Raw genomic sequence first — 54,380 nt, 5'->3', positions numbered from 1 at the left:
TCAGATGCCGTGCTTCTTCAGGATGGCCTCGATGTCGCTGAAGTCCTCGCCCGCGGCGGGCCCGGCCTTGGCCGCGGGCCGGGCGGCGGGCGTACGGCCCGCACCGAGTGAGGGCGCGGACGCGGTGGGTGCCACCGCCTCGCGCTGGGCGGCGGCCGCGGCCCTGCGTTCCTTGCGGGTGCCGCCGCGGCGCCGCTCGACGGCCCGCGTCGTCATGAACAGCAGCCAGGCGACCCCGAGCAGCCCGAAACCGAGCCACACGCTGGGCTTGAAGACGATGCCGGACACCCACTGCACGACGCCCGTCATGACAAGGCCCACGGGGACCAGCGCGTAGGCGGCGACGCGCGCGGCCGTGAGGAAGCGCCTGCGGTACGCCGTGACGGCGGCGATGCCCAGTCCGGCCGCGGAAACGGCGGAGCAGACGGTCTCGGCAAGCATCCGGTTCCTCCAGGCCTGGGGGGTATGGCTTCTTCCATCCTGCACCGGAACCCGCCGCGCGGGCCATGCCCGGCCACGACCTCAGGGAGATCTCCGGGGCGGCCTCCTCCCCAGGTCCCGGTAGCTGGGAGACTGGACCCCATGAGCGACACCACCCCCGGCAGCGCCGCCTCCCCCGTCGTCCTCGACGTGTGGTGCGAGCTGCAGTGCCCCGACTGCCACAGCGCCCTCGACGACATCCGCGCCCTGCGCGCCCGCTACGGCGACCGTCTCGACATCCGGCTGCGGCACTTCCCGCTGGAGAAGCACAAGCACGCCTTCGCCGCCGCCCAGGCCGCCGAGGAGGCCTTCGAGCAGGGTCAGGGCTGGCCGTACGTGGAGGCCGTGCTCGGCCGCACCGAGCGGCTCGCCGAGCGGGGCGAGTCCGTCCTGGTGGAGACGGCGGCCGAACTCGCCCTGGACACCGAGGAGTTCGAGACCGCCCTCATCGACGGGCGGCACATGCTGATCGTCGACGCCGACCAGGCCGAGGGCAAGGCGATCGGCGTGAGCGGCACACCGACGTACGTCATCGGCGACGAGCGCCTCGACGGCGGCAGGAGCCAGGAGGGGCTGCGCGCCCGCATCGAGGAGATCGCGGACCGGCTGCTGGCCGCCTAGCTCACAGCAGGTGCTTGTAGAGGTGGTACTGGGTGACCCGGTGGCCCATCGACTCGTACAGGCGAAGCGCCGGGGTGTTGCCCGTGACGACGTGCAGCCCCAGCGTGTCCATCCCGTCGGCGAGCGCGGCGCCTTCGGCGAGCAGCATGAGTGAGCGGCCGTGGCCCCGGCCGCGGTGCTCCTCGGCGACCTGGACGTCGAAGACGTACGAGCCCTCCCCGGGCGCCGCGAGCCGGGCCACCCACACGCTGCCGACCACGCTCCCCCGGTCCTCCAGGACCAGGAGGCGGGTCCCGGCGGTGGCGACGCCGTCCGGCAGCAGGGCGTGGTGCTCCGTCGCCGACTTGGCCCGGGCCGCCTCCTCGGGCACGCCCTGCTCGATCCAGCTGCGCGCGTAGCTCTCCACCGCCGCGGCGCGCCACCGCTCGAACTCGTCCTCGCTCATGGGCCGGCCGCTCACCCCGGCGGGCAGCTCCGGTGCGGTGGCGGGGAGCCGCTTGACCATGTTCCGGCTGCGCTCCTGGTAGCCGAGGGCTGCGGCCATCCGCAGCGCCGCCTCCGCGTCGGCGGGGAGCGAGAGGCGGACCTGGCCGCAGCCCCAGCCGCGCAGCACCTCCTCGGCGGCGAGCGCGGCCACGGTGCCGCGCCCGCGGCCCCGGTCGGCCTCGTCGATCCCGAGCTCCTCGATGCGGCCCACGGCGGGGCCGAACGAGGCGTCGGTGGCGATCCGGATCCGTCCGACGCGTCGGCTGTTCACACACACGTCGTACGTTCGCGACTTGGCGCCGTCGGCGCCCTGCTGGAGCGGCTCGGTCGGCCGAATGGTGGTGGTCATCAAGGCCGTTGTACCGGTCGCGGGGCCACCCGTCACCAGCATTACGGGTCGAGATCCGATCCGGCCCGCTCGTCGAAGATCCGCATGGCCTTCGTGGTGACCGGGCCGGGCGCCGTGCTCAACTGCCGCCCGTCGACCCGGTGCACGGCCTGGACGTCGCGCAGCGTGGAGGTCAGGAAGATCTCCTCGGCGCTCTCCAGGACGTCCAGGGGAAGGACCGTCTCGTGGGCGCCGGTCCACTCGATCGCCAGTGCGCGGGTGATCCCGCCCAGGCAGCCGGAGGCGAGCGGCGGGGTGTGCAGCCGGCCGTCGACGACCACGAAGACGTTGGAGCCGGTGCCCTCGCAGAGCTGCCCCGCGGTGTTCGCGAAGAGGGCCTCCGAGGCACCCGCCGCGTGCGCCCGGGCCAGGGCGACGACGTTCTCCGCGTACGACGTGGTCTTCAGGCCGGCCACGGCGCTGTGCTCGTTGCGGGTCCACGGGACGGTGATCACCGCGGTGGTGTCGGGCCTGCGGGCGCTCTCGCCGAGCGCGACGACCAGGGTGGGCCCGGCGTCCCCCCGGTCGGAGCCGAGCGGCGAGAGGCCGCCGGTGTAGGTGATCCGCAGCCGGCCGAGCGCCACGGGGTTCGCGGCCAGGACGGCCGCGCAGGCGCGCCGCACCTCGTCGAGGTCGGGGTCGGGCAGCCCGAGCCCGCGGGCCGAGCGGGTCAGCCGGTCGAGGTGGCGGGTGAGCGCGAAGGTGCTTCCGGCGGTCGCCTTCACCGTCTCGAAGACTCCGTCGCCCACGGTGAGCCCGTGGTCGAGGACGGACACCTGCGCGGCATCGGCGTCCCGCAGTGCGCCATTGACCCAGATCTGCATTTACGCGGTCCTTCCACTGTGCCCGCTGTGGGCATGTTCGCCCGACGCTACCGCCAGGAGACGCGAGGCCTTCAGCTCGGTCTCCGCCCACTCCCGCTCGGGGTCGGAGCCCCAGGTGATCCCCGCTCCGGTGCCGAAGCGCAGCACACCGCGCGCCCGGTCCACCCAGAAGGTCCGTATGCCGACAGCGAGCTCGGCGGTGCCCCGGTCGGCGTCGACCCAGCCGATGCCGCCGCAGTAGGGGCCGCGCGGCGCGGTCTCCAGGGCCTCGATGATCCGCAGGGCGCTGGACTTCGGCGCCCCGGTGACGGAGCCCGGCGGGAAGGTGGCCGCGAGCAGGTCCCGCCACCCGGCGCCCTCACGCAGTTCGCCGCGCACCGTCGAGACGAGGTGGACGAGGCCGGGGTGCGCCTCGACCGCGCACAGCTCGGGCACGCTCACCGAGCCGGTGGCGCAGACCCGCCCCATGTCGTTGCGGACGAGGTCGACGATCATCACGTTCTCGGCGTGGTCCTTCTCCAGGAGATCGGCCGCGGTCCGCCCGGTCCCCTTGATGGGCCCGGACTCCACGGTGCGCCCCGTGCGGCGCAGGAAGAGCTCGGGCGAGGCGGTGGCGATCCCCACCCCGTGCGCGGGCAGCCGAATCGTTCCTGCGTAGGGCGCCGGGTTGCCGCGGGCGAGCAGCGCGGTCAGCGCGTCCACGTCGGCCGCGGCGGGGTCGGGCAGCGGCGCGGTCAGCACCCGGCAGAGGTTCGCCTGGTAGACCTCGCCGGCCGCGATGTACTCCCGGATGCGGCGCACCCCGGCCGTGTACGCGGCGCGGTCGAGGGAGGACGTCCAGTCGTGGGCGGCCGGGCCGCGCCAGGCGCCGGGCACGGGCTCGGGGACCGGCGCGGTGCGGACGTCCGCGAAGCGGGCGCAGACGAGGCGGCCCTCGAAGTCGGCGGAGACGGCCCAGAAGCCGGTGGAGTCGAGGGCCTCGGGGTCGCTGGTGACATCACGCAGGTCCGAGGCGACGAGCCGGCCGAAGCGGGCCAGAGGAGCGAGGTCGTGCACGGTTGCGAGTCTAGAGCCGGTGCAGGTGGGGTGCCCCTGAGTGACCTGGAGGCGAACACCCGGCCGCACCCCGGCAGGGGTCCGGACCAGGCGCAACGCAGCACGCTGCACAAACGCGTTTTTGTACTGGCCCCGGAATCCGCTAGAGTTCAACACGTCGCCGGGACGCGCAAGCGAAACGGAAACGACAAGCGGACGTGGCTCAGTTGGTAGAGCATCACCTTGCCAAGGTGAGGGTCGCGAGTTCGAATCTCGTCGTCCGCTCGATGTGGGGGATCTTCCCGACCCCTCATATGCACTCCTGGTGGAGTGGCCGAGAGGCGAGGCAACGGCCTGCAAAGCCGTCTACACGGGTTCAAATCCCGTCTCCACCTCCAAGCGCGATTAGCTCAGCGGGAGAGCGCTTCCCTGACACGGAAGAGGTCACTGGTTCAATCCCAGTATCGCGCACGCAGTAACACGAAGTAACCGGTCCCGTAGGGTGTGGGACCGTCCCGCGCGATTAGCTCAGCGGGAGAGCGCTTCCCTGACACGGAAGAGGTCACTGGTTCAATCCCAGTATCGCGCACGCAGTAACACGAAGTAACCGGTCCGGTAAGGTGTGGGACCGTCCCGCGCGATTAGCTCAGCGGGAGAGCGCTTCCCTGACACGGAAGAGGTCACTGGTTCAATCCCAGTATCGCGCACCACCCGAAACCCCCGGCCTTCTCGAAGGCCGGGGGTTCCGTCGTTCCGTACGGGCAGACCGCGCGCGCCCGGAGCTCTGGCTCCGGCAGGGGTGCACCTGCCTCGCCGGGGCCGAACGGCCGCGTCCGGACGGCCAGTTGCGACCCGGGGCCAAAAAGGCGTTGCCCGATCGGCTCCCCAGCCGATCGGGCAACGCCTTTTACTGCCGTCCGCCGCACCCCCGTCCCCACGGGGCTGTAATGGCCGGATGTCCCCGACCCGGTCCGCTCTACCGGGTCCGGGGCGCCGCTCAGCGCCCCAGCATCACGCCCACGGACGACGCCTGTGTGACCACCGCGTCCCAGCCGCCGAAGACGACTACGAGCAGGGCCGCCAGAGGGAGGACCATGGCCGTCGCCACCAAGGGGTGGCGCGGGCCGGAAGGGCGGGCACCGAACGCGGCGCCGTAGGCCCTGCGTCCCCGCGTGCGGATGATCGTCCGCGCGGCCGTGTCCGCCATGGTCCTCTCCTGTTCGCTCATGGAACCGGTCGACAGCGGCGGGTGTCTGACCTCGGGGGACGAGTGCACCACCCGCCGCTTGTCTTCAACAGTAGGGATCCGCGCGGCGGCGGACGTCATGCCCTCGTACCTATCTGCTGGCCTCCCAGGGGATGAGCCGTCACCCCCTCGCCTACTCCCCTGGGTGGAGACCGGCCCCCTACGCCTTGGGGTCTTCCCGGAGGGGTCGACTCTGGGCACGGGCCTCCGTCTCCCCCGCGTCCTCCCTGGGGACGGGCTGCTCCACCAGGGCGAGCACCCGGGTGGCCATGAAGCGGGCCGTGCGCACGACGGTGCCGCTGCGCGTGACTTCGCTCACTTCCACCACCCCGCGACGGACCGCCGTTTCCACCCTGCGCCCCGCCCTGCTGGCCACCACTTCGTACGTCCGCGTCGTGTCCCCCGCGTCCACCACTATCTCCACGCGGTCACCCTTCATAGATCCAAACCCCCTTCTGCGACGGACCGTTGAGATCTCGCACGGGTCAGCGGCCCTGGATCCACGGGCTGCTGACCACTCTTCAAGTTTCCCACCCGGCACTGACAATCGGCCGGGCCGCGAGGGCGCGGCCTATGAGCACACCGGGCGACGGGTACGTAAGCTGTGCCACGTCAACAGGACTGGCAGCGGGGATGAAAATGGCGATGATGCGGCTCCGGCGCGAGGACCCGCGTGTCGTCGGCTCGTTCAGGCTCCACCGGCGGCTCGGCGCGGGCGGCATGGGGGTCGTGTACCTCGGCTCCGACCGGCGTGGGCAGCGGGTGGCGCTGAAGGTGATCCGGCCCGACCTCGCCGAGGACCAGGAGTTCCGGTCCCGGTTCGCGCGCGAGGTCTCGGCCGCGCGGCGCATCCGGGGTGGTTGCACGGCCCGGCTGGTCGCCGCCGACCTGGAGGCCGAGCGGCCCTGGTTCGCGACCCAGTACGTGCCCGGCCCCTCGCTGCACGACAAGGTCGCCGAGGAGGGTCCGCTGGCGGCCGCCGACACCGCCGCCATCGGGGCCGCGCTGTCCGAGGGGCTCGTGGCGGTGCACGAGGCGGGGGTCGTCCACCGGGACCTCAAGCCGTCCAACATCCTGCTGTCCCCGAAGGGGCCCAGGATCATCGACTTCGGGATCGCCTGGGCCACCGGCGCCTCGACGCTCACGCACGTCGGCACCGCCGTCGGCTCCCCCGGCTTCCTCGCCCCCGAGCAGGTGCGCGGCGCCGCCGTCACCCCGGCCACCGACGTCTTCTCGCTCGGCGCCACGCTGGCGTACGCCGCGATGGGCGACTCGCCCTTCGGGCACGGCAGTTCCGAGGTGATGCTCTACCGCGTGGTGCACGAGGAGGCACAGCTGCGCGGGGTCCCGGACGCGCTGGCGCCGCTCGTGCGGGCGTGCCTCGCGAAGGACCCGGAGGAGAGGCCCAGCACGCTCCAGCTGTCGATGCGGCTCAAGGAGATCGCCGCCCGGGAGGCCCAGGGCGGTCTGCACGGGCAGGGCGCGGACGTACGGCCGCCGGCCCAGCGCGAGCGCGTCGAGGTCGAGCGGCCCACGGGGCGGCTCGACGACCGCACCCAGCGGTACACGGAGGCGGGGCGGGGTACCGGTTCCTCCCCGGGGCCCCGGTCCGGGGCCCGTACGGGTCCGGGCTCGGCGCCGCGCACGGGGGGTTCGCGTCCCGGCGGGTCGCGCGGCACCCCCTCCCGTTCCGGCGGGCGTCCGGGCACGCGGCCCGGGGCGCGCACCCTGGGCGGGCTGCGGCCCGCCAACCCCCGGCTGCTGCGGCAGCGGCTCACCGTGTTCGTGCTGGTCACGCTGATCGTTCTGCTGGGGATCGCCGCGGTCAAGCAGTTCTGAGGGCCCTGCCGGGAGCCTGTTTCCGGTGGGACTCGCCACGGCTGGTCGCGCCCGCGCGGCGGAGCCGCACGAGGTCACCGCCCCGCGCTCCCCGGGCCAGGGGCGCGGGGCCGGGCTTCAGGTGGTCGGGCGGCCCGTGGCCACCGCGTAGAAGGCGACCGCCGCCGCCGCGCCCACGTTCAGCGAGTCGACGCCGTGGGCCATCGGGATGCGCACCCATTCGTCGGCGGCGACCAGTGCCTGGGTGGAGAGGCCGTCGCCCTCCGCGCCCAGCATGAGGGCCACCTTGTCGAGTCTGTGCGGGGCGGCCTCCTCGATGCTGGAGGCCTTCTCGTCAGGGGTGAGGGCCAGCAACCGGTAGCCCGCCTCGCGGACCGTCTCCAGGCCCTTGGGCCAGGACTCCAGGCGGGCGTACGGGACCGAGAAGACCGCGCCCATGGAGACCTTCACCGAGCGGCGGTACAGCGGGTCGGCGCAGTCCGGGGAGAGCAGGACCGCGTCCATGCCGAGGGCGGCCGCGCTGCGGAAGATCGCGCCGATGTTGGTGTGGTCGTTGACCGCCTCCATGACCACCACCCGGCGGGCGGTGGTGAGGAGTTCCTCGGCGGCCGGGAGCGGCTTGCGCTGCATGGAGGCGAGCGCCCCGCGGTGCACGTGGTAGCCGGTGACACGTTCGGCGAGGTCCGGGCTGACCGCGTACACGGGCGCCGGGAGCTCGTCGATGACGTCCCGCATGACGTCGACCCACTTGGCCGAAAGGAGCATCGAGCGCATCTCGTACCCGGCGTCCTTGGCCCGTCTGATGACCTTCTCGCCCTCGGCGATGAAGAGGCCCTCGGCGGGTTCGCGGCGGCGCCGCAGTTCCACGTCGGTCAGGCCGGTGTAGTCGCGCAGGCGGGGGTCGTCGGGGTCCTCGACGGTGATGAGATCGGCCACAGGGTGATACTGCCTTGTCGTGGGTGTGGTGCCAACGGCTGGGACGGAGATCCGTTACCGGTGGTTACGGGCGGGAGTTCACGGCGACGACGTCGCCGATGACGATGACGGCCGGGGGCTTCACTTCCTCGGCGCGGGCGGCCTCGCCGACGCTCCCCAGCGTCGCGTCCACGCGGCGCTGGGCCGCGGTGGTGCCTTCCTGGACGAGTGCGACCGGCGTCGCCGGGTCCTTGCCGTGCGTGACGAGGGCCTCGGCGATGGCGCCGATCTTGTCGACGCCCATCAGGATCACCAGGGTGCCGCGCAGCCGCGCCAGCGACTCCCAGTCGACCAGGGAGCGCGGGTCGTCCGGCGCCACATGGCCGCTGACCACGGTGAACTCATGGGCCACGCCCCGGTGCGTGACCGGGATGCCGACCGCGCCCGGCACCGAGATGGAGCTGGAGATGCCCGGCACCACCGTGCAGGTGACCCCGGCGTCGGCGAGCGCCTGGAGTTCCTCCATGCCGCGCCCGAACACATACGGGTCACCGCCCTTGAGCCGGACCACCGCCTTGCCCGCCTTGGCGTGCTCGATCAGCGCGTTGTTGATGGCCTCCTGCGCCATGAAGCGGCCGTACGGGATCTTCGCGGCGTCGATGACCTCGACGTGCGGGGGGAGTTCGTCCAGGAGGTCGCGGGGGCCGAGCCGGTCGGCGATGACCACGTCCGCCTCGGCGAGCAGCCTGCGGCCGCGCACGGTGATCAGGTCGGGGTCGCCGGGCCCGCCGCCGACCAGCGCGACCCCCGGGGCGCGGGTGCGCTGCTGCGGAGCCACGAGGGTGCCGTCGCGCAGGCCCTCCACGATCGCGTCGCGGATCGCCGCGGAGCGGCGCGGGTCGGGGGTGTCGGTGGTGAGGACGGCGACCGTGACGCCCTCGGAGCGGCCGGTGGCCGGGGTCCAGGCGGTGGCGGCGGTCGCGTCGTCGGAGCGGACGCACCAGACGCGGGAGCGCTCGGCCTCGGCGGAGATGCGCGCGTTGGCCTCGGTGTCGGCCGTGGCGACCAGGGCGTACCAGGCGTCCGCGAGGTCGCCGTCCTGGAAGCGGCGGCGCTCCCAGCGGATCTCGCCCGCGTCCGCCATCGCCTCGACGGAAGGAGTGGCGCTCGGGGAGACCAGGGTGACGTCCGCCCCGGCGGCGATCAGAGCCGGCAGGCGGCGCTGGGCGACCTGGCCGCCGCCGACGACGACGACGCGGCGGCCGGTGAGGCGGAGGCCTACGGGGTACGCGGGGTGTTCGACCATGGCGGCGGTGCTCCTCGGGCGGAGTGGCGTGCGGTGAGCCGCTGCGGCGGTGAAGCGGCTGGTGGGAGGGGGTACGCGGTCCCGCGGACAGCCTAAGGGGCGCGCGGGTGCTGTGGCACGAGCGGGGGCCGGGGTCGCTGACCCCGGCCCCCGCTCGTGCGTACGGGCTACTTCTCGGTGACGCCCGCCGAGTCGAACGTCGCGACCTCGTGCATCGCGCGGGCCGCGCTCTGCACCACCGGCAGGGCGAGCAGGGCGCCGGTGCCCTCGCCGAGGCGGAGGTCCAGGTCGACCAGCGGACGCAGCCCCAGCTTGTTCAGCGCCGCCACGTGACCGGGCTCGGCGCTGCGGTGGCCCGCGATGCAGGCGGAGAGCACCTCGGGGGCGATCGCGCGGGCGACCAGGGCGGCCGCTCCCGTGCTGACGCCGTCGAGGATCACCGGCGTACGCAAGGAGGCGCCGCCGAGCAGGAAGCCGACCAGGGCCGCGTGCTCCAGGCCGCCGACCGCGGCGAGGACGCCGATGGGGTCGGCCGGGTCCGGCTGGTGCAGTTCGAGGGCGCGGCGCACGACGTCGACCTTGCGGGCGTGCGTCTCGTCGTTGATGCCGGTGCCGCGGCCGGTGACCTCGGCCGGGTCGACGCCCGTGTAGAGGGAGATGAGCGCGGCCGACACCGTGGTGTTGGCGATGCCCATCTCGCCCGTCAGGAGCGCCTTGTTGCCCGCCGCCACCAGGTCGCGGGCGGTCTCGATGCCCACCTCGATGGCCGCGACGGCCTCCTCGCGGGTCATCGCGGGGCCGGTCGTCATGTCACCGGTGCCCGCGCGCACCTTGCGGGGCAACAGGCCCGGAGTGGCCGGGAGTTCGGAGGCGACGCCCACGTCGATGACGCAGACCTCGGCGCCCACCTGGTTGGCGAACGCGTTGCAGACCGCCCCGCCGCCGAGGAAGTTGGCGACCATCTGGCCGGTGACTTCCTGGGGCCAGGGGGTGACGCCCTGGGCGTGCACCCCGTGGTCACCGGCGAAGATCGCCACCGCGGCGGGCTCCGGGATCGGCGGCGGGCACTTGCGGGACAGACCGGACAGCTGCGCGGAGATGATCTCCAGCATGCCGAGCGCGCCCGCGGGCTTGGTCATCCGCTTCTGGCGCTCCCAGGCCTCGCCGAGCGCCTTGGCGTCCAGCGGGCGGATGCCCGCGACGGTCTCCTCCAGGAGGTCGTGCGGGTCCTCGCCGGGCAGCGCGCGGCGGCCGTACGTCTCCTCGTGGACGACCCAGGACAGGGGGCGGCGCTTGGACCAGCCCGCCTGCATCAGCTCCGGCTCCTCCGGGAACTCGTCGACGTAGCCGACACAGAGGTAGGCGACGACTTCGAGGTGTTCGGGCAGGCCGAGGGCGCGCACCATCTCGCGCTCGTCGAAGAAGGAGACCCAGCCGACGCCGAGGCCCTCGGCGCGGGCGGCGAGCCACAGGTTCTCGACGGCGAGCGCCGAGGAGTAGGGCGCCATCTGCGGCTGGGTGTAGCGGCCGAGGGTGTGCCGGCCGCCGCGGGTCGGGTCCGCGGTGACCACGATGTTGACCGGGGTTTCGAGGATGGCCTCGATCTTCAGTTCCTTGAACTGCTTGGCCCGGCCCTTGGGCAGCGACTTGGCGTAGGCCTCGCGCTGGCGCTGGGCGAGTTCGTGCATGGTGCGACGGGTCTCGGCGGACCGGATGACCACGAAGTCCCAGGGCTGCGAATGGCCGACGGAGGGCGCGGTGTGGGCCGCCTCCAGGACGCGCAGCAGCACCTCGTGCGGGATGGGGTCGCCGCGGAAGCCGTTGCGGATGTCGCGGCGCTCGCGCATGACGCGCAGGACGGCCTCGCGCTCGGCGTCGTCGTAGGCGGGGGCGGCGGGCGCCTGCTCGGGCGCCTCGATGACCTCGGCGAGCTCCTCGGCCGCGGCGGACGCCTCGGGCCCGGCCGCGGGTTCCGGGGCGGTGGGCCGCTGCGCGGCGATCACTTCGAGGGGCTCCTCGGCCACGGGCGCCTCGTCGTCCTGCGCGGTCCGCGGCGCCTCCTCGGTGACCGGGGCCTCGGCGGCGACGTGCTGCTCCTGCTGCGGTACGAGCACGGGCTCGGCCGCCTGGACCGGCTCGGCCACCGGCGCTGCGGAGGCGGGCTCCGCGACGTCCGCCCGCGGCGCGGCCTGCTCCTCGGGAGCGGGCTGCGGTACGGGAACGGCGACATGCGTGGTCGCCTGGCCGGGCGCCGCGACGGCCGGGCCGTCCTCGGGCGCGGCGGCCTGGGCGGGCACCGGCTCCGGGGCCGCCGGCTGGGCGGGCGCCGCCTCGGCGACGGGCTCGGCCACGACCGGCTCGGCCGCCACGGGCTCGGCGGCCACCGGTTCGACGACCGGACCGGCGGGCTCGGCCTGTGCGACCGGCTCCGCCTGGGCCACCTGAGGGGCGGGCTGGGCGGCGGGGGCCACGGGCTCTGCGGCGGCCGGAGCGACGGGCTCGGGTGCCGGGGCCAGCGGTTCGGCGGCCTGCTGCGGCACGTCCTGCGCCCGGGGCGCTTGCGGAACGGACGCCTCCGGCACGGATGCGGGCTGCGCGGGTGCGGCCTGGGCGGGTGCGGGCGCGAGGTGGGGGCCGGTCGGCACCGAGCCCTCGACCGGCACGAACTGGCCCACCGGCTGCGGCGGTCCGGCCTGCTGCTGGGCGTGCGGCGCCGCCTGCTGGGCGACGAGCTGGTCCACGAGCAGGGCGGGCCGCTCCGGCCGCGCCGCGGGCACGGCCGACTGTTCGGCGGCCTGGGGCTGAGCGGCCGGAACGGACGCCTGGACCGCGAACTCCTCCGGGACGACCGTTTCTGCAGGGGGCATGGGTGTGTTGAGGGACGCGTGGGGCGCTGTGCGCTGCTGAGGCGTCCATGCCATGCCGGGCTGGGGCGGAAGCTCGCCGAGGTGGGGAGCGGGCTGCTGCGCCGCGGGCTCCTCACGCGGCACGTCCAGGTACTCCGGCCCGGTGGTCGGCGGACCCTGGGTGCGCGTCGGCATCGGGTTCGCGGGGGTTCCGGCAGGGCCGCGGTCGGCGAGGGAACGGACGACTCCGGCGGAGGCGTCCGGCACCTGCGGGCCGAGGTGGAGCGGGCGGCGGGGCGGCGGACCGGCCGGCGCCGAGGACGCCTGCGGGGCCCGTACGCCACCGAGCTCGACGGAGCCGGTGTCGCGGCCGCCGGTCTCGTGCGCGCCCGGCTCGACCGGGCCGGGAGCCGGAGGCACCTGGGCCGCGGCGGGGGCGGGCGCCGACTGCGGGTCGATCCAGGCGCCCTGGGCGCCCGGCATCAGGAGCAGATCGTCGTCGTCCGCGCCGTTCTCGGAGGGGTCGAGGAAGGTGTAGGCGCCGGGAGCGGGGACGCCCGGCTGTTCCACCATGCCTGCGTTCTCCGGCAGTCCCTCGCCCGGGACCTGGCCGGTGTCAGTCATGCGTACCCCTCGCCCATCTGTAGTGCTCCTTCGGCCTGCGCCCGGGGCCGCACACGCTGGACGCGTGAGGCACCGTCGCTCAGAACGTGTGCGCCGCGCGGTGCGAACGGCCCGCAGGCATCAACGACACCATGCATTGTCGCGGGCCTTCGCCGCCGTGGCGGTCAGTCTCGGCCACGGACCGTGTGGGCTGCGCCACGTTGCGCGTCCCCCGGATGTGCCGTACCGCGAAGGGTGCCAAAGCGGTCCCCTTTTCCGGCCCTTGGCGAGCGGAGCGCCGAACGGCCGGGAGCGGTACAACGATCGGCCAGCCTACCCCCCGCGACGCGCCGGAAGAGTCACAGGGATCTTTCTTTCCGCCTTCCGGAGAGCAGGAAGGCGACCGAGCGTTCGCGCTCCGACCAGGCGCTCGTGTCGAGGTCGACCGATTGGATGAGCGCGCACTCGACCTCGTATCCGCCGGCGCTCAGCGCGGCGCCCACGGCCTCCGCCTCGTCCCGGGTGGCCGCGTGCGTCACGATGCGCTCCGGCCTGCGGTCGGCGCACGCCTCCACGACGGCGGCGCCGCCGCCCCCGACCCGTACGACGTCGGGCTCGGGCAGCGACTCCAGTACGTGCGGGGCCCTGCCGCGGACGACCTGGACCTGGACCCCGAAGCGGCGGGCGGCGGTTTCGGTGCGCGAACAGGCGTCCGCGCTGTGGTCGACGGCGATGACCGCGGCGCCGAACCGGGCCGCCTCGGTGGACAGGGCGCCGCTGCCGCAGCCGATGTCCCAGACCAGGTCGCCGACGCGCGGCCCGAGCCGGGCGAGCTGGGCGGCGCGCAGCTCGGTGGACTCCCCCGGGCCGAGCCCGGCGCCGTACTCGCGGGCGGGCAGCGCCCAGCCGCGCGGCGCGGACGGGTAGCCGGGCGCGGGCCCGGCGAGCCAGCCGTCGCCCTCGGTCGCTCCGCCGCCGCCGAGGACGATGACGACGTTGGGGTCGCGCCAGGCGTGGTCGGCGGCGTTCTCGGAGGTGAGGACGGTGACCTGTTCGCGGTCGCTGCCGAGTTCCTCGCAGATGACGAAGGTGCGGTGGACGCCTTCGAGGAGCAGCGCGAGTTCGGCGGGCCCGGCGCCGGGCGAGGTCAGGACGGCGACCTTGGGGTGGGCGCGGCAGACGTTGACGGCGCGGCGCAGGGTGCGGGGGTGGGCGACGACGATCTGGGCGTCGTCCCACGGCATCCCGGCCTGTGCGAAGGCGGCCGCGACGGCGGAGACGGCGGGCACGACCTCGACCTCCAGGCCGTGCTCGGGCGCCCTGAGGGTGCGTACGACGCCGAAGAAGCCGGGGTCGCCGTCGGCGAGGACGACCGCGCTGCCGCGGTGTCCGGCGATGCGGCGGGCCGCCAGGCTCACGCTGCCGAGCCGGATGCGCTCGGCGCCCGCCGGTACTTCGGGGAGGGCGAGGTGGTGGGCGGCGCCGGCCACCAGGGTGGCCGCGGAGAGGGCGGAGGTGGCCGCGGGGGTGAGGGGCGAGCCGTCCCAGCCGATCACCGTGACGCGGTCGGCCATCTTCGTCAGTCTCCAGGTTTCGTCGCAGGTCGGGGCGGTCCGGTCCAGGCGCCGGGCCCACCAGTGAGGGTAGCCCCGCACCGTCGGTGCGGCCGGTGGCCGGCGATCAGTTCCAGTCGGTGAAGGAGGCGTATCCGGCGTCCGCGAGCTGGTCGGCGACGCCTTCGAGGTCCTCCGGGAGCAGGCTCCACACGATGAGGTCGGTGCGGATGTCCGTCCAGCCGCCGACACCGTCGTCGGGCCGGGTGCGCGCTATCCAGGCGTTGCGCAGCACTCCCTCGCTGATGCAGCCGATCTTCTGCGCGACCTGCTGGGAGGCGGTGTTGTCGGCCGCGGTGCGCAGTTCCAGGCGCTCGAACCGCTGGTCCCGGAACAGCCATTGGGCGGCGGCGAGCACGGCCTCGGTGGCGTAGCCCTCGCCGCGCGCCCAGGGCGCGACGACGTAGCCGACCTCGGTGGCCAGGGTGCGCCAGTTGGTGTTCTGGAGGTGGACGATGCCGACGAGGCGCTGGGTGAGGAACTCGGTGACCGCCAGAACGATTCCTCGGCCCTCGGTGCGCTCACGGGGGGCGAGGTGGCGGACCCAGTCCTCGGCGTCGCGGGTCGTGTAGGGGTGGGGCACCGAGGTCCAGGCGACGACCTGCTCGTCGTTCATCATCTCGATCAGCGCGGGGATGTCGGCGTCCTCGAAGGGGCGCAGCACCAGGCGGTCCGTGCTGATGGAGATGTCCGGGAACACCGGAAGGGGGGTAGTCATGTGCCGCTCCATGCCGTGGACCGCCGTGAGGGGCCGCGAAGGCCCGAAGACCCCGTGGCCCGTCAACCTATAAGGACCGTAAAGGCACAGCATGCAGCATCGGGCGCCCGGCGCGCATGGCCGGGTGGCCGTCGCGACGAAGGTCCCGGACACCTGTCGGGGTGTCCGGGACCTTCGTCCTGCCGTGCCGCGAGGGCTACTTGGCGGCGCCGAACGCGGGGACGACCGAGCCCGCGTACTTGTCGGCGATGAACTTCTTGACCTCGTCGGAGTTCAGGAGCTTGGCGAGCTTCTGAACGCGCGGGTCGCTCTCGTTGCCCTGCTTGACGGCGAGGAAGTTGGCGTACGGGTTGCCGTCCGCCTTCTCCAGGGCGAGGGCGTCCTTGGCCGGCTTCAGGTTGGCCTCGATGGCGTAGTTGCCGTTGATGACCGCGGCGTCCACGTCGTTGAGGGCGCGCGGCAGCGTCGCCGCCTCCAGCTCCTTGAACTTCAGGCCCTTGCTGTCCTTGATGTCGGAGAGCTTGGCGCCGGCGCCCGCGCCGTCCTTCAGCGTGATCAGGCCGTTGGAGGCGAGGAGTTGGAGGGCGCGGCCCTCGTTGGTGGTGTCGTTGGGGACGGCGACCGTCTGGCCGGAGGCGATCTCCTTCAGCGACTTGACCTTGTGGGAGTAGAGGCCGAGCGGTTCGAGCTCCACGTTGACGACGGGCACGATGTGGGTGCCGTTCTTCTTGTTGAAGTCGTCCAGGTAGGGCTTGTGCTGGAAGAAGTTGGCGTCGACCTGGCCCTGCTCGGTGGCGGTGTTGGGCAGGACGTAGTCGGTGAACTCCTTCACCTCCAGCTTGAGTCCGGCCTTGGCCGCCAGGTTGTCCTTGACGAACTTGAGGATGTCGGCGTGCGGCGTCGGCGACGCGGCGACGACCAGCGCCTTGGACGGGTCGGCCTTGGCCCCGTCCGCCTTGGCGGCCGGCTTCGGGTCGGAGGAGGAGCCGCACGCGGTGAGGCCGACGGCGAGCGCGGCGGTGGCGAGGGCGGCAGCGGTGATCTTGGTGTTCTTACGCACGAAAAGTGCCTCTTTCCGGTGGTGCGGTGTGACGCCCGGACAAGGAGTTCGGGCCGTTGTGAGGGAGGTTCAGGAGGTCCGGCCGCGGCGGGCGAGCAGGCGCACCACGCCGTCGCCGAGCAGCTGGATCACGGTGACGATCACGATCAGTACGGCCACCGTGATGAGCATGAAGTTGGTCTCGAAGCGCTGGTAGCCATAGGTGATGGCGACCGAGCCGAGACCGCCGCCGCCGACCGCGCCGGCCAGCGCGGAGTAGCTGACCAGGGTGATCACGGTGGTGGTGATCGCGGAGACGAGGGAGGGCAGCGCCTGCGGGAGCAGCACCTTCCACACGATGGTGGGGATGCCGCCGCCCATGGACTGGACGGCCTCGACGAGCCCGTGGTCGACCTCGCGGACCGCGGTCTCCACGAGCCGCGCGAAGAACGGGATGGCGCCGATGGAGAGCGGCACGATCATGGCGCTGGGGCCGATGAAGGTGCCGACGGCCCAGGTGGTGAAGGGGATCAGGGCGATCAGCAGGATGATGAAGGGCAGCGAGCGGCCGATGTTCACGATCACGCCGATGACCTTGTTCACCGGACGGTTCTGGAGCAGCCCGCCCTTGTCGGTGAGCACCAGCAGCACACCGAGCGGCAGCCCGAGCCCGATGGTGACGACGGTCGCCCACAGCACCATGTAGAAGCTGTCGTACGTTCCCTGCGACAGCAGCGGCTGCATTTCCGACCAGCTCACTTGGCACCTTCCTCGACCAGGTCGAGCACCTGGCTGTCGTCCACCACGTCCACCTGGAGGCCCTGCTCGCGCAGGAAGCCGACCGGGACGACGTTCTCCTCGTAGCCGCCGGGCAGTTCGATCCGCATCCGGCCGATCTGCTTGCCGGCGACGGTGTCCATGGCGGCACCGAGGATGGAGATGTCGATGTTGTACGTCCGCGACAGCTGGGAGATGACCGGCTGGGTGGCGGCCTCGCCGTGGAAGGTGACGTCGATGACGGTGCGCTCGGGGCCGGTGGCCTCGCCGGTCACCGGGAACAGTTCGGCGGCGAGCTCGGAGCCGGGGGTGGCGAGGAGTTCGCTGACGGTGCCGGACTCGACGACCCGTCCCTTCTTCATCAGCGCGGCCGAGTCGCAGATCGTCTTGACGACGTCCATCTCGTGCGTGATGAGCAGGACCGTGAGGCCGAGCTGCTGGTTGAGGTCGCGAAGGAGCTGGAGGATCGAGCGCGTCGTCTCGGGGTCGAGGGCGCTGGTCGCCTCGTCGGAGAGCAGCACCTTGGGGTCGCCGGCCAGCGCGCGGGCGATGCCGACGCGCTGCTTCTGGCCGCCGGAGAGCTGGGCCGGGTAGGCCTTGGCCTTGTCGGCGAGGCCGACCAGGTCGAGCAGTTCGAGGGCCTTGCGGGAGCGCTCCTTGCCGGAGACGCCGAGGATCTCCAGGGGCAGCTCGATGTTGTCCTGCACGGTGCGCGAGGACAGCAGGTTGAAGTGCTGGAAGACCATGCCGATCCGGGAGCGGGCCCGGCGCAGGTCCTTGCCGGCCCGGCGGCCGCGGCCGGCCAGCGCGGTGAGGTCGACGCCGTCGACGGTCACCGTTCCGGAGGTGGGGCGCTCCAGGAGGTTGACGCAGCGGATGAGGGAGGATTTGCCGGCGCCGCTCTGGCCGATGACGCCGTACACCTCGCCCTCGCGGACGTGCAGGTCGACGCCGTCGAGCGCGGTGATATCTCGTCCGCGCGACTGGTAGACCTTGGTCAGGCCCGTTGTGGTGATCACAGGATTTCCGTCACTGTCGAGTGCGCGGCGCGGGGTATGCCGGGCACGGGGCAAACGTGTTCGGGGCGCGGCTCGGCCTCATCGGTGGATACCGGGGGCACGGTGTGCGCGGGGCAGGCCGAATCCGTGGATGGTGTACGGAATCGGGCGCGGCCGACGGGTCTCGCTTCGGGGCGCGAGGCTCTGGCGGGGGCCCTCAGAAGGCGCACATTCGACACATACAACGAGCACCGGGCGTCGTCATCGCCTCGGTCGCAAGGGTGCGGCTGCTCGTCGTGGTCATGTCGCAAGTAAAGCAGAACCGGTCAGGAACGGATCAGGGATGTCCGAATACCGGACATCCCTGGACCACCCTGCGGACGGACCCACTCCGCCGAGGAGGTCTCCGCGCCACCGGCCGTGACCTGCGCCGACACGGCCGACCGGCCCTTCGCCACCACGTCGGCCACGCGCGCGTCCACCCGGTGCGCTGTGGTCAAGGCCACGGTCGCCATGCCCGCCGCGCGGCCCCCGGCGAGCACCGCCGGAGCGTCCTCGACACCGCATGGGAGGAGACGGGCGTTCCGGCGTGGTCGGACCGGAGGGCTTCGGCACGCGCCTTCGAGCCTTCCGACCCCACGGGCGGGGGTGGGGGTCGGCGCATCGGGTCTTTCGGCCCGTAATACCCTCGACCCCATGCTCGACGCCCTGACGGTCGCGGTCTCCGCCGCGGCCCTCGCCCTCGCAGCCTGGTGCGGATTCGCCGCCTACCGGGACCAGCCCACCAAGGACTGGCACTTCATCGGCATGGCCGTGGTCACCGTCCTCGCGCTGGCCCAGCTGGTGGTCGGGCTCGTCCAGCTCGGACGGGGCGAGCGGCCCGAACAGGGCGTCGCGATCTTCGTCGCGTATCTGGCCGGAGCGTTCGCGGCCGTCCCGGCGGCGGGCTTCCTCTCGCTCTCCGAGCGGACCAAGTGGGGTTCGGTGACGGTCTCGGCCGGCGCCGTCGTGCTCGCCGTGCTCGAAGTCCGTCTCTACGACATCTGGGGAGGCTGACCGTGACCGAGTCCGCCACTGACACCACGCCCGCCGGGAAGCTCGGCTCCGGGCCCGGCCGGGTGCTCGTCTGGTTCTACGGGGTGTTCACCGTGGCCGCGGCGTCCCGCTCGGTCGTCCAGATGATCCTGGACTTCGGCAAGGCCCCGCTGGCGTACGTCCTGTCCGCGATCGCGGCCTGCGTGTACGGCTTCATCACGTACTCGCTGGTGCGCGGCGGCGAGAAGGCCCGCCGGGCAGCGCTGGTGTGCTGCGCGGCGGAGCTCCTCTTCGTCCTGGTCGTCGGCACCTGGACGCTGGCGGACGCCTCCGCCTTCCCCGACGCCACGGTGTGGTCGGACTACGGGATGGGCTACCTCTTCATCCCGGTGATCCTGCCGGTCCTCGGCATGCTGTGGCTGCGCCGGGCCAAGCGCTAGCCGTCACGCGCTCGCCGCGAACTCCTGGGGCGCCGCGTCCTTTTCGAGGGTGATCATGGAGAGCCGCGTACTGACCGCCTCGGTGGCCACGGCCGCGTAGCCGTGCCTGCGGTACAGGCGCAGGTTGGACTCGCTGCGGTGGCCGGTGAGGAGTTGGAAGCGCTTGGCGGCGAGCTCCGCCGCGAAGTGGGCCTCGATGGCGTTCAGAAGCCGGCCGCCCAGGCCGTGCCCCTGCATCCGGGGGTGGACGATGAGCCTGCCGATGCGGCCGGTGCCGGACGCGTCCACACTCCCCCGCACCGACGCGACCACCTCGTCACCGAGCTTGGCCACCAGGGCGTACCCCGCGGAGAGTTCGGCCCGCAGCTCCTCCAGGCTCTGCGTCAGGGGTTCGATCGAGTAGTCGCCGTAGAGCTCGGCCTCACTCTGGTAGCACAGGTACTGCAGCTTCAGTATCTGCTCGGCATCCTGTGCGCCGGCCGCAGAGATGGTCACGCTCATGCCCATGTGTGCATGCCTCTCGCTCAACTGGTCCCCTGGTTGTCTACCGCTCCTTTCCCCCTCGTTCAGGAGCTGCAACCTCCGCCGCCAGCATTCTGCGCAGGCATCCCAGGCAACGGGAACGCATCGGCCCCAGACTGCCCTGTGAGATATCCAACTCCCCTGCGATTTCCCGGTAGGTGGGGTCCTTCGGCGAGAGCAGCGCGGCGAGCAGGCGGGGGCAGTTGCCGGGGGTGCGGCCGATCGCCGCGTGCAGGACGCGGCGCCGCTCGGCGGTGATGGCGGCGAGTTCGGGCCCGGGGTCCGGATCGGCGGCGGGCGCGCTGGCGTACGGCCGTTCATGGCGCCGCAGCCGTCGGGCGCGGCGCGCCTCGGCCCGCACGGCGGTGCGCACCCAGTGCACGGGGTCCGCCGGGTGCTGTTCCAACAGCCTGAGCCAGACGGCCTGTTCGAGATCGGCGGCGTCGACCCCGGTGCCGGGCGCCTCCGCGGCGGCCTCGGCGGCGAGGAGCGGGCTGAGCTCTGTGACGAGATCCATGCCGGGCGGGACGCGCCCGCCGCGGAAGCCGGTTTCCGCGGCGGACACTTCTCACTCGTACGGGGCGAGCGGCCGCCCGTCAGCGCCCGCGGAAGTCGGCCGCGGCCAGCAGCGCGGTGTCCGCGTTGTCCGAGAACACCGCGTCGATACCGGTCGCGAAGTACGTCCGGTACGCGCCGAACGCGTCCCCGTAGGCGTTGGGGTCGGTGCCGCGCCGGAAGTCGGCGGGCAGGAAGCTGTTCTCGTTGCGCATCGTGTACGGGTGCAGGATCAGCCCCTGCGCGTGGGCGTCGCGCACCAGCGTGGTGGGCCGGGTGAGCCTGCCGGACGCGTCCTTCGGAATGATCAGGTCGAGGGTGGGCCCGATGCCCTGGGCGTACGAGGCGATCCACCGCAGGCCCGCGGGCCTGACCAGGTCGTCCACGGTGCGCGGATCGCCGCTCACCACGAAGTCCCAGGGCTTGGTGCCCGCGCTGGAGAGCAGCACCACCGCGGGCGTGTCGACCAGCCGCGCCAGCCGCTGGATGCTGCTGGGCTCGAACGATTCGAGGAACTGCGGGGAGTCGGCGCGGTGGCGCCCGTAGCGGCGCAGGAGCTGGGCGACCCGGTCCTCCAGGGGCAGGCCGATGCCGCGGAAGTAGGTGGGGTGCTTGGTCTCGGAGTGCAGCCAGATCCGGCGGCCGAGGCGGCGGCCCTGCTCCTGCGCCCAGCGCAGCACCTCCTCGAAGGTGGGCACGTCCCAGCGGCCGTCGTACAGCGTGTTGTGCTGCCGGTTGCCCGGAATGCGCTCCTTGGCGCGCAGGGTCTTCAGCTCGGCGAGCGTGAAGTCCTCGGTGAACCAGCCCGTGATGGCGGCCCCGTCGACGGTCTTGGTCGTTCTGCGGGAGGCGAACTCGGGGTGGTCGGAGACGTTCGTCGTGGCCGAGATGTCGTTCTCGTGGCGGCATACCAGGTGCCCGTCCTTGGTGGGCACGAGGTCCTGCTCGATGACATGGGCGCCGAGGTCGAGGGCGTGCTGGTAGGAGCCCAGGGTGTGCTCGGGCCGGTAACCGGCGGTGCCGCGGTGTCCTATGACGTACGGGACGGGCAGGTCGCGGTAGGCGGCCCGGCCCCCGCCGTGCCGCTGCGCGGCCGAGGCCGGCGCGCCCGCGAGCCCGGTGGCCGACGCGGCGAGCACGGCCGCGCCCGCCGCCCCCAGCACGCTGCGCCGTCCGGGCCTGATCCGCTCACCCTCAGTCATGAACACTCCTCGGTCATCCGGTTCCACCGGCGATGTACACATGTCCCGCACCTGTCAACGCGGGAGACGAGCGTAGGCGGACCGACGTGAAAAGGGGGATGCTTTGGGGGTACGCGAGGACGAAGGCGGGTCGAATCCGGCGCGAACAGATGTCAACAGCGCGTATCCACTTCGTGAACCCGATGTGCGATCAGCGGTGACCCGCGAGTATCGTCCTCACCTGCACAGACACCCAACTCCATCCAGACGACTCCGGAGGGCCCGTTGTCCCGCTTCGCGCTCATCAAGGCAGTGCTCGGACCGATCATGCGCCTGATGTTCCGCCCACAGGTGGAAGGCGCCGAGAACATCCCGGGCACCGGTCCAGTCATCCTCGCCGGCAACCACGTGACGTTCATCGACTCGATCGTGCTGCCCATCGTGTGCGACCGGCAGGTCTCCTTCATCGGCAAGGACGAGTACGTCACCGGCAAGGGGCTCAAGGGCCGCCTGATGGCCTGGTTCTTCACCGGCGTCGGCATGATCCCGGTCGACCGGGACGGCGCCAACGGCGGGGTGGCCGCGCTGATGACCGGCCGCCGCGTCCTGGAGAACGGCCAGATGTTCGGCATCTACCCGGAGGGCACCCGCTCCCCCGACGGCCGCCTGTACCGGGGCCGCACGGGTGTCGCGCGGCTCACTCTGATGACGGGCGCGCCGGTCGTGCCGTTCGCGATGGTCGGCACGGACAAGCTCCAGCCGGGCGGTGCGGGGATGCCGCGCCCCGGCAAGGTCACGGTCCGGTTCGGCGAGCCGATGGAGTTCTCCCGCTACGAGGGCATGGACCGCGACCGGTACGTGCTGCGGGCCGTCACGGACTCGGTGATGGCCGAGGTCATGCGGCTGTCCGGGCAGGAGTACGTGGACATGTACGCCACGAAGGCCAAGGCGGCCTAGCCGCCCGCCCCGCTTTCCCCTGCGGGGGGCCTGGAGCGGTTCTGCCAGCGGCTCCACCCCGTGCGGGGCTGGGTCTGCCGGGGAGCTTGGCCCCAACTCCCTGCGGGGTCGGGCGCGTTGGGGCCCGGCTTCTATCCCTGCGGGCCGTGGCCGGTTCCTCGCGCCGTTCCCCGCGCCCCTGGCGGGGTTTGGACCCCAGCCCCCCGCCAAGGCGGGCCCGTTGAAGTCCGGCTCCTGCTCCTGCGGGCCGTGGCCGGTTCCTCGCGCAGTTCCCCGCGCCCCTCGCGGGGTTTGGACCCCAGCCCCCCGCCAAGGCGGGCCCGTTGAAGTCCGGCTCCTGCTCCTGCGGGCCGTGGCCGGTTCCTCGCGCAGTTCCCCGCGCCCCTGGCGGGGTTTGGCCCGGCCCGACTCCCCTGCGAGGGGACGGGGGTTGGCCCCAGGCCCCCTTGAGGGGGCGGGGCTCAGGGGTGTTCCAGGCCTTCGGCCAGTTTTTGGCCGCGTAGGAGGAACCACGCCGCGATCGCCGTCGCGAACAGGACCACCGAGCCGACCGCCGCCGCCGTCTGGAAGCCCTCCGTGAAGGTGTGCCGCGCCGCGGCGAGCAGGGCGTCCGCCTGGCCGGGCGGGAGTTTCGCGGCCGCCTCCACCGCACCGCCCAGCGAGTCGTGGGCCTCGGCCGCGAGGTCGGCGGGGACGCCCGCCGGGACGGTGAAACCCCGGTAGATGCCGGTCACCACCGAGCCGAGCAGCGCGATGCCGAGGGCCGCGCCCAGTTCGTACGCGGTCTCGGAGACCGCCGACGCCGCTCCCGCCTGCTCCTTGGGGACACTGGAGAGGATCACGTCCGCCGTCACCGTGAAGGCGAGGCCCGCGCCGAGTCCGCCCACGAACAGGGCGATGCCGAGGGAGACGATCCGGGTGTCCGCGCCGAGCGCCACGCAGGCGGCCAGCGCGAGACCCACCGCCCCGAGGCCGCCCGCGACGGCGCTGCGCACCGAGGCCCGGCGGGCGATCGTGCCGGCCGCGAGCCCCGCGCCCACCGCGCCGACGGCGGCCGGCAGTTCGATCAGCCCGGCCTCCAACGGCGAGCGTTCCTGAACCAGTTGGAGGAACTGGGAGAGGAAGAAGACCAGGCCCGACAGGCCGAGGATGGTCAGCAGGTCCGCGAGCACGGCCCCGGAGAAGCCCCGGTGGTGGAAGAGGCGGATGTCCAGGAGCGGCGAGGCGAGGGTGCGCTGGCGGCGTACGAACCAGACCAGCGCCGCGATGCCGAGCACCCCCGCCGCCAGGATGTCCCAGCGGAACCCGTTGACCGCGGCCTCCTTCACGGCGTACACGACCGCGACCATGCCGACCAGCGAGAGCCCGACGCTGACGAGGTCCCAGGGGCCCGGGTTCGGGTCGCGCGACTCGGGGAGCAGCTTGACGCCGACCAGGACCAGGACGGCCATGACGGGCAGGTTGATGAGGAAGACCGAGCCCCACCAGAAGTTCTCCAGGAGGAACCCGCCGACGACCGGGCCGACCGCCGCGCCCGCGGAGGCGGCGGCGCCCCAGATGCCGACGGCGAGGCTGCGCTCACGGGGGTCGTGGAAGATGTTGCGGATCAGGGCGAGCGTGGACGGCATCAGGGTGGCGCCCGCGATGCCGAGCAGCGCCCGGGCCACGATCATCATCTCGGGGCTGGAGGCGTACGCGTTCAGCACGGACACCGCGCCGAACGCCACGGCCCCCATAAGCAGCAGCTTCTTGCGGCCGATGCGGTCGCCGAGGCTGCCCATCGAGACGAGCAGTCCGGCGATGATGAACGAGTAGACGTCGCCGATCCAGAGCAGCTGGGTGCCGGACGGCTTCAGGTCCTCGCTGAGGAAGGGCGTGGCGAGGCCGAGCACCGTGGCGTCGACGGCCACGAGCAGCACGGCGAGGACGAGGACCGCGAGCGCGAGCCAGCGGCCCATCCGGCCGACGGCGTGGTGCTCCCGCGGTTCGGTTGCGGTCACTTCTCCACGCTCCGCCGTACGCCGCCGAGCAGCAACTCGGCGATCATGTACTGGAAGTCCTTGGCGGCGACCCGGCCGTCCTGCACGGCCCAGGCACCGGCGCCGACCAGCCCGTACAGGGCCTCGGTGAGCCAGGCGGGGGTGAGGTCGATGCGGAACTCGCCGCGGTCCTGGCCGCGCCGGAAGAGCGCGGAGACCCGGGCGTCGATGCGGGCCCAGCCCGCGTTCATCTCCTCGCCCTCGAAGAGCTGGTTCTCGGTGACGAGGAAGGCGAGCAGGCCCGCGACCGGTTCCACCTCGGCGACCATCCGGCGCAGTGCGTCCGAGGCGTCGCCCTCGTCGAGCCGGGCCGCGTCCAGGGCGCTCTCCAGCTCCCGGATGCCGAGCTCCTCCAGCGCCCTGACGAGGGCCTCCCGTCCGGCGAAGTGCCGGTGCAGGGTGGCCCGGCCGATGCCCGCGGCGCGGGCGACCTCGTCCATGGTGGCGGTGGCCTTGCGGGTGAGGAGGGCGGCGGCGGTGCGGAGCACCTGGTCTCGGTCCACGGTCATGAGACAACCATAGCCCCGATGAGACACCAACGTCTCATCGGGGCCAGGGGGGTGATCTCCTCCGCCGGGGCTACTTCTTGGCGTTCGCCCAGGCGTGCTGGACCGCCAAGTCGGCCTTGACCTCGGCCAGTTGGACGGCCACGGCCGAGGGGGCGGTGCCGCCGCGGCCGTCACGGGCGGCGAGCGCGCCCGCCACGTTGAGGACCGTACGGACCTCGGGCTTCAGGTGCTGGGAGATCTTCGCGAACTGCTCGTCGGTGAGCTGGTCCAGCTCGATGCCGTGCGCCTCGCACTCCTTGACGCATTCCCCCGCGACCTCGTGCGCGACCCGGAACGGCACCCCCTGCTTGACCAGCCACTCGGCGATGTCGGTGGCCAGCGAGAAGCCGGCCGGGGCGAGCTCCTCCATCCGCTCGCGGTTGACGGTGAGCGTGGCCATCATCCCGGTGAAGGCGGGCAGCAGCACCTCCAGTTGGTCGCAGGAGTCGAAGACCGGCTCCTTGTCCTCCTGGAGGTCCCGGTTGTAGGCGAGCGGCAGCGCCTTCAGGGTCGCCATCAGGCCGGTGAGGTTGCCGATGAGGCGGCCGGACTTGCCCCGCGCCAGCTCCGCGATGTCCGGGTTCTTCTTCTGCGGCATGATCGAGGAGCCGGTCGAGAAGGCGTCGTGCAGGGTCACGAAGGAGAACTCCTTCGTGTTCCAGATGATGATCTCCTCCGCCATCCGCGAGAGGTTCACGCCGATCATCGCGGTGATGAAGGCGAACTCCGCGACGAAGTCCCGCGAGGCGGTGCCGTCGATGGAGTTGCCCACCGAGCCGCCCTCGAAGCCGAGGTCGGCGGCGACCGCCTCGGGGTCGAGCCCGAGCGACGAGCCCGCCAGCGCACCCGAGCCGTACGGCGAGACGGCGGTCCGCTCGTCCCACTGGCGCAGCCGCTCGGCGTCCCGGGACAGCGACTGGACGTGGGCCAGCATGTGGTGGGCGAAGAGGACCGGCTGGGCGTGCTGAAGGTGGGTGCGGCCGGGCATGGCGACGTCCGCGTGCGCCTCGGCGAGGCCGACCAGGGCGTCCTGGAGCTCGGCGATCAGGCCGCCGATGATCCGGGCATGGTCGCGCAGGTACATACGGAAGAGCGTGGCGACCTGGTCGTTGCGGGACCGGCCGGCCCGGAGCTTGCCGCCGAGGTCGGGACCGAGGCGCTCCAGGAGGCCGCGTTCCAGAGCGGAGTGGACGTCCTCGTCGGCGACGGTGCCGGTGAACGAGCCGTCGGCGACATGGCCTTCGAGCAGGTCCAGGCCCGCGATCATCCGCTGGAGCTCGTCGGCGGTGAGCAGGCCCGCCTTGTGCAGGACGCGGGCGTGGGCACGGGAGCCCGCGAGGTCGTACGGCGCGAGCCGCCAGTCGAAGTGGACCGACGCGGACAGGTTCGCCAGCGCCTCGGCGGGGCCGTCGGCGAACCGGGCGCCCCAGAGCCGGACGTCACCGTTGTTGCTGCTCACAGCTCAAGCTCCTCAGAAGGGATGGATGTGCCACCGCCTCCCCGCCGCGGAGGAGCGGGGAGGCGGCCGTATAACGAGTCGTGCGGACGCGAGGTCGTGGCCGGGCAGGGCCGGGGGTGGGGGACCCCCGGCCGGTACGGACGGACCGCGGACCGAGGATTCCGACGAAGCATTCAACGCTAGGCATAACTATGCGATGGCCCGTATGTTTTGTCAATGGACTGCGGGCCCGGCTCCCCTCCCGTACGGAGCAATCGGCGCCGCTTCGGGCGGCCGGGCGGGGCGGCGGCGCATACGGTCCGGAGCATGCGCATCGCCGCCCTGGTCCTCGCGTCCCTGCTGGTCCCGCTCGCCTCGCCGCCGCACCCCGCGCCGCTGCCCGAACGGATGGCCCGCACCGGTGGCGGCAGTCAGCTGCTCACCGCCGAGGCGCCCGCCACCGGTGCCACCACGGGCAGGCTCACCTGGTGGGACCGGCACGGCGGACGCTGGGTCGCGGTGGGCTCGGCGCCGGCCAGGTTCGGCGCGAAGGGCCTGGTCGAGGGGAAAGCGCGCGTCCAGGGCACCGACACGACGCCGACCGGCCTGTTCCCGCTGCCGTACGCCTTCGGGGTGGCGCCCGCGCCGCCCGGCACGCGCTATCCCTACCGGCACGCCACGGACCGGTCCTGGTGGTGCCAGGACAACGAGTCCCGCGCCTACAACCGCTGGGTGGAGGGCCTGCCGCGGGACTGCCGGGCGAGCGAGTCGGAACATCTGACGGCGTACGCGGACCAGTACGCCCGGGCCCTGGTCGTCGGCTTCAACTACCGGCGCCCGGTGCGCGGCCGGGGCGCCGGGATCTTCCTGCACGTCAACGGGCGCGGTGCGACGGCCGGTTGCGTCTCGGTGCCGGCCGACGCGATGGCCGAGGTGCTGGCCTGGGCGGACCCGGCCCGGCGCCCGCACATCGCGATCGGCACGGAGCACGGGCCGACCGCGATCACGCGCTACTGAACCCGCCTGTCATGAGCGGGGGTCGATGCTTCAGCGGTGGTCGTTCTGGGCCAGCCGCAGCAGATGGTCGGCCAGCGCCTGTCCGCCCGACGGGTCGCGGCTGATCAGCATGAGGGTGTCGTCCCCCGCGATCGTGCCGAGGATGTCGTGCAGTTCGGCCTGGTCGATGGCGGAGGCGAGGAACTGCGCGGCGCCCGGCGGGGTGCGCAGGACCACCAGGTTGGCGGAGGCCTCGGCGGAGATCAGCAGTTCGGCCGAGAGCCTGCGCATCCGCTCCTCCTTCGCCGACTCGCCCAGCGGCGCCTTCGGCGTGCGGAAGCCGCCCTCGCTGGGCACCGCGTAGATCAGCTCGCCGCCGGTGTTGCGGATCTTCACCGCGCCGAGCTCGTCGAGGTCGCGGGAGAGCGTCGCCTGGGTGACGCTCAGCCCGTCGTCCGCGAGCAGCTTGGCGAGCTGGCTCTGGGACCGCACCGGCTGCCGGTTGAGGATGTCCACGATCCGGCGGTGGCGGGCGGTGCGGGTCTGCGGTACGGCGGGGCCGCCCGGCTCGAAGTCCTGCGCCTCGTCGGTCATCGTCGTCTCATTCTCCGGATCGTCCGTCCCCGCCTGCTGCGTCGAGAATGCCGGGCAGGGCCCGGAGGAACGCGTCCGCCTCCGCGTCACCGATGATGAGCGGCGGCATGAGCCGTACGACATCGGGAGCGGGCGCGTTGACCAGGAAGCCGGCATCCTGAGCCGCCTGCTGCACCCGGGGTGCGAGGGGCTCGTTGAGCACGATACCCAGCAGCAGCCCCGCACCACGGACATGGGAGACCAACGGGTGCTCCAGCGCCTCGATTCCGTCCCGCAGCTTCTCACCGGTCCGCTTGACCTGGTCGAGCGCTCCGTCGGCGGACAGCGTGTCGATGACCGCGAGTCCGGCGGCGCAGGCGACCGGGTTCCCGCCGAAGGTCGTGCCGTGCATGCCGGGCTTCAGCAGCCCGGCCGCCGCACCGAAGGCGACGGTCGCGCCCAGCGGAAGCCCGCCGCCGAGCCCCTTGGCCAGGGTCACGATGTCCGGGTCGACGCCCGCGTGCCGCTGGTACTCGAACCAGGCGCCGGTCCGGCCGATGCCGGTCTGCACCTCGTCGAGGACGAGCAGCGTTCCGGTGGCGCGGGTGATCTCGCGGGCCGCCTCCAGGTAGCCGGCCGGCGGCACGACGACCCCGTTCTCGCCCTGGATGGGTTCGACGATCACCAGGGCGGTCTCCTCGGTCACCGCCGCCCGCAGCGCCTCGGCGTCCCCGTACGGCACGTGCGTGACGTCGCCCGGCAGCGGCCGGAACGGCTCCTGCTTGCCCGGCTGGCCGGTGAGCGCGAGCGCGCCCATCGTGCGGCCGTGGAATCCGCCCGTGGTGGCGACCATGTGGGTGCGCCCGGTGAGCCGCCCGATCTTGAAGGCGCCCTCGTTGGCCTCGGCGCCGGAATTGCAGAAGAAGACGCGTCCGGGCCGGCCGAAGAGCTGGATGAGGCGCTCGGCGAGCGCCACCGGGGGCTCCGCCACGAACAGGTTCGAGACGTGGCCGAGCGAGGCGATCTGCTGGGTGACCGCCCGCACCACCGCCGGGTGGGCGTGGCCGAGCGCGTTGACCGCGATGCCGCCCACGAAGTCGGCGTACGCGACGCCGTCCGCGTCCCACACCGTCGCGCCCGCGCCGCGTACGAGCGAGAGTTTCGGCGTGCCGTAGTTGTCCGCCATGACGTGCTGCCAGCGCTCCGTGAGCTCCTGGTTGGTCACCGCACTCCCCCTTGTCCGTCCGGTGCGCCCGGTGCGTCGGGCACGACCATCGTGCCGATGCCCTCGTCGGTGAAGATCTCCAGCAGGATCGAGTGCTGGACCCGTCCGTCGATCACGCGCGCGGTGTTGACCCCGTTGCGCACCGCGAACAGGCAGCCCTCCATCTTGGGCACCATGCCGCTGGAGAGCTCGGGCAGCAGCTTCTCCAGCTGACTTGCCGTCAGTTTGCTGATGACGTCGTCGCTGTTGGGCCAGTCCTCGTACAGGCCCTCGACATCGGTCAGGACCATCAGGGTCTCGGCGCCCAGCGCAGCCGCAAGTGCCGCAGCCGCCGTATCAGCATTGACGTTGTAGACATGTCCGTCGTCCTGGGAGCGGGCGATCGAGGAGATGACCGGGATGCGGCCGTCGTCCAGGAGCGCCTGGATGGCGCCCGGGTCGATCGCGGTGATCTGGCCGACCCGGCCGATGTCGACCAGTTCGCCGTCGATCTCCGGTCGGTGCTGGGTGGCCGTGATGGTGTGGGCGTCCTCGCCGGTCATGCCGACGGCGAGCGGCCCGTGCTGGTTGAGCAGCCCGACGAGCTCGCGCTGCACCTGCCCGGCGAGCACCATGCGGACCACGTCCATGGCCTCGGGCGTGGTGACCCGAAGACCTGCCTTGAACTCGCTGACCAGGCCGTGCTTGTCGAGCTGCTTGCTGATCTGCGGTCCGCCGCCGTGCACGACCACGGGCTTGAGGCCGGACTGCCGCAGGAACACCACGTCCTGCGCGAAGGCGGCCTTGAGCTCCTCGTCGACCATGGCGTTGCCGCCGAACTTGATGACGACGGTCTTGCCGTGGTGCCGGGTCAGCCAGGGCAGCGCCTCGATGAGGGTCTGGGCCTTGGGCAGTGCGGTGTGTTTGCGCGCGCTCATGAGCTGTACGCGCTGTTCTCGTGGACATAGTCGGCGGTGAGGTCGTTGGCCCAGATGACGACGGGCTCGACGGCGCCGGCGGCGAGGTCGACGGTGATCCGCACCTCGCGGTAGCGCATGTCGACGAGGTCGCGGTCGTCCCCGACGGAGCCGTTCTTGCAGACCCACACGTCGTTGATGGCGACGTTGAGCCGGTCCGGGTCGAAGGCCGCCTTCGTGGTGCCGATGGCGGAGAGCACCCGGCCCCAGTTGGGGTCCTCGCCGTGGATGGCGCACTTGAGGAGGTTGTTGCGGGCGATGGACCGTCCGACCTCGACGGCGTCGTCCTCGCTCGCCGCGTTGATCACCTCGATGCGGATGTCCTTGGAGGCGCCCTCGGCGTCCCCGATGAGCTGGCGGGCCAGATCGTCGCAGACGCTCCGCACCGCCTCGGCGAACTCCTCGTATCCCGGGGCGATTCCAGAGGCGCCGGAGGCGAGCAGGAGCACGGTGTCGTTGGTGGACATGCAGCCGTCGGAGTCGACCCGGTCGAAGGTCTGCCGCGTGGCGCCGCGCAGCGCCTTGTCGAGCGTGGCCGCGTCGAGGTCGGCGTCAGTGGTGAGCACGACCAGCATGGTGGCGAGCCCGGGCGCGAGCATGCCCGCGCCCTTGGCCATGCCGCCCACGGTCCAGCCGTCCTGGGTGACGACGCTCGTCTTGTGCACGGTGTCGGTGGTCTTGATGGCGATGGCGGCCTTCTCGCCGCCGTGCGCGGAGAGCTCGGCGGCGGCCCGCTCGATGCCCGGCAGGAGCTTGTCCATCGGGAGCGGCACGCCGATGAGCCCGGTGGACGCCACGGCGACCTCGCCCGCGCTGTGCCCGTCGAGCACCTCGGCCACCTTCTCGGCCGTGGCGTGGGTGTCCTGGAATCCCTTGGGTCCCGTACAGGCGTTGGCGCCACCGGAGTTGAGGACGACCGCCGTGACCTCGCCGCCCTTGAGCACCTGCTCGGACCACAGGACCGGGGCGGCCTTGACGCGGTTGGAGGTGAAGACGCCCGCGGCGGCTCGGCGCGGCCCGGTGTTGACCACGAGGGCCAGGTCCGGGTTGCCGTTCTGCTTGATCCCGGCGGCGATGCCCGCCGCCGTGAACCCCTTGGCTGCCGTCACGCTCACGGCGCAACTCCCATCGTGGAAAGGCCCGTCGACTCGTCGAGTCCGAGGGCGATGTTCATGCTCTGCACCGCGCCGCCGGCGGTGCCCTTCGTCAGGTTGTCGATGGCGCTGATCGCGACGACCCGCCCGGCGCTCTCGTCGTACGCCACTTGCACGTGCGCGGAGTTCGACCCGTACACGGAGGCGGTGGCGGGCCACTGCCCCGCCGGGAGCAGGTGCACGAACGGCTCGTCCGCGAAGGCCTTCTCGTAGGCGGCCCGTACGGACTCGGCGCCGACGCCGTCCTTCGCCTTCGCGGAACAGGTGGCGAGGATGCCGCGGGACATGGGGGCGAGGGTGGGCGTGAAGGAGACGGTGACGTCCTCGCCCGCCACGGCACTCAGGTTCTGGATCATCTCGGGGGTGTGCCGGTGCCCGCCGCCGACGCCGTACGGGGACATCGAGCCCATCACCTCGCTGCCCAGGAGGTGCGGCTTGAGCGCCTTGCCCGCGCCGGAGGTGCCGGTGGCGGCGACGATCACGGCGTCGCTCTCCACGAGACCGCTCTGGTACGCCGGGAAGAGCGCGAGGGAGACGGCGGTCGGGTAGCAGCCCGGCACGGCGATCCGCCGCGTGGACTCCAACGCGGCCCGCGCTCCCGGCAGTTCGGGCAGCCCGTACGGCCAGGACCCGGCGTGCGCCGAGCCGTAGAACTTCTCCCAGTCGGCCGCCGACCGGAGCCGGAAGTCGGCCCCCATGTCGACCACCAGGACGTCCGGCCCGAGCCGCTCGGCCACCGCGGCCGACTGGCCGTGCGGCAGCGCCAGGAAGACGACGTCGTGCCCGGCGAGCACCTCGGGAGTGGTGGGCTCCAGGGTGCGCCCGGCCAGCGGAACGAGATGCGGCTGGAGCGAACCGAGCAGCTGCCCGGCGTTGGAGTTCGCGGTCAGCGCCCCGATCTCGACCCCGGGGTGCCCGAGCAGCAGACGGAGCAGCTCCCCGCCCGCATACCCACTGGCCCCTGCCACTGCCGCACGTACCGCCGCCATCGAATCCTCCTCGGTGATGGCATGACTATACGCAGGGATGCAGTTTTATGCAAAGAGTTGCCGGGGGTGCGGAGGGGCGTCACGCCCGCGGCCGCCGCTGAGTGCGGTGATCACCGCGTCCACCTCGGCGGCGCCGGAGACGGCCTCCCCCAGGAGGCGGCTCCAGGCGCCCTGGAGGTGCCCCAGGTTCTCGGCGGCCTTCGGCGTCGGATGCAGACCCACACGCCGGGCGTCGCCGGGGTCGGAAGCCCGGCGCACCAGCCCCTTCCGCTCCAGCTGGCGCAGGGCCCGACTGGCGTCGCTGGAGAGCGGGCGGGCCGGTGCATAGGATCGCCGACATGGCACTGCGACCCGTGTCGGTGAGCATCAAGGCCCTGGATCACGCGGTGGTCGGCGGGTTCTGGGCCCGAGCGCTGGGCTGGACCGCGTACGGCGTCGGTGCGTTCACCCGGGTCGGACCCGGCGATGGCCCGCTCCGGCCGGGCCGGGGCGTTCTCGGCATCGACGTGGTTCCCGATCCAGAACCGAAGGCAGCGACGAAGAACCGCGTCCACCTCGATCTCGCCACCGTCTCCGCGGCCCATCAGGCGGAACTGGTCGCGCGCCTGAAGGCTCTGGGCGCGACTCCCGCCTCCATCGGCCAGGGCGACGTGCCGTGGACGGTCCTCGCCGACCCGGAGGGCAACGAGTTCTGCGTGCTGGAGCCCCGGGAGGTGTACCGGGACACCGGGCCCATCGCCGCGGTGGTGGTCGACTGCGTGGACCCGCGGGCCATGGCCCGGTTCTGGGGCGGTGCCACCGACTGGACGGTGCGCGAAGTCGCCGACGACCAAGCGGCGTTGCGCTCCGCCCCGGGCGTCGGTCCGTTCCTCGAGTTCCTGCGCCGTCCGGACGGCGAGGCCGTGCCGGACCGCGTCCACCTCGACCTGCTGCCGCACCCCGGCGACGACAGGGCGGCGGAGGTGGCCCGGCTGCGGGCCCTCGGCGCCACCGACCTAGACCTCGGCGGGGGCGACGCCCCGGTGACCTGGCTGGCCGATCCGGAGGGCCACACGTTCCGCGTCCTCACGCCACCCCAAGGCTAACCGTTAGCCATTCGCAGCAGCTTCAGGTTCGCAGCTGCTAGCATCCCGGCATGACCGAGTCGCCCGGCCGCCGCGAGCGCAAGAAGGCCGCCACCCGCCAGAACATCGCCGACGCCGCCCTACGGCTCTTTCTGGAACGCGGGTACGACGCGGTGGGCATCCGCGACGTGGCCGCCGAGGCCGACGTCGCCGTCACCACGCTCTTCTCCCACTTCGCCTCGAAAGAGGCCCTCGTGTTCGAGCAGGACGCGAACTTCGAGCAGGGCCTCGTCCAGGCGGTCACCGGCCGGGCACCCCACGAGCCGCTCATCCCGGCGCTCCGCCGTGAGATCCACGCCCAGGTGCGCCACTGCACGGCGGAGGGCGCCGCGCCGATCTGGCGCATGATCGACCAGTCGTCCGCGCTGCGGGAGTACGAGGAGTCCATGCGGCTGCGCCACGCGGAGTCGCTGGCCGCGGCCATCGCCGCCGCCCCCGGCCTGCCGTACACCGCGATGGCCTGCCGGGCCCTCGCGCGCTTCGTGATCGACGCCTACGCGCTGGCCCGCGAGGCGGCCGATCCGCAGGCCGCGGTGGACGAGGTCTTCCGGATGATCGAGGCGGCCTGGGAGGCCGCGAGCCCCGAAACGGCGGGCTCGCCCGACGCGATGTGAGAGCGGGCCGCGCCGGTCACGTGGCCCGGCCACCGCGACGCCCCGGGCGCCCGGCGGATGTCGTACCGTTCCGGGCAACCGATCCGGGAGGGGCACTCGTGGGTGAGAACAAGCGGCTGATGCTGGCGGGCGAGTGGTACCTCCCGGACGACCCCGAACTGCGCGCCGACACCGAGCGCCGCGTCGGGCTGTGCGCCGCCTACAACGCGGCCACCACGGCCCCGCCCGCCGACCGGCACCGGATCCTCAGCGACCTTCTGGGATCGGTCGGGGACTCGGTACGCGTCCGGGCGCCGTTCCAGTGCGACTTCGGCTACAACATCAGCATCGGCGCCGGTACGTTCGTGAACTTCGGCGGTGTCTTCCTCGACACCGGACCGATCACCGTGGGCCGCGACGTGCAGATCGGCCCGAACGTCCAACTCCTCACCCCCACCCACGCGTTGGACGCCGAGCGCCGGCGGGCGGGCTGGGAGAAGGCGCTGCCGGTGACGATCGGCGACAACGTGTGGCTGGGCGGCGGGGTGATCGTCTGCCCCGGCGTGACGATCGGCGCGAACACCGTGGTGGGCGCGGGCTCCGTCGTCATCAGGGACCTGCCGCCGAACGTGCTCGCGGTCGGAAACCCGGCCCGGATCGTGCGCGAGCTGAGCTGATCCCCGGCCGATCCCAAGGGGTTGGCGCCTATTGCACGCCGAGCGCCATCCACTTGTCCGTGGTCTCCAGCGTGCGGAAACCGATCTTCTCGTAGACCCCGTGGGCGTCCGCCGTGGCCAGCAGGATCCTGCGCAGCCCGGCCGGCTCCAGGTGGTCGCGCACAGCGGTCACCAGCGCCGTGCCGAGGCCCTTGCCGCGCGCCGCGGGAGCGACGTACACGTCGCAGAGCCAGGCGAAGGTGGCGTGGTCGGTGACGATCCGCGCGTAGGCGACCTGTTCCCCCGAATCCGCCTCGTACACGCCGAAGTTGAGGGAGCCCGCGATGGCGGCGTCCTGCTTGTCGCGGCTGCGGCCGAGCGCCCAGTAGGCGTCCGTCGAGAGCCAGTGGTGGACGCGGGCCGCGTCGAGGCGGCCCGGGTCAGTGGAGATCACGTACTCACGGAAGATCACATCGCTCATGCCGGGAGCCTCCCAGGGCGCGGGCCGGTTGTCAGTGGCGGGTGCCACGCCGGCCCCATGAGAGCGACATCAGCGCGGTCGACCTTTCAGGCGGGTCGGCCCAGCACCCCGTCCAGGGCGGTGCGCAGCCTGCGTACCGCCTCGGAGATCTCCGCGCGGCCCGCCACGCCCGCGAAGCCCAGGCGGATGTGGCCGGCCGGGGGTTCGGCGCTGAAGTAGGGGCGGCCGGGGGCCACGGCGACACCGGCGCGCAGCGCGGCGGACACGACGGCGCTCTCGGGCGCGCCGTCGGGCAGCCGGAGCCAGAGGTGGTAGCCGCCGGAGGGGATGTGGGGCAGGGCGAGTTCGGGGAGGTGGTGCAGGACGGCGGCGGCCAGGGTCTCCCTGCGGGCGGTCAACTCGGCGGACACGGCGCGCAGATGGCGCCCCCAGGCCGGGGAGCCGACGAGTTCGAGGGCGGTCTCCTGGAGGGGGCGGGGCACGAAGAAGGAGTCGACGACCTGGATGGCGCGCAGGCGTTCCAGGACGGGACCGCGGGCGGCGAGCGCACCGACCCGCAGGCTCGGCGAGGTCGCCTTGGTGAGGGAGGAGACGTGGACGACCACGCCGTCCGGGTCGTCGGCGGCGAGCGGGGCGGGCAGCGGGCCGGCGTCCTGGTGGGCGAGGCGCCGGGCGAAGTCGTCCTCGACGACGAACGCGCCGAACGCGTGGGCGATGCCGACCACTTCGCGGCCGCGGTCCGGGGGCAGGAGGGCTCCGGTCGGGTTCTGGAAGAGGGGCTGGCAGACGAGGACGCGGGCGCCGGTGGCGTCGAAGGCACGGGAGAGGAGTTCGGGGCGGATGCCGTCGGGGCCTACGGGGACGGGCACGGGGCGCAGCCCGGCGGCCCGGGCGATGGCGAGCAGACCGGGATAGGTGGGCGACTCGACGAGGACGGGGGCGCCGGGGGTGGCGAGCGCGCGCAGCGTGGTGGTCAGCGCGGTCTGGCCGCCCGCGGTGACCAGGACGTCCGCGGCGGTGACGGTGCCGCCGATCTCGCGGGCGAACCACTCCCGCAGCTCGGTGAGGCCGTCGACGGGCGGGCGGCTCCAGACACCGGGTCGCCGGCCGGCCCGTCCGAGGGCGGCGGCCATCGCCCGCTCGGGACGGAGCCCGGGGTCGAGGTAGCCGCCACTGAGGTCGATGACGCCGGTCTGCGGGACGGTGAGGGTGGCCAGGACGCCGGTGGCGTCCACCGCGCGCGGGGCGGCCTCGGTGGCGCCGTCCGCGCTGAGCGCGACCTCCTGCCAGGAGGTGTCGCCGGTACGCGCGGTGAGCGTGCGCGGCTCGGCGCGGTAGGCGCCCGCGCCGGGGCGGGTGACAACAAGCCCCTCGGCGACGAGCTGGGCGAGCGCGCGCGAGACCGTCACCGGGGAGACCCGGTAGCGCTCGACCAGCGCCCGGCTCGACGGCAGCTTTCCACCAACCGAGTAGCGGTCGAGCTCGCTCCGCAGGGATTTCGCCAGTTCCACCACACTGCTACGCTCATGCATGACAGCACAGAATAGCGCTACTACTCCGACGACGATAGCGGTCGGCGTGGACGGCGGCTCCGGTTCCGTCCTGCCGCGCGGGGCGCTGCTCGCCGGGCTCGGCGTGGTCTCCTTCTCCCTCACCTTCCCCGGCACCGTCTGGGGCCTGGACAGCTTCGGGCCCTGGTCCCTGGTGGCGCTGCGGATAGTCCTCTCCGCGCTGATCGCGGGGGCGCTGCTGCTCGGGCAGCGGGTGCCGTTCCCAGACCGGGCGCACTGGCCGGGCCTCGCGGTCGTCGCGGGCGGCTCGCTCATCGGCTTCCCCCTGCTCACCACGATCGCTCTCCAGACCTCGACGACCTCGCACGCGGCCGTGGTGATCGGACTGCTGCCGCTGGCCACCGCCGCGCTCGGCGCGCTGCGCACCCGGCGTCGGCCGTCCCGGGCGTTCTGGGCGGCGGCGCTGGCCGGGGCGGCCGTGGTGGTCGCGTTCACGGTGCAGCAGAGCGGCGGGGCGCTGTCCGCGGGGGACGTCTACCTGTTCGCCGCGCTGCTCGTCTGCGCGGCCGCGTACGTCGAGGGCGGCCGGCTCGCCTCGGTCATGCCGGGCCGGCACGTGGTCGGCTGGGCCCTGGTGCTGTGCCTGCCGCTCGCCCTGGCCGGGGCCGCGGTGGCGCTCGCGTACGAGCCCTGGCGGCTCACCGCGCACGGCGTCGCGGGGCTGGTGTGGCTGGCCGCGGGGTCCAACTTCTTCGGCCTCTACGTCTGGTACCGCGGCCTCGCCGCGGTCGGCGTGCCACGCGCCAGCCAGCTCCAGCTGGCGCAGCCGCTGCTCACACTGTTCTGGTCGGTGCTGCTGCTCGGCGAGCACCTTTCCCCGGCCGCCCCGCTCGCCGCGGCGGGCGTCCTGGTGTGCATCGCGGTGACCCAGCGGGCCCGGTCCTGAGGCCCGCTGGGTCCGCTCCCGGGCAGCGCCAACTCGCGCCCGCCGTCCTAGACTGGCGGCATGCGAGCAAGCGTGGGCGACACACTCCTTGTGCACGGCAGGACCGTCGGCCAGCAGGACCGCCGGGCCGAGGTCATCGAGGTTCTGGGCCCCCAGGGCACGCCCCCCTTCCGGGTCCGATTCGACGACGGCCACGAAACCCTGATGTCACCGGGCCCCGACACGGTGGTGCGGCACCTCTCCGAGGAAGCGTAGGCCGCGGGGTCTCAGCGGCTCCGCCCCCGGTAGTGGTCGGCGACGACCCGGGCCATGGCCCCGACGCGGTCCTCGGTGACCTCCTTCGCGGCGAAGAAGCAGTGGCCGCGGACGGAGGCGTAGCGCTGGGCCAGCGTCAGATGGCGGGACAGTTCCGCCGGGTCCTGCCAGGCGGCGGGCTGCGCCGGATCGCCCGCCTTGTACAGCGCCTCGCCGATGTACAGGTCGACGCCGGTGTCCCGGGCCACCTCGTCCCACCAGGGCACCAGGACCGCGTAGTCCGCGGCGCGGAAGCCGATGTTCCAGTACAGCTGCGGGCAGACGTAGTCGATCCAGCCCGCACGCACCCACCGGCGGGTGTCGGCGTGCAGGTCGTCGTAGGTCTGGACACCGGCCGTGGTCGCCGAGCCGCGCTCGTCGCTCGACGCGTTGCGCCACACACCGAAGGGGCTGATGCCGAACCGGATGCGGCGGTCGATCCGCTTGATCCGGGCGGCCGTCTCGCGCACCAGCAGATCGATGTTGTGGCGCCGCCAGGCATCGCGGTCCGGGAAGCCTGATCCGTACCGCGCGTACGCCGCGTCGTCGTCGAAGCTCTGGCCCGCCACCGGATACGGGTAGAAGTAGTCGTCCCAGTGGACGCCGTCGATGTCGTAGCTGCGCACCGCGTCCAGCATGGCGTCCTCGACGAACCGGCGGACCTCGGGCAGGCCCGGGTTGTAGTAGAGCTTTCCGCCGTACGGCACGGCCCAGTCGGGGTGTCGGCGTGCGGGGTGGGTCGGGACCAGGCGCGTGAGGTCGGTGTGGTTGGCGATCCGGTACGGGTTGAACCAGGCGTGCAGTTCCAGGCCCCGCTCGTGCGCCTCGTGGACGGCGGTGCCCAGCGGATCCCAGCCGGGGTCCGCGCCCTGCGTCCCGGTGAGCCACTCGGACCAGGGCTCGTACCGGGACGGCCAGAGCGCGTCGGCGGTCGGGCGGACCTGGAGGACCACCGCGTTCAGCCGCCGCTCGACCGCCTTGTCCAGGTGGGCGATGAGCTCGGCGCGCTGGGCGCCCGCGGACAGGCCCGGCCGGGAGGGCCAGTCCCGGTTGGCCACGGTGGCCACCCACACCCCGCGGAAGTCCCGCCGCCGGTGTCCGCCCGCCACCTCCCGCACCGCCCGCTCCAGCGCCCCGCCCCGGTCCGCGGCGGCCGCGCCGCCCGCCGTGATCAGCCCGCTCAGGGCTCCGGCCGTGCCCGCCACGAAGCCCCGCCGCGTGATTCGCCCCACGTCACACCCCTCGCTCCGGTCCCGTTGCCCCAGGTGTACCGGACAGCATGCCCGCCCCGGCCCCCCATGCACGCGCGCGTCCGGAGTAACGTCAGGGGCCGAAGGCGGGCGCCGGAATCACACGGGGGACCTGCCGGGGACTGCAGTAGAGCGAAAGGCACGATGTGACCGACATCGAACGCGTCGGAATTGTGGGCTGTGGCCAGATGGGCGCGGGCATCGCGGAGGTGTGTGCCCGCAGCGGTCTGGACGTCAAGGTCGCCGAGACCACCGGCGAGGCCCTGGAGATCGGCCGCACCCGGCTGCACAACTCCCTCTCGAAGGCCGCCGAGCGCGGCAAGATCACCGAAGAGGAGCGCGACGCGACGCTCGGCCGCCTCAGCTTCACCACCGACCTGGGCGAGTTCGCCGACCGCGATCTCGTGATCGAGGCCGTGGTGGAGAACGAGCAGGTCAAGACCGAGATCTTCCAGGTACTCGACCAGGTGGTGACCCGCCCGGACGCGATCTTGGCCTCCAACACCTCCTCCATCCCGCTGGTGAAGCTCGCGGTCGCCACCTCGCGCCCCGACCAGGTCATCGGCATCCACTTCTTCAACCCGGCGCCGGTGCAGAAGCTCGTCGAGCTCATTCCCGCGCTCACCACCTCCGAGGGCACCATCAGCCGGGCCCAGGTGCTGGTCGAGAAGGTGCTGGGCAAGCACGCCATCCGCGCCCAGGACCGCTCCGGGTTCGTGGTCAACGCGCTGCTCATCCCGTACCTGCTCTCCGCGATCCGGATGTTCGAGTCGGGCATCGCCAGCCGCGAGGACATCGACAACGGCATGGAGCTGGGCTGCGCCCATCCGATGGGCCCGCTGAAGCTCTCCGACCTCATCGGCCTGGACACGGTCGCCTCGGTCGCGGACTCGATGTACGACGAGTTCAAGGAGCCCCTGTACGCCGCTCCCCCGCTGCTCCAGCGGATGGTCGACGCGGGACGCCTCGGCCGGAAGACCGGGTCCGGTTTCTACTCGTACGCCTGAGTAAAGCGGCGTACTTCTGTATACGCGGGTAAACGTCTGAAAGGCATGAGCCGGGCTCGTCCCGCGCACACCGGGTGTGCGGAACGAGCCCGCATATGCCCATCGCACACGCTCCCGTCCCTGGGCCGCGGCGAGTTGACTCTGAGCCAGCACCTCCCTGGCACGTCCGGAACAGGACTAAGGAGCCACACCGTGTCCACCCACTCGGGACATTCGACCACCGTCGACGAACTGGCGGAGTTACGCCGCCGCCTGGAAGTCGGCATGGCCCATCTGGACGGGCAGCTCGCGCTGCTCGCCCAGCGGGGCGAGCAGACCGAGCGCGAACTGACCGACGCGGTGGGGCGGGTCGCGGCCCTGGAACACCTCAGGTGGCCGCTCCCCGCCCTCACCGTGCTGACCGCCGTCGGCGCACTCTCGTTCGCCGTGTGGCAGGCCCTCGGCCACTAGCCCGCGCGGCGGCTAGCCGTCGCCCAGCCGCAGATGGTGCAGGAGTAGGAGTCCGGCCGCCATGTTGGCGGCCGGGACCTCCCCTCGGGCGACCATGTCGGGCACCAGCTTGAGGGGTATCCACTCGCGCCGGGACGACTCGAAGTCGTCCTCGGGGTGGCCGATGTATTCGGCCGACTCGGACCAGAACAGATGGTGCCGGGCGTCGATGAGCCCGTTGGCGGGCTCGACGGTCAGCAGGGGTTTGAGCGGTCCCGGCCGCCAGCCGGTCTCCTCCTCCATTTCACGGGCGGCGGCGGCCTCGATGTCCTCGCCGTCCTCGACGACACCGGCGGCCAGTTCCCAGCCCCAGCTGTCGGTGATGAAGCGGTGCCGCCACAACAGCAGCACCTCGTTGGCGGCGTTGACCGCCGTCGCGACGGCGACCGGCCGCAGCCGGATCAGGAAGTGGTCCAGGTGCCGACCGTCCGGAAGCTCTACGTCCGCGAGGTTGACCCGAAACCAGCGATTCTCATACACAGTTTGTTCGCTCAGGTTCGTCCACTGCACGTTTCTGCCACCTTCCGACAAGTAGATGGCAATATCGCAGCAGGCTGACGGTTACAGGGGAACGCGAAGTGCCCCGTCGATCAGCTCGGCGGCTTCGTCGGCGCCGGCGCAACCGCTCTCGACCAGGTGCTCGCGCACCAGGCGCAGCCGGTCCCGCAATCGCTGCGACTCCATCCCCCGGGCCCGCTCCGCCATTTCGACCGCGGTAGCCACGGCCCGGTCCGCGTCGCCCTGTCGCAGCTCGATCTGCGCGAGCATCGCAAGGCGGTGCACCCTGCCCCTGTCGTGGGAGGGTTCGTCGGCCGCCAGCGCCGCCTGTTCGCGCGCGGCCGTCAGATCGCCGAGGCTGAGCAGGGCCTCGGCCACCTGGACGTTGACCAGGCCCGGCTGGACGTAACCGGTCTCGGCCGGTTCCTGGCCGGGCCTGATCCGCCCGGCCGCCGACTCGGCGCTCCTGATCGAGGACAGCGCGCTGTGCCCGTCGCCCAGATGCGCGTACGCCTTGGCCTGCATGGCGTGCAGATCGGCCGCGAGCGCGGGGCTCAGCCGGCCGCCCGCCGCCCGCAGCGCCGCCTCGGCGAAGGCGACCGACTGGCGGTAGTCCCGCATGAACAGCGACTGGTTGACCAGGAGCGCGATGACATAGGCCCCAAGTCCCCTGTCCCCGCTGGCCTTCGCCAGCCGCAGCGCCTGGTGGAAGTAGCGCTGGGCGAGCCCCTGGGCGTTGGAGTCGTACGCGCAGATCCCCGCGATGGCCACCAACCCGCCGGTGGCGCGGTGCAGTTGGCGCCCGGTGGCGTCGGTGTAGCCGCCGCGCAGCAAGGGCGCGGTCTCGGCGTTGAGGAAGCCGACGATGCGCGAGCGGGTCGCGATGCCGCCCGCCTTGCGGTACATCAGCTCGTAGTGCTCGCGCGCCGAGCGCAGCATCTCGATGTCGGACTCGCCCACCGCGGTCTGCCCGTTGCGGGAGACGTCGGTGTCCTCCGGCGGGTTCTCCCACTCCCATACGGGCATGACGGCCGGGGTGCCGGTGACGGCGGGGGCGTCGAGTATGTGCGTGCGCTGCTGTTCGTCCGAGCGCCACAGGGCGGTGGCCCGCTCGACGAAACCGGCGAGCGGCGAGCCGTGCGCGGCGACCGGTTCGCCGGGCACCCCGAGGCCGATGTCGTCGAGGGTGACCCGGCGCCGCAGCCGGCCCGCGAGCACCTCGCAGATCAGGTCGGGCACCTGGCCCCGCGGCCGCTGGCCCTTCAACCACCGGGCGACCGCCGTGTGTTCGTATCTGAGTGCGAGGCCTCTGGCCCGACCCGCCTGGTTCACCCGGGCGGCCAGCCCGGCGTGCGAGATCCCCGCCTCGTCCACCAGGGCGTCGAGCAGGGTATTGGGCTGCATGGGGCCCTCCGTTGGCTCGGTGCGGTCAGCGTAGACGAGCCGGGTTCACACGGGGTGTGAAGCGAGTACCCGCATTTATGCGCCGCGCTCTCTGCCCACGGCGGCCCGCAGTCGCTTGACTTTGATGTGCCTCTCCTCGAGGCGACCGGGCCGCCGGCTCCCCCTCGTACAGTGCGGCGGCCCGCTCCCGGCGCCGTCCGCCCTGTCCGCGCTGCCCGGCACTCCCGGCAGGGCGACGGCGCCCCACCTCAGCGGTGAACACCGGCCGCCTCGCCGCTGGTCTGCTGGGCGGGCACCCGGACCCGGTCGTTGCGCAGCACCAGGAGGGCCACATCGTCCGAGAGCCGCCCCCGGGTGTGGTGCAGGACCGCGCGCCGCACTCGGTCGACGACATCGGCCGGCGCCACCGGCGAGCCGCGGGACGCGTCCGCGAGCGCCTCGCGCAGCGCGAAGAACCGCCCGGCGCCGTCCCGGGCGTCCTCGGCGCCGTCGGTGTGCAGGCAGAGCGCCTCGCCGGGGAGCAGCCGGGTGCAGTGCAGCGGGGTCAGCTCGGCGGGGAGCGCGAAGGGCCCGAGCGGCGGCAGCGGGTCGCCGGGCGCGAGCTGCTCGGCGCCGCGGCAGAGCCGATAGGGCCACGGGTGGCCGCAGTTGAGGGCGTAGACCTCGCCGTCCGGCCGGATCTCCAGGAGCAGTACGGTGACGAACTCCTCGGCGAGCGGGCTGTCCGGCTCGCCCCCGCCGGAGGCCGGGTGCTCGGCGCGGCAGCGCTCCCGCAGATGCCGCGCCAGCGCCCGGTCCAGCCTCCTGAGCAGACCGTCCAGTCGGGGCTCGTCGTGGGCGGCCTCGCGGAAGCTGCCGAGGACCGCGGCCACCGCGCCGATCGCGGCGAGCCCGTGGCCGCGCACGTCCCCCATGACGACCCGCACCCCGTGCGGGGTCGACATCGCCTCGTACAGATCGCCGCCGATCGAGGCGCCGCGGCTCACCGAGAGCTGTCCCGCGGCGAGCGCGATCCCGTCGAGCCGCGGGGGCAGGGGTCTCAGCAGCACCCGCTGGGCGACCTCGGCGATGTGCCGGATGCGCCGCAACTCCCGTTCGGCCGTGACCCGTACGCCGTTGGCCAGCCACACCACGGCGACCAGGAAGGCGAGGCAGGTGGCGACCCGCAGCCCCATCCCGTCCTCGCCGGCCAGCGGGCAGCCCAGCTGCCAGGCGACCACCAGGACGAGCCAGCAGGACGGCAGGACGAGGGCGAAGGCCCGGCGGGAGCGGAGTGCGACCGCGCAGGCCGAGGTCCATCCCGGTGTACGGATCATGCCGTCGGCCCCCCTAGGCCACTGCGCGCTGTAGTGCACCGGACCGCAGGCTCCGGAAGCCGCACCGGCCCGCACGGCCGGACCGATTCTTTCGATCGTCCGCGTCCTTTTGCGCAGATCGACCGGACTTCTCACCCGAACGAGTGAGGCGTCAACGGCTCGTTCCCAGACGGCGAAAGGGGCGCACCGGGAACCCCGGTGCGCCCCTCTCGTTCCGTTCTCGCGCGGGCTAGGCCCCGCGCAGCACCGCGCCCGTCTCCTCGGCGGCACGGGCCACCGCGGCGTCGCGGGCGGCCGAGGCCTCCTCGACCGTCAGGGTGCGGTCGGCGGCGCGGAACCGCAGCGCGTACGCCAGCGACTTCTTGCCCGCGCCGACCTGCTCGCCGCTGTAGACGTCGAACAGCCGGATGGACTCCAGGAGTTCACCGGCGCCGACCCGCAGCGCGGCCTCCACCGAGGCGGCCGGGACACCGGAGTCGACGACGAGCGCCACGTCCTGGGTGGCCACCGGGAAGGTGGAGATGCTCGGCGCCTGGACCACGCCGTCCCCGGCCCGTTCCAGGGCGTCGAGGTCGAGCTCCATCGCGCAGCTGCGGGCGGGCAGCCCGAACGCCTTGACGACGCGCGGGTGCAGCTCGCCCGCGTGCCCGACGAGGGTCTTCCCGTCCTGGCCGGTCACGTACAGCTCGGCGCAGCGGCCCGGGTGCCAGGGGCCGTACTGGCCCTGCTCCACGGTGAGTTCGAGCCCCGCCTCGCGCGCCACGGTGCGCGCGGCCTCGATCGCGTCCGCCCAGTCGGCCGGGCGGCCCTTGCCCCACCAGCCGGCCTGCTCGCGCGCACCGGACAGGACGGCGCCCACGTGGCGCGGCTGCACGGGCAGCACGGCGTCGAGGGCGGCGATCTCCTCGTCGGTGGGACGGCGGTCGACGGGCAGCCGGACGGCGACGCCCGGGGTGCTCGACGGGTGGAAGACCAGACCCGTCTCGAAGAGCGCCAGGTCGTGGCTGCCGCGGCCGTCGTTGCGGCGCAGCGTGGCGAGGAGGCCCGGGAGCAGCGTGGTGCGCAGCGCCGGCTCCTCGTCGCTGAGCGGGTTGACCAGCTTCACGACCTCGCGGTTCGCGTCGTCGGCGTCCAGACCCAGCTGGTCGAAGACGGACTCGGCGACGAACGGGTAGCTCGGCGCCTCGGTGAACCCGGCTCCGGCGAGCGCCCGGCCGACCCTGCGGTGCAGGCGCTGACGCTCCGTCAGACCCCGTCCGGCGGGCGGCTTGGGCAGCGTGGAGGGCAGGTTGGCATAGCCCTCCAGGCGGATGACCTCTTCGGCCAGGTCGTTCGGCTCGGTGAGGTCGGGACGCCAGGACGGCACGGTCACGACGAGCTCGTCCTGCCCGTACGCGTCGCAGCCGACCTCCTGGAGGCGGCGCACGACGGTCTCGCGGCCGTACTCGACGCCCGCGACGCGGTCCGGGTGGTCCGCGCGCATCGAGATGGTGCGCGGCGCGGACGGCGAGACGATCTCGGTGACGCCGGCCTCGGCGGTGCCGCCCGCGAGCAGCACCAGCAGGTCGACGGTGCGCTGGGCGGCGGCGGACGCCGCCTGCGGGTCGACGCCGCGCTCGAAGCGCCTGGACGCCTCGGAGGACAGCTTGTGGCGGCGCGCGGTGCGGGCGATGGAGACCGCGTCGAAGTGCGCGGCCTCGATGACGACCTCGGTGGTGCCCTTGACCTCGCCGGTCTCGGGGTCCGTGACGGAGTCGGCGATCTCGGTGTTGGCTCCGCCCATCACCCCGGCCAGGCCGATGGGGCCACGGTTGTCGGTGATGACGAGGTCGGCGGCGTCCAGCTTGCGCTTCGTGCCGTCGAGCGTGGTGAGGAGCTCGCCCGGCTCGGCGCGGCGCACGCCGATGGGGCCGTCGACCAGGGCGCGGTCGTAGGCGTGCAGCGGCTGGCCGAGCTCGATCATCACGTAGTTGGTGATGTCGACGGCGAGCGAGATCGGGCGCATCCCGGCCTTCTGCAGCCGGCGCTGCAGCCAGATCGGCGAACGGGCCTCGGGGTCCAGGCCGGTGACGGTGCGCGCCGTGAAGCGGTCGCAGCCGATCGGGTCGGCGATCTTGACCTGGTAGCCGTACGAGTTGGGCCCGGGCACGTCCAGGAGCGCCGGGTCGCGCAGCGGCAGGCCGTAGGCGATGGCGGTCTCGCGGGCGACGCCGCGCATCGACAGGCAGTCGCCGCGGTTGGCGGTGACCGCGATGTCGAGGACCTCGTCGACGAGTTCGAGCAGCGCGATCGCGTCGGTGCCGACCTCGTGCTCCGGCGGGAGCACGATGATGCCGCCCGTGGTGTCCGGGCCCATGCCGAGCTCGTCGCTGGAGCAGATCATGCCGTGCGAGGTCCTGCCGTACGTCTTGCGCGCGGCGATCGCGAAGTCGCCGGGCAGCACGGCGCCGGGGAGCACCACGACCACCTTGTCGCCGACCGCGAAGTTGCGGGCGCCGCAGACGATCTCCTGGGGCTCGCCGGTGCCGTTGGCCTGGCCGACGTCGACGGTGCAGAAGCGGATGGGCTTCTTGAACCCCTCCAGCTCCTCGATGGTGAGGACCTTGCCGACGACGAGCGGGCCCTTGAGCCCGGCGCCGAGCTGCTCGACGGTCTCGACCTCGAGGCCGGCGTCGACGAGCCTGGCCTGCACGTCGCGGCCGGTCTCGGTGGCGGGGAGGTCGACGTACTCCCGCAGCCAGGAAAGCGGGACCCGCATCAGATCTCCATCCCGAACGGCCGGGTGAACCGGACGTCACCCTCGACCATGTCTCGCATGTCTTCAACGTTGTGGCGGAACATCAGCATGCGTTCGATGCCGAAGCCGAAGGCGAATCCGCTGTACTTCTCGGGGTCCACGCCGCAGGCGGTGAGCACCTTCGGGTTGACCATGCCGCAGCCGCCGAGCTCGATCCAGCCCTCGCTGGAGCAGGTGCGGCAGGGCCGGTCCGGGTTGCCGACGGACTCGCCCCGGCAGACGTAGCAGACCATGTCCATCTCGGCGGACGGCTCGGTGAACGGGAAGAAGTTCGGCCGCAGCCGGGTCTCGATGCCCTCGCCGAACAGCGCCTTGACCATGTGGTCCAGGGTGCCCTTCAGATCGGCCATGGTCAGGCCCTCGTCCACGGCGAGCAGCTCGACCTGGCGGAAGACCGGGCTGTGCGTGGCGTCCAGCTCGTCGGTGCGGTACACCCGGCCGGGGCAGATCACGTACAGCGGGGGCTCGCGGTCGAGCATCGAGCGGATCTGCACGGGCGAGGTGTGGGTGCGCAGCACGACGCCGGAGCTGGCGGCGCCCTCGGCGCCCTGCACGAAGAACGTGTCGTGCTCGGAGCGGGCCGGGTGGTCCGGGCCGATGTTGAGCGCGTCGAAGGTGAACCACTCGGCCTCGGCCTCGGGGCCCTCGGCGACCTCGTAGCCCATGGCCACGAAGACGTCCTCGATGCGCTCCGAGAGCGTGGTCAGCGGGTGGCGGGCGCCGGCCGGCACGCGGTCGTGGGGCAGCGTGACGTCCACCGCCTCCTCGACCAGGACCCGGGCGTCCCGCTCGTCCTCCAGCTCGGCCTGGCGGGCGGCCAGGGCCCTGTTCACGGCGCCGCGGGCCATGCCCACGAGCTTTCCGGCCGCGGCCTTGGCCTGCGGCGGCAGCGCGCCGATCTCGCGGTTGGCGAGCGAGAGGGGCGAGGTGCCTCCGGTGTGCGCGGTCTTCGCCTGGGCGAGCGCGTCGAGGTCGCCCGCGGCGGCGAAGGCGGCGAGCGCCTCGTCCCGCATGCGCTCGATCTCTTCCGGTTTCAGCGCCTCGACCTCGACAGGGTCGTACGACTTATTGGGTGCCGACATCTCTTCCCGTGCTTCCGATTGTCTTGGCTGGGGGTCCCCGCGACCGCGAAGCGATACCGCGATAGCGCGCGGACACAAACGCGCCAAAGGTCGAGTCTAACGGGGTGGGGGAATGCGGTTGCGCCCGTGGGCGGCTCGGGGGGCGATCTACTGGAGATACGCCGGAGCGCCGACGGGCAGGATAAATCGGAACTGCGCGCCGCCGCCGGGACCGCGTCCGACCGTGATGGTGCCGCCGTGCGCCTCGACGATGCCCTTGACGATGTACAGGCCGAGCCCGGTACCGCCGCGCTTGCTCCCCCGCCAGAAGCGGGTGAAGACACGGCCCATCGACTCCTCGGGGATGCCGGGGCCTTCGTCGCTCACGGTGACCGCCGTTCCCTTCTCGTCGTGCTCGTCGATGCGGACGGGTGCTGGTGCCACCTCGATGGTGACGGTTCCCTCGCCGTGGCGCACCGCGTTTTCCAGCAGGTTGCCCAGGACTTGGTCGATCTTGTCCGGATCCGCCCACAGATCGGGCAGGGGCCGCTGGATGCGGACCAGGAAGCGGTCCGGGGACTGCCCGGAGGCGACGTGGGCCTGGAGGTGGCGGCCGACGGCGGCCGGGATGTCGACGGGCTGGCGGCGCACTTCGAGACGGCCCGAGTCGATGCGCGAGATGTCGAGGAGTTCGGCGATGAGCCGCGTGACGCGGTTGGCGTCGGCGTCGACGGTCTCCAGCATGAGCCGCTTCTGGTCGTCGGTGAAGCGCTCCCACTTGGCGAGCAGCGTCGCGGTGAAGCCCTTCACGGAGGTCAGCGGCGAGCGCAGCTCGTGCGCGACGGTGGCGATGAGCTCGGCGTGCGAGCGCTCGGTACGCCGCCGGGCCTCGGTGGAGCGCAGGCTGACCACGACCCGGCGCACGGGCCCGGTCGGGTGCTCGCGCACGTACCGCGCGGAGACCAGCACCTCGCGTCCGCCGGGCAGCAGCAGATTGCGTTCGGGCTGGCCGACGCGGATGGCGAGGCCGCCGTACGGGTCGGTGAGCTGCCACCAGCGGCGGCCCTTGAGGTCCTCAAGGGGCAGCGCCCGCTCCAGCGGAAAGCCGAGTGCCTCGTGCTTGGCCACCGCCGTGATCCGTACGGCGGCGGCGTTGAAGCAGATCACCTGTCCCTTGTCGTCGGCGACCACGATGCCGTCGGGCAGGTCGTCGGGGTCGAAGCCGAGGACGTCAGGACGGCCGGACGGACACAGCGCGGTGCTGTTGCCGATGCTGCTCATGCCGACAGCCATCCCCGTATCCCACCTCTCCGAAGCGCTGAGTGGGCCCCCGAGCCCGCAACACTACTAGTACGAGGTGACGGAACGGCACCCTCCGGCAGCACGCTGCGCACGAGCGGAGGCGTAGAGGCACACGGCCGCGGCGGTGGCGAGGTTGAGGCTTTCGGCCTTGCCGTGGATGGGCACGCGCACCACGGCGTCCGCGAGTGCGCGGGTCTCGTCGGGCAGCCCCCAAGCCTCGTTGCCGAAGATCCACGCGGTGGGCCCGCCCATGGTCCCCGCGTCAAGCTCCGCGTCGAGGTCGTCCTCGCCCGCTCCGTCGGCCGCCAGGATGCGTACGCCCGCGTCCCGCAGGCCCTGGACGGCCTGCTCGACGGGGACGCCCACCGCGACCGGCAGGTGGAAGAGCGAACCGACCGACGCCCGCACCGACTTGGGGTTGTAGAGGTCGACGGAGGCGTCGGTGAGGACGACCGCGTCGGCGCCCGCGGCGTCCGCGCAGCGCAGTACGGTGCCGGCGTTCCCGGGGTCGCGGACGTGCGCGAGCACGGCGACCAGCTGGGGCTTCGCCCGGAGGATCTCCTCGAACGGGGAGTCCAGGAAGCGGCAGACCCCGACCAGGCCCTGCGGCGTGACGGTCTGGGAGACCTCGGCCAGCACCTCGTCGTCGGCGTAGTGGACGCGGGCTCCGGCGTCGAGGGCGGCGGCCACGATGTCGGCGTAGCGCTCGGCGGCCTCGACGGTGGTGAACAGCTCGATCAGGGTGGGCTCGCCGTCGCTGCGGTGCTCGACGGCCTCGCGCACGGCCTGGGGCCCCTCGGCGATGAACCGGCGTTCCTTGCCCCGGAAGTTGCGCCGGGCGAGCCGGCGGGCGGCGGCGACGCGCGGAGAACGCGGGGAGATCAGCTCGGGGGTGCCCATGGGTCGGCGGCTCTCATTTCGTACGGGGTGCGGATGTCGCGGCCGGGAAGCGGCGAGGGGGGAACGCAGCGGACCCGCAGGCGGAAGGCCTGCGGGTCCGGGCAATGCCAGCAAAGGGCGCCTGATCAGGCGGCGGCCTTCGGGGCGTTGACGTCGCTCGGGAGGGCCTTCTGGGCCACCTCGACGAGCGCGGCGAACGCGTTGGCGTCGTTGACCGCGAGCTCGGCCAGGATCTTGCGGTCCACCTCGATGTTGGCGGCCTTCAGACCCTGGATGAGGCGGTTGTACGTCATGCCGTTCTGGCGGGCAGCGGCGTTGATGCGCTGGATCCACAGCTGACGGAAGTCGCCCTTGCGCTTCTTGCGGTCGTTGTAGTTGTAGACCAGCGAGTGGGTGACCTGCTCCTTGGCCTTGCGGTACAGGCGCGAACGCTGACCGCGGTAGCCGGAGGCCGCCTCGAGAATTGCCCGGCGCTTCTTGTGGGCGTTGACTGCCCGCTTGACGCGTGCCACTTGTTAACTCCTTGTAGCGGGGCCGTGGTTGGACTCACACGGCCCGAAATCGAATAGGTCCCGGTCTCGACGTTCCGCCTCCGGGGACCGGAGGCGGAGGAACGTCACTTGCCGAGAAGCTTCTTGATCTTCTTGGCGTCGCCCGGGGCCATCTCGGCGTTGCCGGTGAGGCGACGCGTCAGCTTGGACGACTTGTGCTCGAGCAGGTGGCGCTTGCCGGCGCGCTCACGGAGCACCTTGCCGGAGCCGGTGATCTTGAAGCGCTTGCTGGCACCGCTGTGCGACTTGTTCTTCGGCATAGCGCCGTTATCTCCTCGTCAGTGGCGCTCCCAGCCGGTCCGGGGACCGGCGCTCGGGAGCGTCATATGTATCGGTTGATATCCGGAACGGGCTGTCCCGGAATCAGGCCTCGGCGGGTTCCTCGGCCGGCGCTGCCTCGGCGACGGGCGCCTCGGCGACGGTCTCGTCCTGAGCGGACTCCTCCGTCTGAGCCGACTGACCCTGGCGCTCCGCCTTGCGGGCCGCCTGGGCCTCACGGGCTTCGGCCATCGCCTCGGTCTTCTTCTTGTGCGGACCGAGAACCATGATCATGTTTCGGCCGTCCTGCTTCGGGCTGGACTCGACGAAGCCGAGCTCCTCCACGTCCGAAGCGAGGCGCTGGAGCAGCCGGTAGCCGAGTTCCGGCCGGGACTGCTCGCGACCACGGAACATGATCGTGATCTTGACCTTGTCGCCCTGCTTGAGGAACCGGACGACGTGACCCTTCTTGGTGTCATAGTCGTGCGGGTCGATCTTCGGCCGGAGCTTCATCTCCTTGATGACCGTGTGCGCCTGGTTCTTGCGCGCCTCACGGGCCTTCATGGCCGACTCGTACTTGAACTTCCCGTAGTCCATGAGCTTGCACACGGGCGGACGGGCGGTCGCCGCGACCTCGACCAGGTCGAGGTCGTACTCCTGGGCGAGCTCCAGGGCCTTGGCAAGCGGAACGATTCCGACCTGCTCGCCGCTGGGGCCGACAAGTCGCACCTCGGGAACGCGAATCCGGTCGTTGATGCGGGGCTCGGCGCTGATGGATCCTCCTCGGTAGCACCACACGACTGTCTGGCAGACAGCCGCGTACGTCACTGTTGACGTGACCAACCGCCACGAGGCACAAAAAATGCCCCGGACGGACACAGGCGGGGCTCCAAGAAAACCGGAACACCGCCGCGGTCTACCGCGGGGCGCACATCGGGCGGCTCCATCGTCCGTACGGAACGATGGTGGCCACCTGACCGGATGACCCGCCGCCCCTGAGGATGGCCGGGTGGGAGATCGGAGCCTCCACTTGTGGGCCGGGCACACGTGCCTGGCCGGTCGTTACACAAGGTTAGCAGCATCCGGACAGAGGGGCTAATCGAAGGCGCGGGAAGAGGCGCGGCGGACACCGCATATCGTGTGGGCATGAGTGAGACGCCCCCCCTTGAGCCCGCAGACTTCGACACCATGGCCCGCGACATCGCGGAGGTCCCGGCGGTCGAGGTGATCGTGACGGTCGCCGTGAACCTGATGAGCGCCGCCGCCGTGAAGCTCGGGCTGACCGAGGAGGGCGACCAGTACAAGGACCTCGACGAGGCCCGCAAGCTGGTGCACGCCCTGGCCGGCCTGCTCGACGCCGGGGCCACCGAGATCTCGTCCTTCCACGCCGCGCCGCTGCGCGACGGCCTCAAGTCGCTCCAGCTGGCCTTCCGCGAGGCGTCGATCGTGCCGGACGAGCCGGGCCAGGGCCCGGGCGAGAAGTACACGGGCGCCGTCTTCGGCTGAGCCCCGCCACCGACCGAACGGCCGAGCCGCTCCTCCCCCTCAGCGGGTGAAGAGCGGCTCGTTCGGCTGTGGGGCCCCGGACGGCAGCACGGCGAGGTCGAGGCCGCGTACGAGGCGGGCCCGCAGGGTCTCGTCCGCGGCGATCAGCTCGGCCACCTCGCGGGCCGCGTCGGCGGGCACCACCCCGTCGGCGAGGACCAGGGCGAGCGTCCCGTCGGCCCGGCCGGGGCCGAGGTGGGCCCGCAGCACCGAGGGAACGGCGGCCACCGCCGCGCGCACCGCCTCGGTCACCGACGGGTCCGCGAGCGGGTCGGCGCTCGCGCGTCCCTCCGCGAGGGCCAGCAGCGCCGCGCCCTTCAGCTCGTAGGCGACCGGGCCCGCGAGGTCGATGACCACCGTGTCCGCCTTCTCGTGCACCGCGGCGGCGAGGGCCTGGTGCAGCGGTACGGCGACCGGCCGGGCCGCCGGGTCCCAGAGGGCGAGCGCCTCGGTGGAGGTGAACGCGGGCAGCGCCGTGCGGTCGCCCGCCTTGAGGGTGGGGACGGCCATGTCGCTGGTCTTCTCGCGCTTGAGGCCGTTCCCGTCGATCTCGCTCTCGCCGAGCATCGCGACCACGGGGACGAGCAGCCGGGCCGTGCTCAGCGCGGCGAGCACGCGCGGTTCGGCCGATCTGTCCTTCGCCCAGGCGGCCAGCGCCTCGGTCAGTTCGGGGGCGGCCGTGCCGTCGTCGTCGGAGAAGCCGGAATCCGGAATGTTCTTGAGCGCCACGTCACGAGCCTATCCGGGCCTTCCCGCGGTCTTGCCGCGGGCCGGGTGAGGAGCGCGCTCAGCGCCAGTCGGGCGGGGTCCTGACGCGGGTGGAGCGCCAGAGCGCCACGCCGGTGGCGAGGAGCAGGACGCCGCCGCCCGCGGCGAGGGGGGCCAGCCAGTTCGCCGGGTCGTCGGAGGCGACGGGGGCGTCGGGGCCGCCGCCGAAGTAGGTACTGCCGTACGCCGCGGACTCCGAGCGCAGGCCCCCGGGCTTGAGAGCGGCGGCGGCGGTGAGGGCCGCGGCCGGGTCGATCATGCCGTAGCCCCGCGCGTCGTCGCGGCCGCCCTCGGGGACGTCGCGCGCGGTGCTCGCGAGCACCTTCTTGATCTGCGCCGGGGTGAGACCGGGGTTCGCGGACCGGATGAGGGCGACGGCGCCCGAGACGAACGCGGAGGCGGCGCTGGTGCCCCAGCCCTCGTAGTACTTGCGGTCCGGGTCCGCTATGACGACATCCACCCCGGGGGCGCTGACGGTGGCGTACCAGCGGCGGGTCGAGAAGGAGGCGTGGGTGCCGTTCTTGTCGACCGCGGCCACCGCGATGACGCCGGGGTAGGCGGCCGGGTAGGAGATGTGGTCGCCCTGGTCGCCGCCGTTGCCCGCGGAGGCCACGACGGCGGCGCCCTTGCCGAGCGCGTACTGGATGGCCGCGTCCTCGGCGGGTTCGGGGTGGGCGGAGGCGCTGTCGTCGCCGAGCGAGAGGTTGATGACGTCGGCGCCGTTGTCGGCGGCCCAGCGGATGCCCGCGGCCAGTGCGCCGCCCTTCGTCTCGCGGGCCTGCTTGCGGGCCGGGTCGGTGGACTCCAGGATGACCCGCACCGGAAGGATCTTGGCTTCGGGCGCGATGCCGAGCACCCCGGACTGGTCTCCGGCGCCGTGGCCGTGGCCCGCGATGATGCCGGCCATGGCGGTGCCGTGCCGGGCCCAGTCACGGCTGCCCTGGCCGGCCCCGAAGCCGATGAGGTCGTCGCCGGGCAGCACCTGCCCGGCGAGGTCGGGGTGGCTGCCGTCGACGCCGGTGTCCAGGACGGCGACCGTGATGCCCTTGCCCTTGGTCGTACGCCACGCCTGCTGGGTGTGCATCGCGCCCAGCTCCCACTGGCGGTCGCGGATGCCGTCGGCGTGGGCCGGGGCGGCGGACAGGAGCAGGGTGAGCGCCGCGGCCGCCGCGAGGGCCCCGGCGCTGCGCGGCCGGCGCCGCGGCCGGGTCACGGGCGGCTCGTTCACGAGTGGCTGGGTCATGGGGCGGGCTCCGGGCTCGCGGCGGCCCTCTTGCGCAGGCCGCG

Annotated in this window: 55 protein-coding genes, 5 tRNA genes and 2 pseudogenes (1 of these 62 only partly in view); 19 read left to right on the top strand and 43 right to left on the bottom strand. The window is 72.7% G+C overall.

Features of this window, described 5'->3' with window-relative positions:
• Complete coding sequence (locus DT019_RS18760; protein ID WP_114037994.1) at positions 1-441, bottom strand: hypothetical protein; 441 nt, start codon at positions 439-441, stop codon at positions 1-3.
• A 141-nt stretch (positions 442-582) separates the two neighbouring features.
• Between DT019_RS18760 and DT019_RS18755 the strand changes: the two genes are divergently transcribed.
• Positions 583-1,101 carry a DsbA family protein gene (locus DT019_RS18755; protein WP_114037993.1) on the top strand — a complete coding sequence of 173 codons (519 nt, stop codon included), beginning with the start codon at positions 583-585 and terminating at the stop codon, positions 1,099-1,101.
• A 1-nt stretch (position 1,102) separates the two neighbouring features.
• On the opposite strand, the gene DT019_RS18750 is transcribed toward DT019_RS18755, so the two are convergent.
• Genes DT019_RS18750 through DT019_RS18740 form a run of 3 tightly spaced genes read right to left on the bottom strand, consistent with a single transcriptional unit; the run spans position 1,103 to position 3,855 of the window.
• On the bottom strand, positions 1,103-1,936 hold the full coding sequence (locus DT019_RS18750) for a GNAT family N-acetyltransferase (protein WP_114038149.1): 834 nt from the start codon (positions 1,934-1,936) through the stop codon (positions 1,103-1,105).
• A 41-nt stretch (positions 1,937-1,977) separates the two neighbouring features.
• The gene (locus tag DT019_RS18745; protein ID WP_114037992.1) at positions 1,978-2,799 is read right to left on the bottom strand and encodes an aminotransferase class IV; all 822 of its coding nucleotides are present in this window, start codon (positions 2,797-2,799) and stop codon (positions 1,978-1,980) included.
• Positions 2,800-3,855 carry a chorismate-binding protein gene (locus tag DT019_RS18740; RefSeq protein ID WP_189389717.1) on the bottom strand — a complete coding sequence of 352 codons (1,056 nt, stop codon included), beginning with the start codon at positions 3,853-3,855 and terminating at the stop codon, positions 2,800-2,802.
• Positions 3,856-4,046: 191 nt separating this feature from the next.
• Here DT019_RS18740 and DT019_RS18735 point away from each other — a divergent pair.
• From DT019_RS18735 to DT019_RS18715, 5 genes are all read left to right on the top strand, one after another.
• Positions 4,047-4,119 (top strand) — tRNA-Gly (locus DT019_RS18735).
• Between the two features lie 39 nt (positions 4,120-4,158).
• A tRNA-Cys gene (locus DT019_RS18730) sits at positions 4,159-4,232 on the top strand.
• 1 nt (position 4,233) lies between these two features.
• A tRNA-Val gene (locus tag DT019_RS18725) sits at positions 4,234-4,305 on the top strand.
• Between the two features lie 46 nt (positions 4,306-4,351).
• A tRNA-Val gene (locus DT019_RS18720) sits at positions 4,352-4,423 on the top strand.
• Between the two features lie 46 nt (positions 4,424-4,469).
• Positions 4,470-4,544: transfer RNA gene (locus tag DT019_RS18715), tRNA-Val, on the top strand.
• A gap of 287 nt (positions 4,545-4,831) precedes the next feature.
• On the opposite strand, the gene DT019_RS18710 is transcribed toward DT019_RS18715, so the two are convergent.
• Together DT019_RS18710 and DT019_RS18705 are read right to left on the bottom strand one after the other, a co-directional pair.
• Positions 4,832-5,041 (bottom strand): hypothetical protein, encoded by a 210-nt coding sequence (locus DT019_RS18710; RefSeq protein WP_114038148.1) that lies wholly within the window; start codon positions 5,039-5,041, stop codon positions 4,832-4,834.
• Positions 5,042-5,240: 199 nt separating this feature from the next.
• Positions 5,241-5,519: a hypothetical protein gene (locus tag DT019_RS18705; protein ID WP_114037990.1), complete on the bottom strand. Its 279-nt coding sequence runs from the start codon at positions 5,517-5,519 to the stop codon at positions 5,241-5,243.
• A gap of 194 nt (positions 5,520-5,713) precedes the next feature.
• Between DT019_RS18705 and DT019_RS18700 the strand changes: the two genes are divergently transcribed.
• Entirely contained in the window at positions 5,714-6,919 is a 1,206-nt protein-coding gene (locus DT019_RS18700) for a serine/threonine-protein kinase (RefSeq protein ID WP_114037989.1), read from the top strand.
• 117 nt (positions 6,920-7,036) lie between these two features.
• On the opposite strand, the gene DT019_RS18695 is transcribed toward DT019_RS18700, so the two are convergent.
• The 8 genes from DT019_RS18695 to DT019_RS18660 form a co-directional block, all read right to left on the bottom strand.
• On the bottom strand, positions 7,037-7,855 hold the full coding sequence (locus tag DT019_RS18695) for a TrmH family RNA methyltransferase (protein ID WP_114037988.1): 819 nt from the start codon (positions 7,853-7,855) through the stop codon (positions 7,037-7,039).
• Positions 7,856-7,919: 64 nt separating this feature from the next.
• Positions 7,920-9,140, bottom strand: coding sequence for a uroporphyrinogen-III C-methyltransferase (cobA, locus tag DT019_RS18690; RefSeq protein WP_114037987.1), 1,221 nt, complete (start codon positions 9,138-9,140; stop codon positions 7,920-7,922).
• A gap of 167 nt (positions 9,141-9,307) precedes the next feature.
• On the bottom strand, positions 9,308-12,610 hold the full coding sequence (gene cobT, locus DT019_RS18685) for a nicotinate-nucleotide--dimethylbenzimidazole phosphoribosyltransferase (protein WP_114037986.1): 3,303 nt from the start codon (positions 12,608-12,610) through the stop codon (positions 9,308-9,310).
• A gap of 338 nt (positions 12,611-12,948) precedes the next feature.
• Complete coding sequence (cbiE, locus tag DT019_RS18680; RefSeq protein ID WP_114037985.1) at positions 12,949-14,163, bottom strand: precorrin-6y C5,15-methyltransferase (decarboxylating) subunit CbiE; 1,215 nt, start codon at positions 14,161-14,163, stop codon at positions 12,949-12,951.
• Positions 14,164-14,269: 106 nt separating this feature from the next.
• Positions 14,270-14,932, bottom strand: a complete 663-nt coding sequence (locus DT019_RS18675) for a GNAT family N-acetyltransferase (protein WP_114037984.1) — start codon at positions 14,930-14,932, stop codon at positions 14,270-14,272.
• A gap of 184 nt (positions 14,933-15,116) precedes the next feature.
• Positions 15,117-15,980, bottom strand: coding sequence for a MetQ/NlpA family ABC transporter substrate-binding protein (locus DT019_RS18670; protein WP_114037983.1), 864 nt, complete (start codon positions 15,978-15,980; stop codon positions 15,117-15,119).
• A 69-nt stretch (positions 15,981-16,049) separates the two neighbouring features.
• Positions 16,050-16,718, bottom strand: coding sequence for a methionine ABC transporter permease (locus DT019_RS18665; RefSeq protein ID WP_114037982.1), 669 nt, complete (start codon positions 16,716-16,718; stop codon positions 16,050-16,052).
• Complete coding sequence (locus DT019_RS18660; protein ID WP_114037981.1) at positions 16,715-17,755, bottom strand: methionine ABC transporter ATP-binding protein; 1,041 nt, start codon at positions 17,753-17,755, stop codon at positions 16,715-16,717. Before DT019_RS18660 ends, DT019_RS18665 begins: the two co-directional genes overlap by 4 nt.
• Before the next feature lie 675 nt (positions 17,756-18,430).
• Between DT019_RS18660 and DT019_RS18650 the strand changes: the two genes are divergently transcribed.
• Together DT019_RS18650 and DT019_RS18645 are read left to right on the top strand one after the other, a co-directional pair.
• Positions 18,431-18,790: a hypothetical protein gene (locus DT019_RS18650; RefSeq protein ID WP_114037979.1), complete on the top strand. Its 360-nt coding sequence runs from the start codon at positions 18,431-18,433 to the stop codon at positions 18,788-18,790.
• Between the two features lie 2 nt (positions 18,791-18,792).
• A complete protein-coding gene (locus tag DT019_RS18645) occupies positions 18,793-19,209 on the top strand; it encodes a hypothetical protein (protein WP_189389716.1) in 417 nt (138 codons plus the stop codon).
• Between the two features lie 3 nt (positions 19,210-19,212).
• On the opposite strand, the gene DT019_RS18640 is transcribed toward DT019_RS18645, so the two are convergent.
• The 3 genes from DT019_RS18640 to DT019_RS18630 all read right to left on the bottom strand — a co-directional run bounded on the left by DT019_RS18640 (position 19,213) and on the right by DT019_RS18630 (position 21,488).
• On the bottom strand, positions 19,213-19,716 hold the full coding sequence (locus DT019_RS18640) for a GNAT family N-acetyltransferase (protein ID WP_114037978.1): 504 nt from the start codon (positions 19,714-19,716) through the stop codon (positions 19,213-19,215).
• A 37-nt stretch (positions 19,717-19,753) separates the two neighbouring features.
• A complete protein-coding gene (locus DT019_RS18635; RefSeq protein WP_114038146.1) occupies positions 19,754-20,248 on the bottom strand; it encodes a sigma-70 family RNA polymerase sigma factor in 495 nt (164 codons plus the stop codon).
• Between the two features lie 79 nt (positions 20,249-20,327).
• Complete coding sequence (locus DT019_RS18630) at positions 20,328-21,488, bottom strand: glycerophosphodiester phosphodiesterase (protein WP_114037977.1); 1,161 nt, start codon at positions 21,486-21,488, stop codon at positions 20,328-20,330.
• 209 nt (positions 21,489-21,697) lie between these two features.
• Here DT019_RS18630 and DT019_RS18625 point away from each other — a divergent pair.
• Positions 21,698-22,424, top strand: a pseudogene (locus tag DT019_RS18625) (lysophospholipid acyltransferase family protein).
• 461 nt (positions 22,425-22,885) lie between these two features.
• Here DT019_RS18625 and DT019_RS18620 read toward each other — a convergent pair.
• From DT019_RS18620 to argH, 3 genes are all read right to left on the bottom strand, one after another.
• Complete coding sequence (locus DT019_RS18620) at positions 22,886-24,382, bottom strand: MFS transporter (RefSeq protein WP_114038145.1); 1,497 nt, start codon at positions 24,380-24,382, stop codon at positions 22,886-22,888.
• 38 nt (positions 24,383-24,420) lie between these two features.
• A complete protein-coding gene (locus DT019_RS18615; RefSeq protein ID WP_114037976.1) occupies positions 24,421-24,972 on the bottom strand; it encodes a TetR/AcrR family transcriptional regulator in 552 nt (183 codons plus the stop codon).
• Between the two features lie 70 nt (positions 24,973-25,042).
• Positions 25,043-26,470 (bottom strand): argininosuccinate lyase, encoded by a 1,428-nt coding sequence (gene argH, locus DT019_RS18610; protein ID WP_114037975.1) that lies wholly within the window; start codon positions 26,468-26,470, stop codon positions 25,043-25,045.
• 312 nt (positions 26,471-26,782) lie between these two features.
• Between argH and DT019_RS18605 the strand changes: the two genes are divergently transcribed.
• Positions 26,783-27,466, top strand: coding sequence for a L,D-transpeptidase (locus DT019_RS18605; protein ID WP_388979195.1), 684 nt, complete (start codon positions 26,783-26,785; stop codon positions 27,464-27,466).
• Positions 27,467-27,496: 30 nt separating this feature from the next.
• Here DT019_RS18605 and DT019_RS18600 read toward each other — a convergent pair whose 3' ends face one another.
• The 7 genes and pseudogenes from DT019_RS18600 to DT019_RS41085 all read right to left on the bottom strand — a co-directional run.
• The gene (locus tag DT019_RS18600) at positions 27,497-28,039 is read right to left on the bottom strand and encodes an arginine repressor (protein WP_053723584.1); all 543 of its coding nucleotides are present in this window, start codon (positions 28,037-28,039) and stop codon (positions 27,497-27,499) included.
• A 7-nt stretch (positions 28,040-28,046) separates the two neighbouring features.
• Entirely contained in the window at positions 28,047-29,204 is a 1,158-nt protein-coding gene (locus tag DT019_RS18595) for an acetylornithine transaminase (protein ID WP_411292718.1), read from the bottom strand.
• Between the two features lie 35 nt (positions 29,205-29,239).
• Positions 29,240-30,160, bottom strand: coding sequence for an acetylglutamate kinase (gene argB / locus DT019_RS18590; RefSeq protein WP_114037972.1), 921 nt, complete (start codon positions 30,158-30,160; stop codon positions 29,240-29,242).
• Positions 30,157-31,314, bottom strand: coding sequence for a bifunctional glutamate N-acetyltransferase/amino-acid acetyltransferase ArgJ (gene argJ, locus DT019_RS18585; protein ID WP_114037971.1), 1,158 nt, complete (start codon positions 31,312-31,314; stop codon positions 30,157-30,159). Before argJ ends, argB begins: the two co-directional genes overlap by 4 nt.
• Positions 31,311-32,342 (bottom strand): N-acetyl-gamma-glutamyl-phosphate reductase, encoded by a 1,032-nt coding sequence (argC, locus tag DT019_RS18580; RefSeq protein WP_114037970.1) that lies wholly within the window; start codon positions 32,340-32,342, stop codon positions 31,311-31,313. Before argC ends, argJ begins: the two co-directional genes overlap by 4 nt.
• Before the next feature lie 45 nt (positions 32,343-32,387).
• A complete protein-coding gene (locus DT019_RS41090; protein ID WP_411292719.1) occupies positions 32,388-32,564 on the bottom strand; it encodes a hypothetical protein in 177 nt (58 codons plus the stop codon).
• 36 nt (positions 32,565-32,600) lie between these two features.
• Positions 32,601-32,687 (bottom strand): annotated as a pseudogene (locus DT019_RS41085) (hypothetical protein); the annotation flags it as partial.
• On the opposite strand from DT019_RS41085, the gene DT019_RS18570 reads away from it, so the two are divergent.
• From DT019_RS18570 to DT019_RS18560, 3 genes are all read left to right on the top strand, one after another.
• Complete coding sequence (locus DT019_RS18570) at positions 32,681-33,427, top strand: VOC family protein (protein ID WP_114037969.1); 747 nt, start codon at positions 32,681-32,683, stop codon at positions 33,425-33,427. The pseudogene DT019_RS41085 and the gene DT019_RS18570 sit on opposite strands and share 7 nt — an antisense overlap.
• Positions 33,428-33,477: 50 nt before the next feature.
• The gene (locus DT019_RS18565; protein WP_114037968.1) at positions 33,478-34,080 is read left to right on the top strand and encodes a TetR/AcrR family transcriptional regulator; all 603 of its coding nucleotides are present in this window, start codon (positions 33,478-33,480) and stop codon (positions 34,078-34,080) included.
• 98 nt (positions 34,081-34,178) lie between these two features.
• The gene (locus DT019_RS18560; RefSeq protein WP_114037967.1) at positions 34,179-34,736 is read left to right on the top strand and encodes a sugar O-acetyltransferase; all 558 of its coding nucleotides are present in this window, start codon (positions 34,179-34,181) and stop codon (positions 34,734-34,736) included.
• A 28-nt stretch (positions 34,737-34,764) separates the two neighbouring features.
• On the opposite strand, the gene DT019_RS18555 is transcribed toward DT019_RS18560, so the two are convergent.
• Both DT019_RS18555 and DT019_RS18550 read right to left on the bottom strand, forming a co-directional pair.
• Entirely contained in the window at positions 34,765-35,196 is a 432-nt protein-coding gene (locus DT019_RS18555) for a GNAT family N-acetyltransferase (RefSeq protein ID WP_114037966.1), read from the bottom strand.
• 86 nt (positions 35,197-35,282) lie between these two features.
• Positions 35,283-36,728, bottom strand: coding sequence for a PLP-dependent aminotransferase family protein (locus DT019_RS18550; protein ID WP_114037965.1), 1,446 nt, complete (start codon positions 36,726-36,728; stop codon positions 35,283-35,285).
• Between DT019_RS18550 and DT019_RS18545 the strand changes: the two genes are divergently transcribed.
• Both DT019_RS18545 and DT019_RS18540 read left to right on the top strand, forming a co-directional pair.
• Positions 36,727-37,653, top strand: coding sequence for a DMT family transporter (locus DT019_RS18545; protein WP_114037964.1), 927 nt, complete (start codon positions 36,727-36,729; stop codon positions 37,651-37,653). The two genes, DT019_RS18550 and DT019_RS18545, sit on opposite strands and share 2 nt — an antisense overlap.
• A 60-nt stretch (positions 37,654-37,713) precedes the next feature.
• Positions 37,714-37,908 (top strand): DUF1918 domain-containing protein, encoded by a 195-nt coding sequence (locus DT019_RS18540; RefSeq protein WP_114037963.1) that lies wholly within the window; start codon positions 37,714-37,716, stop codon positions 37,906-37,908.
• Positions 37,909-37,919: 11 nt separating this feature from the next.
• Here the strand turns inward: DT019_RS18540 and DT019_RS18535 are convergent, their stop codons facing one another.
• Positions 37,920-39,179: a glycoside hydrolase family 10 protein gene (locus DT019_RS18535; protein WP_114037962.1), complete on the bottom strand. Its 1,260-nt coding sequence runs from the start codon at positions 39,177-39,179 to the stop codon at positions 37,920-37,922.
• A 164-nt stretch (positions 39,180-39,343) separates the two neighbouring features.
• Between DT019_RS18535 and DT019_RS18530 the strand changes: the two genes are divergently transcribed.
• Positions 39,344-40,204: a 3-hydroxybutyryl-CoA dehydrogenase gene (locus tag DT019_RS18530; RefSeq protein WP_114037961.1), complete on the top strand. Its 861-nt coding sequence runs from the start codon at positions 39,344-39,346 to the stop codon at positions 40,202-40,204.
• A 192-nt stretch (positions 40,205-40,396) separates the two neighbouring features.
• A complete protein-coding gene (locus tag DT019_RS18525; protein WP_114037960.1) occupies positions 40,397-40,654 on the top strand; it encodes a hypothetical protein in 258 nt (85 codons plus the stop codon).
• A gap of 12 nt (positions 40,655-40,666) precedes the next feature.
• On the opposite strand, the gene DT019_RS18520 is transcribed toward DT019_RS18525, so the two are convergent.
• The 10 genes from DT019_RS18520 to infC form a co-directional block, all read right to left on the bottom strand.
• A complete protein-coding gene (locus tag DT019_RS18520; protein WP_114037959.1) occupies positions 40,667-41,203 on the bottom strand; it encodes an NUDIX domain-containing protein in 537 nt (178 codons plus the stop codon).
• 51 nt (positions 41,204-41,254) lie between these two features.
• Positions 41,255-42,595 carry a transcriptional regulator gene (locus DT019_RS18515; RefSeq protein WP_114037958.1) on the bottom strand — a complete coding sequence of 447 codons (1,341 nt, stop codon included), beginning with the start codon at positions 42,593-42,595 and terminating at the stop codon, positions 41,255-41,257.
• Positions 42,596-42,843: 248 nt separating this feature from the next.
• Complete coding sequence (locus DT019_RS18510; RefSeq protein ID WP_114037957.1) at positions 42,844-43,911, bottom strand: PP2C family protein-serine/threonine phosphatase; 1,068 nt, start codon at positions 43,909-43,911, stop codon at positions 42,844-42,846.
• Between the two features lie 229 nt (positions 43,912-44,140).
• Positions 44,141-46,669, bottom strand: a complete 2,529-nt coding sequence (pheT, locus tag DT019_RS18505) for a phenylalanine--tRNA ligase subunit beta (RefSeq protein WP_114037956.1) — start codon at positions 46,667-46,669, stop codon at positions 44,141-44,143.
• On the bottom strand, positions 46,669-47,790 hold the full coding sequence (gene pheS / locus DT019_RS18500; RefSeq protein WP_114037955.1) for a phenylalanine--tRNA ligase subunit alpha: 1,122 nt from the start codon (positions 47,788-47,790) through the stop codon (positions 46,669-46,671). Before pheS ends, pheT begins: the two co-directional genes overlap by 1 nt.
• A 147-nt stretch (positions 47,791-47,937) precedes the next feature.
• Complete coding sequence (locus tag DT019_RS18495; RefSeq protein WP_223279658.1) at positions 47,938-49,050, bottom strand: ATP-binding protein; 1,113 nt, start codon at positions 49,048-49,050, stop codon at positions 47,938-47,940.
• Positions 49,051-49,116: 66 nt separating this feature from the next.
• Positions 49,117-49,971 carry a TrmH family RNA methyltransferase gene (locus DT019_RS18490; RefSeq protein WP_114037953.1) on the bottom strand — a complete coding sequence of 285 codons (855 nt, stop codon included), beginning with the start codon at positions 49,969-49,971 and terminating at the stop codon, positions 49,117-49,119.
• A 125-nt stretch (positions 49,972-50,096) separates the two neighbouring features.
• Positions 50,097-50,483 carry a 50S ribosomal protein L20 gene (rplT, locus tag DT019_RS18485; protein ID WP_114037952.1) on the bottom strand — a complete coding sequence of 129 codons (387 nt, stop codon included), beginning with the start codon at positions 50,481-50,483 and terminating at the stop codon, positions 50,097-50,099.
• A 104-nt stretch (positions 50,484-50,587) separates the two neighbouring features.
• Positions 50,588-50,782 (bottom strand): 50S ribosomal protein L35, encoded by a 195-nt coding sequence (gene rpmI / locus DT019_RS18480; protein WP_030754426.1) that lies wholly within the window; start codon positions 50,780-50,782, stop codon positions 50,588-50,590.
• Between the two features lie 103 nt (positions 50,783-50,885).
• Positions 50,886-51,578, bottom strand: coding sequence for a translation initiation factor IF-3 (gene infC, locus DT019_RS18475; protein WP_114037951.1), 693 nt, complete (start codon positions 51,576-51,578; stop codon positions 50,886-50,888).
• A 348-nt stretch (positions 51,579-51,926) separates the two neighbouring features.
• Between infC and DT019_RS18470 the strand changes: the two genes are divergently transcribed.
• Positions 51,927-52,286 (top strand): DUF1844 domain-containing protein, encoded by a 360-nt coding sequence (locus DT019_RS18470; RefSeq protein ID WP_114037950.1) that lies wholly within the window; start codon positions 51,927-51,929, stop codon positions 52,284-52,286.
• 39 nt (positions 52,287-52,325) lie between these two features.
• Here the strand turns inward: DT019_RS18470 and DT019_RS18465 are convergent, their stop codons facing one another.
• The 3 genes in view from DT019_RS18465 to DT019_RS18455 are tightly spaced (at most 58 nt apart) and all read right to left on the bottom strand, a layout consistent with a single transcriptional unit that may run on beyond the window.
• Positions 52,326-53,054, bottom strand: a complete 729-nt coding sequence (locus DT019_RS18465) for an SseB family protein (protein ID WP_114037949.1) — start codon at positions 53,052-53,054, stop codon at positions 52,326-52,328.
• Between the two features lie 58 nt (positions 53,055-53,112).
• The gene (mycP, locus tag DT019_RS18460; RefSeq protein ID WP_114037948.1) at positions 53,113-54,336 is read right to left on the bottom strand and encodes a type VII secretion-associated serine protease mycosin; all 1,224 of its coding nucleotides are present in this window, start codon (positions 54,334-54,336) and stop codon (positions 53,113-53,115) included.
• On the bottom strand, positions 54,333-54,380 hold the end of the coding sequence (locus DT019_RS18455; protein ID WP_223279657.1) for a hypothetical protein. Its footprint extends 1,002 nt past the window's final position; 48 of the gene's 1,050 nt are visible here — the last part of the coding sequence; its start codon lies beyond the right edge, outside the window; its stop codon occupies positions 54,333-54,335. Before DT019_RS18455 ends, mycP begins: the two co-directional genes overlap by 4 nt.

Source organism: Streptomyces sp. SDr-06 (assembly GCF_003324565.1).
Classification (GTDB): Bacteria; Actinomycetota; Actinomycetes; order Streptomycetales; family Streptomycetaceae; genus Streptomyces.
Note: the sequence above shows the minus strand (reverse complement) of the source record. Positions and strands in the feature narration are given on the sequence as shown.

Bases quoted from the DNA above. Each gene is read 5' to 3' on its own strand.
- DT019_RS18760 (WP_114037994.1), bottom strand. From the start codon at position 441: ATGCTTGCCGAGACCGTCTGCTCCGCCGTTTCCGCGGCCGGACTGGGC.
- DT019_RS18755 (WP_114037993.1), top strand. From the start codon at position 583: ATGAGCGACACCACCCCCGGCAGCGCCGCCTCCCCCGTCGTCCTCGAC.
- DT019_RS18750 (WP_114038149.1), bottom strand. From the start codon at position 1,936: ATGACCACCACCATTCGGCCGACCGAGCCGCTCCAGCAGGGCGCCGAC.
- DT019_RS18745 (WP_114037992.1), bottom strand. From the start codon at position 2,799: ATGCAGATCTGGGTCAATGGCGCACTGCGGGACGCCGATGCCGCGCAG.
- DT019_RS18710 (WP_114038148.1), bottom strand. From the start codon at position 5,041: ATGGCGGACACGGCCGCGCGGACGATCATCCGCACGCGGGGACGCAGG.
- DT019_RS18705 (WP_114037990.1), bottom strand. From the start codon at position 5,519: ATGAAGGGTGACCGCGTGGAGATAGTGGTGGACGCGGGGGACACGACG.
- DT019_RS18700 (WP_114037989.1), top strand. From the start codon at position 5,714: ATGAAAATGGCGATGATGCGGCTCCGGCGCGAGGACCCGCGTGTCGTC.
- cobA (WP_114037987.1), bottom strand. From the start codon at position 9,140: ATGGTCGAACACCCCGCGTACCCCGTAGGCCTCCGCCTCACCGGCCGC.
- cobT (WP_114037986.1), bottom strand. From the start codon at position 12,610: ATGACTGACACCGGCCAGGTCCCGGGCGAGGGACTGCCGGAGAACGCA.
- cbiE (WP_114037985.1), bottom strand. From the start codon at position 14,163: ATGGCCGACCGCGTCACGGTGATCGGCTGGGACGGCTCGCCCCTCACC.
- DT019_RS18675 (WP_114037984.1), bottom strand. From the start codon at position 14,932: ATGGAGCGGCACATGACTACCCCCCTTCCGGTGTTCCCGGACATCTCC.
- DT019_RS18650 (WP_114037979.1), top strand. From the start codon at position 18,431: ATGCTCGACGCCCTGACGGTCGCGGTCTCCGCCGCGGCCCTCGCCCTC.
- DT019_RS18640 (WP_114037978.1), bottom strand. From the start codon at position 19,716: ATGGGCATGAGCGTGACCATCTCTGCGGCCGGCGCACAGGATGCCGAG.
- DT019_RS18635 (WP_114038146.1), bottom strand. From the start codon at position 20,248: ATGGATCTCGTCACAGAGCTCAGCCCGCTCCTCGCCGCCGAGGCCGCC.
- DT019_RS18630 (WP_114037977.1), bottom strand. From the start codon at position 21,488: ATGACTGAGGGTGAGCGGATCAGGCCCGGACGGCGCAGCGTGCTGGGG.
- DT019_RS18620 (WP_114038145.1), bottom strand. From the start codon at position 24,382: ATGGGCCGCTGGCTCGCGCTCGCGGTCCTCGTCCTCGCCGTGCTGCTC.
- DT019_RS18615 (WP_114037976.1), bottom strand. From the start codon at position 24,972: ATGACCGTGGACCGAGACCAGGTGCTCCGCACCGCCGCCGCCCTCCTC.
- DT019_RS18600 (WP_053723584.1), bottom strand. From the start codon at position 28,039: ATGACCGACGAGGCGCAGGACTTCGAGCCGGGCGGCCCCGCCGTACCG.
- DT019_RS18595 (WP_411292718.1), bottom strand. From the start codon at position 29,204: ATGGCGGACAACTACGGCACGCCGAAACTCTCGCTCGTACGCGGCGCG.
- argB (WP_114037972.1), bottom strand. From the start codon at position 30,160: ATGAGCGCGCGCAAACACACCGCACTGCCCAAGGCCCAGACCCTCATC.
- argC (WP_114037970.1), bottom strand. From the start codon at position 32,342: ATGGCGGCGGTACGTGCGGCAGTGGCAGGGGCCAGTGGGTATGCGGGC.
- DT019_RS18570 (WP_114037969.1), top strand. From the start codon at position 32,681: ATGGCACTGCGACCCGTGTCGGTGAGCATCAAGGCCCTGGATCACGCG.
- DT019_RS18565 (WP_114037968.1), top strand. From the start codon at position 33,478: ATGACCGAGTCGCCCGGCCGCCGCGAGCGCAAGAAGGCCGCCACCCGC.
- DT019_RS18555 (WP_114037966.1), bottom strand. From the start codon at position 35,196: ATGAGCGATGTGATCTTCCGTGAGTACGTGATCTCCACTGACCCGGGC.
- DT019_RS18545 (WP_114037964.1), top strand. From the start codon at position 36,727: ATGACAGCACAGAATAGCGCTACTACTCCGACGACGATAGCGGTCGGC.
- DT019_RS18550 (WP_114037965.1), bottom strand. From the start codon at position 36,728: ATGCATGAGCGTAGCAGTGTGGTGGAACTGGCGAAATCCCTGCGGAGC.
- DT019_RS18540 (WP_114037963.1), top strand. From the start codon at position 37,714: ATGCGAGCAAGCGTGGGCGACACACTCCTTGTGCACGGCAGGACCGTC.
- DT019_RS18515 (WP_114037958.1), bottom strand. From the start codon at position 42,595: ATGCAGCCCAATACCCTGCTCGACGCCCTGGTGGACGAGGCGGGGATC.
- DT019_RS18510 (WP_114037957.1), bottom strand. From the start codon at position 43,911: ATGATCCGTACACCGGGATGGACCTCGGCCTGCGCGGTCGCACTCCGC.
- pheT (WP_114037956.1), bottom strand. From the start codon at position 46,669: ATGCGGGTCCCGCTTTCCTGGCTGCGGGAGTACGTCGACCTCCCCGCC.
- pheS (WP_114037955.1), bottom strand. From the start codon at position 47,790: ATGTCGGCACCCAATAAGTCGTACGACCCTGTCGAGGTCGAGGCGCTG.
- DT019_RS18495 (WP_223279658.1), bottom strand. From the start codon at position 49,050: ATGAGCAGCATCGGCAACAGCACCGCGCTGTGTCCGTCCGGCCGTCCT.
- DT019_RS18490 (WP_114037953.1), bottom strand. From the start codon at position 49,971: ATGGGCACCCCCGAGCTGATCTCCCCGCGTTCTCCGCGCGTCGCCGCC.
- rpmI (WP_030754426.1), bottom strand. From the start codon at position 50,782: ATGCCGAAGAACAAGTCGCACAGCGGTGCCAGCAAGCGCTTCAAGATC.
- DT019_RS18470 (WP_114037950.1), top strand. From the start codon at position 51,927: ATGAGTGAGACGCCCCCCCTTGAGCCCGCAGACTTCGACACCATGGCC.
- mycP (WP_114037948.1), bottom strand. From the start codon at position 54,336: ATGACCCAGCCACTCGTGAACGAGCCGCCCGTGACCCGGCCGCGGCGC.